General features: G+C 70.1%; 55 protein-coding genes and 1 tRNA gene (2 of these 56 running past the window's edge). 35 read left to right on the top strand and 21 right to left on the bottom strand.

Annotated features, from left to right (window positions below):
- The 5 genes in view from ACFQPD_RS12380 to ACFQPD_RS12360 are tightly spaced (at most 37 nt apart) and all read left to right on the top strand, a layout consistent with a single transcriptional unit that may run on beyond the window.
- On the top strand, window positions 1-646 hold the 3' portion of the coding sequence (locus ACFQPD_RS12380; RefSeq protein ID WP_385901022.1) for a hypothetical protein. Its footprint begins 1,211 nt before the window's first position; 646 of the gene's 1,857 nt are visible here — the last part of the coding sequence; the start codon falls outside the window, past its left edge; it ends in the stop codon at window positions 644-646.
- 2 nt (window positions 647-648) lie between these two features.
- Window positions 649-2,232 (top strand): type I restriction-modification system subunit M, encoded by a 1,584-nt coding sequence (locus ACFQPD_RS12375; protein WP_385901021.1) that lies wholly within the window; start codon window positions 649-651, stop codon window positions 2,230-2,232.
- Entirely contained in the window at window positions 2,229-3,332 is a 1,104-nt protein-coding gene (locus ACFQPD_RS12370) for a restriction endonuclease subunit S (protein WP_385901019.1), read from the top strand. Before ACFQPD_RS12375 ends, ACFQPD_RS12370 begins: the two co-directional genes overlap by 4 nt.
- Window positions 3,333-3,369: 37 nt before the next feature.
- Complete coding sequence (locus ACFQPD_RS12365) at window positions 3,370-3,672, top strand: type II toxin-antitoxin system RelE/ParE family toxin (protein ID WP_385901017.1); 303 nt, start codon at window positions 3,370-3,372, stop codon at window positions 3,670-3,672.
- 12 nt (window positions 3,673-3,684) lie between these two features.
- Complete coding sequence (locus tag ACFQPD_RS12360; protein ID WP_385901015.1) at window positions 3,685-4,767, top strand: HigA family addiction module antitoxin; 1,083 nt, start codon at window positions 3,685-3,687, stop codon at window positions 4,765-4,767.
- Between the two features lie 398 nt (window positions 4,768-5,165).
- On the opposite strand, the gene ACFQPD_RS12355 is transcribed toward ACFQPD_RS12360, so the two are convergent.
- The 3 genes from ACFQPD_RS12355 to ACFQPD_RS12345 all read right to left on the bottom strand — a co-directional run bounded on the left by ACFQPD_RS12355 (window position 5,166) and on the right by ACFQPD_RS12345 (window position 6,669).
- Entirely contained in the window at window positions 5,166-5,804 is a 639-nt protein-coding gene (locus ACFQPD_RS12355; RefSeq protein ID WP_385901014.1) for a hemolysin III family protein, read from the bottom strand.
- A gap of 313 nt (window positions 5,805-6,117) precedes the next feature.
- Window positions 6,118-6,432, bottom strand: coding sequence for a type II toxin-antitoxin system PemK/MazF family toxin (locus ACFQPD_RS12350; protein ID WP_385901012.1), 315 nt, complete (start codon window positions 6,430-6,432; stop codon window positions 6,118-6,120).
- A 3-nt stretch (window positions 6,433-6,435) separates the two neighbouring features.
- A complete protein-coding gene (locus ACFQPD_RS12345; protein ID WP_385901010.1) occupies window positions 6,436-6,669 on the bottom strand; it encodes a YlcI/YnfO family protein in 234 nt (77 codons plus the stop codon).
- 122 nt (window positions 6,670-6,791) lie between these two features.
- Here ACFQPD_RS12345 and ACFQPD_RS12340 point away from each other — a divergent pair, with 122 nt between their 5' ends.
- Together ACFQPD_RS12340 and ACFQPD_RS12335 are read left to right on the top strand one after the other, a co-directional pair.
- Window positions 6,792-9,908 (top strand): type I restriction endonuclease subunit R, encoded by a 3,117-nt coding sequence (locus ACFQPD_RS12340; protein WP_385901008.1) that lies wholly within the window; start codon window positions 6,792-6,794, stop codon window positions 9,906-9,908.
- 12 nt (window positions 9,909-9,920) lie between these two features.
- Window positions 9,921-9,994, top strand: a tRNA-Leu gene (locus ACFQPD_RS12335).
- A gap of 2 nt (window positions 9,995-9,996) precedes the next feature.
- On the opposite strand, the gene ACFQPD_RS12330 is transcribed toward ACFQPD_RS12335, so the two are convergent.
- Window positions 9,997-11,415, bottom strand: a complete 1,419-nt coding sequence (locus ACFQPD_RS12330) for an MBL fold metallo-hydrolase RNA specificity domain-containing protein (protein WP_385901006.1) — start codon at window positions 11,413-11,415, stop codon at window positions 9,997-9,999.
- 128 nt (window positions 11,416-11,543) lie between these two features.
- On the opposite strand from ACFQPD_RS12330, the gene ACFQPD_RS12325 reads away from it, so the two are divergent.
- Window positions 11,544-12,368, top strand: coding sequence for a Bax inhibitor-1/YccA family protein (locus ACFQPD_RS12325; protein ID WP_385901004.1), 825 nt, complete (start codon window positions 11,544-11,546; stop codon window positions 12,366-12,368).
- Here the strand turns inward: ACFQPD_RS12325 and ACFQPD_RS12320 are convergent.
- On the bottom strand, window positions 12,358-13,050 hold the full coding sequence (locus tag ACFQPD_RS12320; RefSeq protein WP_385901002.1) for an NUDIX hydrolase: 693 nt from the start codon (window positions 13,048-13,050) through the stop codon (window positions 12,358-12,360). The genes ACFQPD_RS12325 and ACFQPD_RS12320 overlap by 11 nt on opposite strands.
- 95 nt (window positions 13,051-13,145) lie before the next feature.
- Between ACFQPD_RS12320 and ACFQPD_RS12315 the strand changes: the two genes are divergently transcribed.
- Window positions 13,146-14,039, top strand: a complete 894-nt coding sequence (locus tag ACFQPD_RS12315) for a neutral zinc metallopeptidase (protein ID WP_385901000.1) — start codon at window positions 13,146-13,148, stop codon at window positions 14,037-14,039.
- Window positions 14,040-14,048: 9 nt separating this feature from the next.
- Here ACFQPD_RS12315 and ACFQPD_RS12310 read toward each other — a convergent pair whose 3' ends face one another.
- The 3 genes from ACFQPD_RS12310 to ACFQPD_RS12300 form a co-directional block, all read right to left on the bottom strand.
- The gene (locus tag ACFQPD_RS12310) at window positions 14,049-15,038 is read right to left on the bottom strand and encodes a hypothetical protein (protein WP_385900998.1); all 990 of its coding nucleotides are present in this window, start codon (window positions 15,036-15,038) and stop codon (window positions 14,049-14,051) included.
- A 36-nt stretch (window positions 15,039-15,074) separates the two neighbouring features.
- A complete protein-coding gene (msrA, locus tag ACFQPD_RS12305) occupies window positions 15,075-15,704 on the bottom strand; it encodes a peptide-methionine (S)-S-oxide reductase MsrA (RefSeq protein WP_385901082.1) in 630 nt (209 codons plus the stop codon).
- A 67-nt stretch (window positions 15,705-15,771) separates the two neighbouring features.
- On the bottom strand, window positions 15,772-16,449 hold the full coding sequence (locus ACFQPD_RS12300) for a uracil-DNA glycosylase (protein ID WP_385900996.1): 678 nt from the start codon (window positions 16,447-16,449) through the stop codon (window positions 15,772-15,774).
- Window positions 16,450-16,565: 116 nt separating this feature from the next.
- Between ACFQPD_RS12300 and ACFQPD_RS12295 the strand changes: the two genes are divergently transcribed.
- Together ACFQPD_RS12295 and ACFQPD_RS12290 are read left to right on the top strand one after the other, a co-directional pair.
- Entirely contained in the window at window positions 16,566-17,348 is a 783-nt protein-coding gene (locus ACFQPD_RS12295; RefSeq protein ID WP_385900994.1) for a hypothetical protein, read from the top strand.
- A 2-nt stretch (window positions 17,349-17,350) separates the two neighbouring features.
- A complete protein-coding gene (locus ACFQPD_RS12290) occupies window positions 17,351-17,794 on the top strand; it encodes a DUF2089 domain-containing protein (RefSeq protein WP_353081299.1) in 444 nt (147 codons plus the stop codon).
- A 70-nt stretch (window positions 17,795-17,864) separates the two neighbouring features.
- On the opposite strand, the gene greA is transcribed toward ACFQPD_RS12290, so the two are convergent.
- Genes greA through ACFQPD_RS12275 form a run of 3 tightly spaced genes read right to left on the bottom strand, consistent with a single transcriptional unit; the run spans window position 17,865 to window position 19,375 of the window.
- Complete coding sequence (gene greA / locus ACFQPD_RS12285) at window positions 17,865-18,365, bottom strand: transcription elongation factor GreA (RefSeq protein WP_385900992.1); 501 nt, start codon at window positions 18,363-18,365, stop codon at window positions 17,865-17,867.
- 12 nt (window positions 18,366-18,377) lie between these two features.
- Window positions 18,378-18,779 carry a DUF4307 domain-containing protein gene (locus ACFQPD_RS12280; RefSeq protein ID WP_385900991.1) on the bottom strand — a complete coding sequence of 134 codons (402 nt, stop codon included), beginning with the start codon at window positions 18,777-18,779 and terminating at the stop codon, window positions 18,378-18,380.
- Window positions 18,776-19,375 carry a rhomboid family intramembrane serine protease gene (locus tag ACFQPD_RS12275; RefSeq protein WP_068750586.1) on the bottom strand — a complete coding sequence of 200 codons (600 nt, stop codon included), beginning with the start codon at window positions 19,373-19,375 and terminating at the stop codon, window positions 18,776-18,778. Before ACFQPD_RS12275 ends, ACFQPD_RS12280 begins: the two co-directional genes overlap by 4 nt.
- Window positions 19,376-19,468: 93 nt before the next feature.
- Here ACFQPD_RS12275 and ACFQPD_RS12270 point away from each other — a divergent pair, with 93 nt between their 5' ends.
- Entirely contained in the window at window positions 19,469-21,478 is a 2,010-nt protein-coding gene (locus tag ACFQPD_RS12270) for a thioredoxin domain-containing protein (protein WP_385900989.1), read from the top strand.
- A 250-nt stretch (window positions 21,479-21,728) separates the two neighbouring features.
- Here the strand turns inward: ACFQPD_RS12270 and ACFQPD_RS12265 are convergent, their stop codons facing one another.
- A complete protein-coding gene (locus ACFQPD_RS12265; protein WP_385900987.1) occupies window positions 21,729-23,075 on the bottom strand; it encodes a PhoH family protein in 1,347 nt (448 codons plus the stop codon).
- A 327-nt stretch (window positions 23,076-23,402) separates the two neighbouring features.
- Between ACFQPD_RS12265 and ACFQPD_RS12260 the strand changes: the two genes are divergently transcribed.
- Genes ACFQPD_RS12260 through ACFQPD_RS12250 form a run of 3 tightly spaced genes read left to right on the top strand, consistent with a single transcriptional unit; the run spans window position 23,403 to window position 26,603 of the window.
- A complete protein-coding gene (locus tag ACFQPD_RS12260) occupies window positions 23,403-24,170 on the top strand; it encodes an ABC transporter ATP-binding protein (protein ID WP_385900985.1) in 768 nt (255 codons plus the stop codon).
- Window positions 24,167-25,249, top strand: coding sequence for a COG1361 S-layer family protein (locus ACFQPD_RS12255; protein ID WP_385900983.1), 1,083 nt, complete (start codon window positions 24,167-24,169; stop codon window positions 25,247-25,249). Before ACFQPD_RS12260 ends, ACFQPD_RS12255 begins: the two co-directional genes overlap by 4 nt.
- A 7-nt stretch (window positions 25,250-25,256) precedes the next feature.
- Complete coding sequence (locus tag ACFQPD_RS12250) at window positions 25,257-26,603, top strand: ABC transporter permease (protein ID WP_385900982.1); 1,347 nt, start codon at window positions 25,257-25,259, stop codon at window positions 26,601-26,603.
- Between the two features lie 25 nt (window positions 26,604-26,628).
- Here the strand turns inward: ACFQPD_RS12250 and ACFQPD_RS12245 are convergent, their stop codons facing one another.
- Window positions 26,629-27,279, bottom strand: a complete 651-nt coding sequence (locus tag ACFQPD_RS12245; RefSeq protein WP_385900980.1) for a hemolysin III family protein — start codon at window positions 27,277-27,279, stop codon at window positions 26,629-26,631.
- 93 nt (window positions 27,280-27,372) lie between these two features.
- Between ACFQPD_RS12245 and ACFQPD_RS12240 the strand changes: the two genes are divergently transcribed.
- Together ACFQPD_RS12240 and ACFQPD_RS12235 are read left to right on the top strand one after the other, a co-directional pair.
- Entirely contained in the window at window positions 27,373-28,173 is an 801-nt protein-coding gene (locus tag ACFQPD_RS12240) for an isoprenyl transferase (protein WP_068750599.1), read from the top strand.
- 48 nt (window positions 28,174-28,221) lie between these two features.
- Entirely contained in the window at window positions 28,222-28,779 is a 558-nt protein-coding gene (locus ACFQPD_RS12235; RefSeq protein WP_385900978.1) for a DUF4245 domain-containing protein, read from the top strand.
- Here the strand turns inward: ACFQPD_RS12235 and ACFQPD_RS12230 are convergent.
- The 3 genes from ACFQPD_RS12230 to ACFQPD_RS12220 are packed head-to-tail and all read right to left on the bottom strand — an operon-like array spanning window position 28,776 to window position 30,964.
- Window positions 28,776-28,979, bottom strand: coding sequence for an exodeoxyribonuclease VII small subunit (locus tag ACFQPD_RS12230; RefSeq protein WP_068750603.1), 204 nt, complete (start codon window positions 28,977-28,979; stop codon window positions 28,776-28,778). The two genes, ACFQPD_RS12235 and ACFQPD_RS12230, sit on opposite strands and share 4 nt — an antisense overlap.
- Window positions 28,976-30,199: an exodeoxyribonuclease VII large subunit gene (xseA, locus tag ACFQPD_RS12225; protein WP_353081292.1), complete on the bottom strand. Its 1,224-nt coding sequence runs from the start codon at window positions 30,197-30,199 to the stop codon at window positions 28,976-28,978. The genes ACFQPD_RS12230 and xseA overlap by 4 nt, the downstream gene beginning before the upstream one ends.
- Window positions 30,200-30,211: 12 nt before the next feature.
- Window positions 30,212-30,964 (bottom strand): hypothetical protein, encoded by a 753-nt coding sequence (locus ACFQPD_RS12220; RefSeq protein ID WP_385900975.1) that lies wholly within the window; start codon window positions 30,962-30,964, stop codon window positions 30,212-30,214.
- Between the two features lie 41 nt (window positions 30,965-31,005).
- Here ACFQPD_RS12220 and ACFQPD_RS12215 point away from each other — a divergent pair, with 41 nt between their 5' ends.
- Window positions 31,006-31,980, top strand: a complete 975-nt coding sequence (locus ACFQPD_RS12215) for a 4-hydroxy-3-methylbut-2-enyl diphosphate reductase (RefSeq protein ID WP_068750609.1) — start codon at window positions 31,006-31,008, stop codon at window positions 31,978-31,980.
- 6 nt (window positions 31,981-31,986) lie between these two features.
- Here the strand turns inward: ACFQPD_RS12215 and ilvA are convergent, their stop codons facing one another.
- A complete protein-coding gene (gene ilvA / locus ACFQPD_RS12210) occupies window positions 31,987-33,252 on the bottom strand; it encodes a threonine ammonia-lyase IlvA (RefSeq protein ID WP_385900974.1) in 1,266 nt (421 codons plus the stop codon).
- Between the two features lie 92 nt (window positions 33,253-33,344).
- Between ilvA and ACFQPD_RS12205 the strand changes: the two genes are divergently transcribed.
- A complete protein-coding gene (locus tag ACFQPD_RS12205) occupies window positions 33,345-33,740 on the top strand; it encodes a hypothetical protein (protein ID WP_385900972.1) in 396 nt (131 codons plus the stop codon).
- 3 nt (window positions 33,741-33,743) lie between these two features.
- Here the strand turns inward: ACFQPD_RS12205 and rmuC are convergent, their stop codons facing one another.
- Window positions 33,744-35,300 carry a DNA recombination protein RmuC gene (gene rmuC, locus ACFQPD_RS12200; protein ID WP_385900970.1) on the bottom strand — a complete coding sequence of 519 codons (1,557 nt, stop codon included), beginning with the start codon at window positions 35,298-35,300 and terminating at the stop codon, window positions 33,744-33,746.
- A 95-nt stretch (window positions 35,301-35,395) separates the two neighbouring features.
- Between rmuC and ACFQPD_RS12195 the strand changes: the two genes are divergently transcribed.
- The 3 genes from ACFQPD_RS12195 (at window position 35,396) to ACFQPD_RS12185 (ending at window position 38,371) form a co-directional block, all read left to right on the top strand.
- Window positions 35,396-36,661, top strand: coding sequence for a M18 family aminopeptidase (locus tag ACFQPD_RS12195; protein ID WP_385900968.1), 1,266 nt, complete (start codon window positions 35,396-35,398; stop codon window positions 36,659-36,661).
- Window positions 36,662-36,722: 61 nt separating this feature from the next.
- Window positions 36,723-37,796 carry a redox-regulated ATPase YchF gene (gene ychF, locus ACFQPD_RS12190; RefSeq protein WP_385900966.1) on the top strand — a complete coding sequence of 358 codons (1,074 nt, stop codon included), beginning with the start codon at window positions 36,723-36,725 and terminating at the stop codon, window positions 37,794-37,796.
- An 83-nt stretch (window positions 37,797-37,879) separates the two neighbouring features.
- A complete protein-coding gene (locus ACFQPD_RS12185) occupies window positions 37,880-38,371 on the top strand; it encodes a DUF4262 domain-containing protein (protein ID WP_385900965.1) in 492 nt (163 codons plus the stop codon).
- Between the two features lie 125 nt (window positions 38,372-38,496).
- Here ACFQPD_RS12185 and trpB read toward each other — a convergent pair whose 3' ends face one another.
- Entirely contained in the window at window positions 38,497-39,696 is a 1,200-nt protein-coding gene (trpB, locus tag ACFQPD_RS12180; protein ID WP_385900963.1) for a tryptophan synthase subunit beta, read from the bottom strand.
- 248 nt (window positions 39,697-39,944) lie between these two features.
- Between trpB and cysE the strand changes: the two genes are divergently transcribed.
- Window positions 39,945-40,781 carry a serine O-acetyltransferase gene (cysE, locus tag ACFQPD_RS12175; RefSeq protein WP_385900961.1) on the top strand — a complete coding sequence of 279 codons (837 nt, stop codon included), beginning with the start codon at window positions 39,945-39,947 and terminating at the stop codon, window positions 40,779-40,781.
- Between the two features lie 31 nt (window positions 40,782-40,812).
- Window positions 40,813-41,244, top strand: a complete 432-nt coding sequence (locus ACFQPD_RS12170) for a CBS domain-containing protein (protein WP_385900959.1) — start codon at window positions 40,813-40,815, stop codon at window positions 41,242-41,244.
- Between the two features lie 3 nt (window positions 41,245-41,247).
- Here ACFQPD_RS12170 and ACFQPD_RS12165 read toward each other — a convergent pair whose 3' ends face one another.
- Entirely contained in the window at window positions 41,248-41,802 is a 555-nt protein-coding gene (locus ACFQPD_RS12165) for an isochorismatase family protein (RefSeq protein ID WP_385900958.1), read from the bottom strand.
- Between the two features lie 54 nt (window positions 41,803-41,856).
- Between ACFQPD_RS12165 and ACFQPD_RS12160 the strand changes: the two genes are divergently transcribed.
- From ACFQPD_RS12160 to dapC, 8 genes are all read left to right on the top strand, one after another.
- Entirely contained in the window at window positions 41,857-42,285 is a 429-nt protein-coding gene (locus ACFQPD_RS12160) for an NUDIX domain-containing protein (RefSeq protein ID WP_385900956.1), read from the top strand.
- Between the two features lie 276 nt (window positions 42,286-42,561).
- Window positions 42,562-43,065: a GNAT family N-acetyltransferase gene (locus ACFQPD_RS12155; protein ID WP_068750645.1), complete on the top strand. Its 504-nt coding sequence runs from the start codon at window positions 42,562-42,564 to the stop codon at window positions 43,063-43,065.
- Window positions 43,066-43,100: 35 nt separating this feature from the next.
- Window positions 43,101-43,607, top strand: a complete 507-nt coding sequence (locus tag ACFQPD_RS12150) for a phosphoribosyltransferase (protein WP_385900954.1) — start codon at window positions 43,101-43,103, stop codon at window positions 43,605-43,607.
- A gap of 144 nt (window positions 43,608-43,751) precedes the next feature.
- On the top strand, window positions 43,752-45,806 hold the full coding sequence (gene tkt / locus ACFQPD_RS12145; RefSeq protein WP_385900952.1) for a transketolase: 2,055 nt from the start codon (window positions 43,752-43,754) through the stop codon (window positions 45,804-45,806).
- A 95-nt stretch (window positions 45,807-45,901) separates the two neighbouring features.
- Window positions 45,902-47,578 (top strand): signal peptide peptidase SppA, encoded by a 1,677-nt coding sequence (gene sppA, locus ACFQPD_RS12140; RefSeq protein ID WP_385900951.1) that lies wholly within the window; start codon window positions 45,902-45,904, stop codon window positions 47,576-47,578.
- A gap of 80 nt (window positions 47,579-47,658) precedes the next feature.
- Window positions 47,659-49,371 (top strand): VanW family protein, encoded by a 1,713-nt coding sequence (locus ACFQPD_RS12135; RefSeq protein WP_385900950.1) that lies wholly within the window; start codon window positions 47,659-47,661, stop codon window positions 49,369-49,371.
- Between the two features lie 81 nt (window positions 49,372-49,452).
- The gene (fdxA, locus tag ACFQPD_RS12130; RefSeq protein WP_385900948.1) at window positions 49,453-49,773 is read left to right on the top strand and encodes a ferredoxin; all 321 of its coding nucleotides are present in this window, start codon (window positions 49,453-49,455) and stop codon (window positions 49,771-49,773) included.
- Window positions 49,773-50,864: a succinyldiaminopimelate transaminase gene (gene dapC, locus ACFQPD_RS12125; RefSeq protein WP_385900946.1), complete on the top strand. Its 1,092-nt coding sequence runs from the start codon at window positions 49,773-49,775 to the stop codon at window positions 50,862-50,864. The genes fdxA and dapC overlap by 1 nt, the downstream gene beginning before the upstream one ends.
- Here dapC and ACFQPD_RS12120 read toward each other — a convergent pair.
- Entirely contained in the window at window positions 50,854-51,870 is a 1,017-nt protein-coding gene (locus ACFQPD_RS12120) for a LacI family DNA-binding transcriptional regulator (RefSeq protein WP_068750660.1), read from the bottom strand. The two genes, dapC and ACFQPD_RS12120, sit on opposite strands and share 11 nt — an antisense overlap.
- 138 nt (window positions 51,871-52,008) lie before the next feature.
- Here ACFQPD_RS12120 and ACFQPD_RS12115 point away from each other — a divergent pair, with 138 nt between their 5' ends.
- The 3 genes in view from ACFQPD_RS12115 to ACFQPD_RS12105 are tightly spaced (at most 19 nt apart) and all read left to right on the top strand, a layout consistent with a single transcriptional unit that may run on beyond the window.
- Window positions 52,009-53,511, top strand: coding sequence for an alpha-N-arabinofuranosidase (locus ACFQPD_RS12115; protein WP_385900944.1), 1,503 nt, complete (start codon window positions 52,009-52,011; stop codon window positions 53,509-53,511).
- Between the two features lie 19 nt (window positions 53,512-53,530).
- On the top strand, window positions 53,531-54,856 hold the full coding sequence (locus tag ACFQPD_RS12110; RefSeq protein WP_068750664.1) for an ABC transporter substrate-binding protein: 1,326 nt from the start codon (window positions 53,531-53,533) through the stop codon (window positions 54,854-54,856).
- Window positions 54,856-55,638 carry the 5' portion of a carbohydrate ABC transporter permease gene (locus tag ACFQPD_RS12105; protein ID WP_068750666.1) on the top strand. The gene runs 180 nt beyond the window's last position, so only the first 783 of its 963 coding nucleotides appear in the window; the start codon lies at window positions 54,856-54,858; its stop codon lies off the right edge, out of view. Before ACFQPD_RS12110 ends, ACFQPD_RS12105 begins: the two co-directional genes overlap by 1 nt.

The raw sequence follows: 55,638 nt of genomic DNA, 5'->3' as shown, positions 1-55,638 counted from the left end.
GCAACCTCCGTCTGGCAAACACACCTCGGCGCCTTCGCCGGAGGAGCTGCGGGCCAAGGCCGCCGCGGCCGGCGTCGACGGGGTCCAGGTCACGCCCGGCGTCGGGGCACCCCGCCGCGACACCACCGCCCAGGACGGCATCACCGACGGCTGGCTCAAGCTCCTCCCCGGCTCCCGGAGCTCGCCCGCCCGGCTCGGCGACGGCGACCTCACCGTCTGGATGGTCCAAGGCGGACGCCTCGCCCGGACGGCCACCGCGGACCGGCTCACCGCCCTCGCCCGCCCCCGCACGTGGCTGACGCAGCCGGGAGACGTGATCCTCGGCCCCGGCCCGACCGCCGTCGTCGACCCCGACGGCGGCTCGCTCGTCGCCGCCCCCGCCCGGGCACTTCGCCTCGGCGCGGACGCGCCCGTGACCGCCCAGCAACTGGCCCGCGCCGTCGCCACCGCGCCGCGCGGCACCAGGCCGCCCCAGTGGCGGCTCACCCCGCTCGATCCTTCCCAGCGCGCCGCACTGTCGGCGGCGGCTGACAGGATTGGGCAGCGTCGGGCAGAGCTCACCGCCCAGCTCGACGCCCTCAACTCGTTCGAGGACGCCCTCCTCGACGCCTGCGAGACCACCACCCTCACCCTGGAGACCCGCTGACCATGGCCAGAACACCCGCCGCCCCCGCCGCGCCCAGCACCGCGAAGGAGCTCAAAGACCTGCTGTGGAAGTCGGCTGACAAGCTGCGCGGCTCGCTGGACGCCAGCCAGTACAAGGACATCGTGCTGGGGCTGGTGTTCCTCAAGTACGTCTCCGACGCGTTCGAGGAGCGCCGCGAGCAGATCCGCGAGGAACTCATCATCGAGGGCTACGACGAGGCCACCGTCGCCGAGACGCTGGAGGATCGCGACGAGTACACCGGCTCGCAGGTGTTCTGGGTGCCGCAGGAGGCCCGGTGGTCCTACCTCGCCGCGCACGCCAAGGGCACGCCGGACAAGTCCACCGGCGAGCTCGTCGACGAGGCCATGCGCCGCCTCATGGAGGAGAACAAGTCGCTGGCCGGGACGCTGCCCATGGTGTTCAACCGGTCCAGCGTGGACATGCGCCGCCTCTCGGAGCTGATCGACCTGCTCAACGGCGCCCGCTTCACCGGCGCCGGCGCCACCAAGGCCCGCGACCTCCTGGGCGAGGTCTATGAGTACTTCCTGGAGAAGTTCGCCCGCGCCGAGGGGAAGCGCGGCGGCGAGTTCTACACCCCCGCCGGCGTGGTGCGGGTGCTCGTCGAGGTGCTGCGCCCCACGTCGGGCCGCGTCTACGACCCCTGCTGCGGATCGGGGGGCATGTTCGTGCAGGCGGAGAAGTTCCTCGAGTCGCACCACCGCTCGCCCGGCAGTATCTCCGTCTACGGGCAGGAGCTCAACGAGCGCACCTGGCGGATGGCGAAGATGAACCTGGCCATCCACGGCATCCTCGGCAACCTCGGCCCCACCTGGGGCGACACGTTCGCCCGCGACCTCCACCCGGACCTCAAGGCCGACGTGGTCATGGCCAATCCGCCGTTCAACATCAAGGACTGGGCCCGCCGCGAGGATGACGCCCGCTGGGCCTACGGCGTCCCGCCGGCCGGGAACGCCAACTACGCCTGGCTGCAGCACATCCTCAGCAAGCTGGCGCCCGACGGCCAGGCGGGCGTGGTGATGGCCAACGGCTCGATGTCGTCCAACAGCGGCGGCGAGGGCCAGATCCGCGCCGAGATGGTGGAGGCGGACGTGGTGAGCTGCATGGTGGCACTCCCCACCCAGCTGTTCCGCTCCACCGGCATCCCCGTGTGCGTGTGGTTCCTGGCCAAGAACAAGGGCGCCGCCGGCGAGGCGACGACCGACCGCCGCGGCCAGACGCTGTTCATCGATGCCCGCAACCTCGGCCACATGGTCGACCGGGCGGAGCGCGCCCTGAGCGATGACGACATCGCCAGGATCGCGGGCACCTTCGCCGCCTGGCGCGGCATCGAGGGCGAGTACGACGACGTGCCGGGCTTCTGCCGCTCCGTCCCGACGGTGGAGATCAAGGCCGCCGGCTACGCCCTGACCCCGGGCCGCTACGTGGGCACCGCGGCGGTGGAGGACGACGGCGAACCCCTCGACGAGAAGATCGAGCGGCTGACCAGGGAGTTGTTCGAGGCGATGGACGAGTCCGCCCGCCTCGACGCCGTCGTCCGCGAGCAGTTGGGGAGGGTCAGCCGATGACATACGTAGCTCTCGGCGATGTCACACGGAACCTGGATGCGAAAAGGGTGCCAGTCAGATCGTCGTCTCGACAACCTGGTCCGTACCCCTATTACGGGGCTTCGGGGATCGTCGACTGGGTGAGCGACTTCTTGTTTGAGGGCCGCCATCTGCTCGTCGCCGAGGATGGAGAGAATCTTCGCAGTCGGAACACGCCTGTTGCTTTCCTGGCTGACGGGAAATTCTGGGTCAACAACCACGCTCATGTGCTGACGGCTGTCCCTGGTATCTCCGACATCCGTTACCTGTGCTACCAGCTGCAGCTCACCGACATGACCGGGTACTTGACCGGCTCGGCTCAGCCCAAGCTAAACCGCTCGGCGCTCGACAGTATCCAAGTCTGGCTTCCTGACCTCGCCACCCAAACCGCCATCGCCGACGTCCTGGGAGCGCTGGACGACAAGATCGCCGCCAACGAGCGTCTGGCCAGTGTGAGCATGGAGCTTGCCCTGGCCAGTTTCGAGCGTGCGGTTCGAGACCTTCCGCAGGTTGCCATCAGCGAACTATCCACAGCTGTGCTGGGAGGGACGCCGGACCGGGGTATTCCGCGCTACTGGGGTGGAGGCATTGCCTGGGTATCTGTGGCGGACGTCACGAAGGCCGCTCATGGGTACCTGATCAGCACCGAAGAGTCCATCTCTGTCGAGGCGACGCAGAAGACCCGTGCTCGCGTGGTGCCGGCTGGTTCAACGATCGTGACCGCAAGGGGAACGGTGGGAAAACTGGCTCGCACTGGATTCGACGGTGCGTTTAACCAGTCCTGCTACGCCTTCGTACCGGGCGCTGTCCCTAGCCATCTGCTGTTCTTCGCGCTGGCCGCGGGGATGCTGCAGGCTCAGGCTCACTCCCATGGGACTGTATTCCAAACCATCACCATGCGGACGTTTGATCATCTCACGGTTCCTGATGTGCGGCTGGCCCCCGCATCTCTGGAAGACGCCCTCGCCTTGATAGTGGGCAGAGCCGACTCTGCGCTGCGTGAGAATCGGGTGCTCGCCGCGACCCGCGACGCCTTCCTCCCCGAGCTCATGTCCGGGCGGCTTGCCGTCAACAACATTTGACAGCCGTGCTAGCGTGTAACGAAGAAGGTTACATCCGTTGAGGATCAGCTACTCGTCCAATCAGCTTCGGAAGGAGTGCACCGACGAGCGTGAGATGAAGCGGAAACGCGGGTCGGTGGCTCCGAAACTGAGGCTGCGAATCAACGCTTTGAGTGCGGCAACGTCGTTGGAGGATCTGCAGACGTTGGATCCACTTGGCCGGTGGCACCCGTTGACGGCCAATCGCACTGGTCAATGGGCCGGGGACCTCAGTCGCAACTGGCGGCTCATCGTCGAGGATGACGGCGTCGAGGGCGGAGAGGTTTCGGTCATGGTGATCGAGATCCGGGACTACCACTAGAGGGGAGGGGACGTGGACAGGAACTATGCGGTTGCGCCGGGGGAGTACCTCGCCGAGTGGCTGGACGACGAGCACTTCACCCAGCAACAGCTGGCCGACAGGCTGGGGTGGAGCCGGAAGCGGGTGAACGAGATCGTCGGGGGCCGCGCCCCGATCTCCGCGGAGGCGGCCATCCAGCTGGAGCGGGTCACCGGCATCCCCGCGGACTCGTGGCTGCGCTTCGAGGCCGCCTACCGGGCCGACCTCGCCCGGCTGCACGACGCCGAGCAGCTTCAGGCGGACGTCGACGTGGTCGATGCGCGCGTGGCAACGTACCTGCGATCGCTCGGAGTCACGACGGCGACGGCCAGGAGCAAGACGCAGCTCGTGGCCGACTTCCTGCGCTTCCATCGCTGCGGCACGGTCGCCGCCTACCGGGAGCTGATGGCGGATCAGTTCCGGGGCGAGTTCCAGCTCGCGGCTCTGAAGGAGTCCACGGACGCCGTCGATCAGGGGCTGTTGATGGCCTGGCTCCGCGCAGGCGAGCTGACCCCCGAGTACGAGTCTGCCCGCGCCCTGGCCTTCGACGAGGAGGGCCTGCGGGCGCTGCTCCCCGAGCTGCGGGGCCGCGTCGCCACCCCCGACGACCGAATGATCGACGACGTGCGCGCCATGCTGCGAGCTGCAGGGGTGACGCTCCAACTCGTCGATCCGCCAGCTCGCTTCCCGTTGCACGGAGTCACCCGCTGGATCGACGGCCGGCACCCGTTGATCCAGCAGACCGGCCGCCGGGGCAAGGATGGCTTCATCATCTGGACGCTGTTCCATGAGCTGGGCCACATCCTGAACGACCCCCGCGGCGAGACCCACTTCGAGTTCAAGGACCCGAAGAAGCGGAACTCGCACGCGGAGAAGCAGGCCAACCAGTTCGCGATGGCAACGCTTTTCGGCGAGTCCGGGATCGAGCCGTTCGATGGACTCGAGCGCGACGGCGACATCCGTCGCGTGGCGCAGGAGGTGGGAATCTCCCCGGGGCTCGCGGTGTTCCAGATGCACCGGGCCCGGCTGCTCGACTACAACCGCGGCAACAAGCTCTGCGTCGATCTACGCGCCTGACTCCCGGCTGCTGCTCGTACGTCTGGTGGCTTCGGATCCAAAGGGGCGCTCTCGCTTCCCGAACAACAAAGACCGGCCCTGGGCCCAAAGGGCGGAACCGGTCGTGTTGGTCCAACCCTAACCCCTGTGACGGCTCTGTCATCTGGGCGGTCGTGGCCTCGGCAAGGTGGCCGCGTTGTTCTCGCGCGCATGTCTCGAGCATGCGGTCCATTCACTGCACATCACTGAGCGCTCACTGAACAACAGTGATGTGCAGTGAAGGAAAGTGACGAGTGAGGCCGAGACTGATGGACCTTGATCTGAGCACCGCGACCGTGCAGAGCCTTGACACTTTTCGAGTGTGGACGGAAAGCAGAACTCCGAGTGGGGCACGCGGCGTCATCTCGACAAGGCCTGGATCACGCGGGTAGCACGTAGAGATACATCAAGAGGTAGTGCAGGAACGCCGCGAGGGCCACGAGCACGTGCCAGATCTCGTGAAAGCCGAATATGCCGGGCCACGGGTTGGGCCGCTCGATCACGTAGATCACGAACCCCGCGCTGTACACCAGGCCGCCCGCCGCCAGCAGGACCAGTGCGGTCGGCGGGAGCGAGACGTCCGCGCCCAGCAGCGCGATGGTCATCCAGCCCAGCGTGATGTAGAGGGTGTTGGTGACGTACTTCGGGACTCGTCGCCACACGGAGCGCAGCACGATCCCCAGGATCGCGACGGCCCACACCGCGCCGAACACCGCCCATCCGTACACGCTGCGGAAGAGAACCAGCACCAGGGGAGTGACCGTGCCGGCGATCAGGGTGAAGACGGAAGCGTAGTCGAGCGTCCGTAGCGCCTCGTTGATTCGGGGGCCGCGATCGAGCCCGTGGTGGAGCGTGCTCGCCGCGAAGAGGGTCATGAGGGACAGGCCATAGATGCTGAAGCCGACGATCTTCCACGGGTCTCCCTGCGCGATGGCCTGGGAGACCAGCAGGACCGTCCCGAGGACCGAGAAGCAGAAGGCCACCAGGTGCGAGAGGGTGTTGAACCGCTCGTCGGTCACGTGGACGCTGCCGTCCCTGCTTCTGATAGCGCTGTTCACAAGCCGCCTTCCGCCGTGTGGCCGTGCGTGAGGGGGGTCCCGTCCTGACGCAGTTTACCGGGGCGAAACTGTCGTACCTGCGCCGTAGCGTCGGCGTCAGGAGTCGACACTCAGGTCGGCTCGCGAACGGTAGGAGGTCCTCGTAGGGTGGAGGATTCTCGGTCGGCGGCCAGGCGCGCGGCACGTGAAGCGGAGCTCTTCCACGGCACGGGTCGGCCCGAGAAAAGCCGCCGTGCACGATCCATGAGATGCGTCACGGCTGGCAAGCCGTTCATCAATCGAGCAACGGGATATCGAGGTCGTAGGCCAGGACGACCGCCCGGGCGAGCTCGGCCTCCTGTGCGTGGGTCAGAAACCCGACGGTGCGCCCGAGTAGCCTGCTCGGAACGGTGACGACGTTGTCGAGGGAGATCACGCCGTCGTGGTCGAGGCCGTTGGCAAGGCCGACCGGGACTTCGCTGGACAGGCCCTTGATTGTGGAGGTGATCGGCGCGATCGTGACTTTCGTCATGGCCGCCCGCGCGGCCTCGCGAGTCAGAACGACTGCTGGCCGTGTCTTGTCGAGCCGGACCAGGCAGATCTCACGCACGGGTCAGTCCTCGACGGTGGTGTGTGCGACGGACCAGTTGACCAGCTCGTCTAGCTCGTCAGCGGTGCCGCGCTCGCGGAGGATGACGGCGTCCTGCTCGGCAACCTGGCGGCGCATCTCTCGCTCGACCGCGCGAGCCACCAGCGCTGCTCGACTGGGAGCGTTGCCCGCGGCCACAGACTTGTCCAAGAAGGCCACCATGTCGTCGGGGAGTCGGATCGCGATCTGCACACTCATGGCACTAATCATACCGCCTCGGGTCCCATAGTGGGATGCATGCCATCGTCGTCCAACCTGGATAACGGGCGTTCTCGCACGCCGTCTCGGATGCGGACTGACATGCGGGCAGACTAGGGCTCATGCTCGAAGACGACCTCGAACTCCTCGCCCACGACTACCTGGGCGAACTCGGGTGGCGTCCGGTTCACGGCTCCGAGCTCAACGCCCGCCGCGCGTCGGCCGCGGACCCGGTGCTCGTCGTCGACTTCCGCTCGGCCCTGGCCCGCCTCAACCCGGCCGTGCCCGCGACACTGCTGGACCAGGCCGCCACAGAGATCCTGACGCCGGCGTCGCAGGACGCCGCCTCGGAGAACCTGCGCCTCCACGAGCTCATGGTGCACGGCTACCGCGGGGTCAGCTGGCTGGAGCCGGACGGCACCGAGCGCACGCCCACGCTCCGGCTGATCGATCCCGATCCGTCGGCCAACGACTGGTTGGCCGCGCGCCAGGTGATCGTCCGCGACCGCGACGCCCACCGTCGCTTCGACCTCGTCCTGTACTGCAACGGCCTGCCCGTCGGCATCGTCGAGCTGAAGAACGCCGGCGACCAGTCCGCCACCGTCGCCACCGCCCACGCCCAACTCGCCACCTACCTGCGCGAGTTCCCGATGGCCTTCCGCGCCTGCGTGGTCACGCTCCTCAGCGACGGCGTGGTGGCCAAGTACGGCAACCCGTTCGCCCCGCTCAACCACTACGCCGAATGGAACGTCGACGACGACGGCCTCCCGCTCGCCGACCAGGCGCCCGCGCTCGAATCGCTGCTCGACGGCGTGGCCAACCTGGAGCGCTTCGGCCAGCTGATGCGCAACTTCACCGCCTTCGCGGAGGGGGAGGGCCGCATCCTCAAGCGCACCGCCAAGCCGCACCAGTACTTCGCCGTCACCAAGGCCGTCGGCCGCACAGTCCAGGCGGTCGAGAGCGACGGCAAGGCCGGCGTCGTGTGGCACACGCAGGGCTCTGGCAAGTCGTTGGAGATGGAGTTCTACACCAACCTCCTCCTGCGCACCCCGCGCCTGCAGAACCCCACCATCGTGGTGGTGACCGACCGCACCGAACTCGACGGTCAGCTCTTCGACGGCTTCGCCGCCTCCAAGCTGTTCCCCGAGAAGCCGGAGCAGGTCTACACCCGGGAGGCGCTCCGCACGGCGCTTACCGAGCGGAACTCCGGCGGCATCCTGTTCACCACGCTGCAGAAGTTCGGCCGCACCCAGCAGGAGCGCGAGGCCGGGCGCGAGCACCCGCTGCTGTCGGGGCGACGCAACATCGTGGTCATCGTCGACGAGGCGCACCGCAGCCACTACGACGACCTCGACGGCTACGCCCGCCACCTCGCCGACGCCCTCCCCAACGCCACGCTCATCGCCTTCACCGGCACGCCCATCAGCTTCACCGACCGCAACACGCGTGAGGTGTTCGGCGACTACATCGACATCTACGACCTCACCCGCGCCGTCGCCGACGGCGCCACCGTGCCCGTCTACTACGAGCCGCGGCTGGTCACCGTCGGGTTCGACGACGGCGTCACCGCCGAGCAGCTCGACGCGGCGGCCGACGAGCTCACCCGCGACCTCGACGAGACCGAGCGCGAGCAGGTGGAGCGGTCGGTGGCAGTCATCAATTCCATCTACGGCGCGCCCGAGCGGCTGCGCACTCTGGCCGCGGACATCGTCGAGCACTGGGAGAAGCGCCGCGCCCGCATGTACCCGGAGATCGAGGGGCCGGGCAAGGGTCTGATCGTGTGCGCGACTCGCGAGATCGCCGCCAACCTGTACTCGGCCATCGTCGCGCTGCGGCCGGACTGGCACTCGGATGCCATCGACGGCGGCCGCATCAAGGTGGTCTACTCGGGCACCGCTTCGGACCAGCCCCCGATTAGCGACCACGTCCGCCGCGAGTCCGAGAACAAGGTGATCAAGAAGCGGCTCGCCACCGCCGAGGACCCGCTGGAGCTGGTCATCGTCAAGGACATGATGCTCACCGGCTACGACTCGCCGCCGCTGCACACCCTCTACCTCGATCGGCCGCTCAAGGGCGCGCTGCTCATGCAGACGCTCGCCCGGGTGAACCGCACGTTCCGCGGGAAGTCCGCCGGTTTGCTGGTGGCCTACGCCCCGCTTACCGACAACCTCGCCCACGCCTTGGCCGAGTACACCCTCTCGGACCAGCGCGAAAGGCCGATGGGGCGCGACGTCGGCGAGGCGGTCGAGCTGGCGCGGGCCCTCGTCGAGCAGCTCCGCGATCTCGTCCGGCCCGTGAACTGGCGGGCCAAGCTCGGCACACCCCGCGGCTGGATGGACGCCGCCCGGCTGCTGACCGCCTGGCTGCGGGACCCGCGTAACCCGGGCAACCGGGTCGCAGAGGGGCACGCGACGCTCACCGACAGGTACCGGCACCTCACCACGCAGCTCGGCCGCGCCTGGGCGCTCTCGGCCGGCGCCGACAACCTCGCCGACATCGCCGACGAGGTGCGGTTCTACGTTGAGGTGCGCGCCTGGGTGGCGAAGCTGGATGCCGCAGAGAGGGAGGCGGACGGGCGGCCGGTGCCGGAGGAGGTGGCGCGTGCGCTGCTTGCCGTCGTCGAGGACTCCACCGACTCGCGCGACGTCATCGACATCTACCAGATGGCGCAGATCACACCCCCCGACTTCGACCATCTGGCGCCGTCGGTGCTGGAAGAGGCGCAGGCGTCGCAGAACCCGCAGCTGGCGATCGAGGCGTTGCGGGCCGCGCTGCTTCTGGAAGCGGCGCGGGTCTCAGGCCGGAACCTGGTGCGGCAGCAGACGTTCGGCGATCGGGTGGCCGACGTGATCAACCGCTACACCAACGGGCAGCTGACCTCCGCCGAGGTCCTGCTGGAGCTGTGGCGGACGGCGGAGGAGATCGCGTCCGAGGCGCGACGGGGCGAGCAGTTCGACCCGCCGCTCGGCACGGACGAGCTGGCCGTCTACGACGCTGTCGCCGCCAACGACTCCGCCATGGAGGTGCTGGGGCAGCCGGTGCTTGGGCAGATCGCGCGCGAGTTGGTCGAAATGCTCCGACGCGACGCGAAGACGGACTGGACGGTGCGCGACGACGTGCGCGCCTCGATCCGGGCCAAGATCAAGCGCCTACTGCGCAAGTACAAGTATCCGCCGGACCGCTCCGAGGAGGCGGTGAAGCTGGTGGTGCAGCAGATGGAGGTGCTGTCGCGGGGATAAACTCGCCGGCACGCCCTCGTGGCCCAATCGGTAGAGGCAGGCGGCTTAAACCCGCTTCAGTACGGGTTCGAATCCCGTCGGGGGCACTTCAATCCGCGACGTCGAGGTCCTCCGGGTCCACGCCGTCGGCGAGCAGGCTCACCACCTCGCCGTACCGCGGCACCACCGCCACCCAGTCGAGCTCATCCGCGATCCGCCGGGCGAAGGTCTGGGCGACCTCCGGCTCGCCGTGCGTCACGAAGACCGTCTCCGGAGCGGGCCTGAGGGCGCGCAGCCAGTCCATCAGGTCGGACGCGTCTGCGTGGACGGAGAACTCGTCGTCGCGCACGATCTCCGCGCGCACCGGCACGTAGTGACCGAAGATCTTCACCTCCCGGGCCCCGCTCTCCAGCGCGCGTCCCCGCGTGCCCGCAGCCTGATAGCCCGTCAGAACCACCGTGTGCCGGGCATCGCCCAGGATCCGACGCAGGTGGTACAACACCCGCCCGCCTTCGGCCATGCCGGAGGAGCTGACGATGATCATCGGGTCGCTGCGCTCGTTCAGGCGACGCGACTCTCCGGCCGTGCGGGCCTCGGAGAGGTCGAGGTCCGAGAAGTCGGCGACGGTGATGTCGTGGTCCAACTCGTCCAGGGACTCGTCGCGGTAGGCCTCCAGTGCGGCCGAGGCCATCGGCCCGTCGACCACCACCGGGACGCGTGGGATCCGGCCCGCCCTGGTCAGCTGGACCAGGGCGTGGAGCACGAGTTCGGTGCGGTCGATCGCGAAGGCGGGGATCACGATCTGACCGCCGCGCTCCACGGTTCGGCGGACGGCTGCGGCGAGGGGCTCGTGCGGCTGCCGCGGCTCAGGGTGCTCGCGGTCGCCGTAGGTGGACTCGCAGACGACGACGTCCGCCCCGGGCGGCGTCTGGCGGTCCTTGAGGATCGGGTGGTCGTGGCGCCCCAGGTCGCCCGAGAAGAGCACGCTCCGCTCGCCCATCCGGACGTGGATACTGGCCGAGCCGAGGATGTGACCGGCGCGTACCCAACGAGCCGTGAGCCCGTGGAGGTCCACGTCGCGGTCCCAGGGGACCGCGTGGAACAGGGGCAGGGTGGCTTCGGCGTCCGCGACCGTGTAGATCGGCCGTGGGTCGGCGTGGCGTGAGTAGCCGCCGCGCACGGCGTCGGCCACGGCCTGTTCCTGCAGCTTGCCCGAGTCGCGCAGCACGATGGCAGCCAGCCGGATAGTGGCGGGGGTCGCCCAGATGCGCCCCCTGAACCCAGCCGCGACCAGGGCCGGGAGATACGAGGAATGGTCGGCGTGCGCGTGCGTGAGGAGGATGTCGGTGATCGACGACGGGTCGACGGGGAAGTCCTCGCGGTTCTTGAGCCGCCAACGTTTGTCGCCCTGGAACATGCCGGCGTCGACGAGGATCCGACGACCGTCCACGGTGATGAGGTACTTCGACCCGGTGACGGTCCCGGCGGCACCGAGGAAGGTCAGGGTCGCGACGTGCGGGGTGCCCATGACTCGATCGTGGCACGGGGCGGCGGCCCGCGGGCGCGAAGCGACAAGTGCGGATACTTGGCGCCCTCGGTACCATGGGCAGTGACCAATCTTCCTTCAGGTGGGGTCACCCAGAAAGAGCACAAGACATGGCCAATCCGATCATCGGTCGCCCCGACGCCTTCACGCGCGGGGCCGCCCCTCAGCCCCAGCCGGGCTACGGGTACGACCAGTACCAGCAGCCCGCCGGGCAGTACCCGCAGCAGGCTCCTTATGCCCCGTACCAGCAGCCGGTCCGCTCCGGCGGCGTGATGACGCTGGACGACGTCATCGCCAAGACCGCGATCACGCTGGGCGTGGTCCTCGTCGTCGCCATCGCCACGTTCATGTTCATCCCGACGGCGCTGCTTACCCCGGCGCTCATCGTGTCCGCGCTCGTCGGGTTCGTGACGGTGCTGTTCGTCGCGGGCCGCGCCAAGCTGCCCGTCGGCGGCGTCCTGTTCTACGCGGTCGTGGAGGGCATCTTCATCGGCGCGTTCTCGTTGATGTTCGAGATGATGTTCCCGGGCATCGTCGTGTCGGCGGTGCTGGCGACCTTCGTGACGGCCTTCGCCACGCTGGGCGCCTACAAGTTCTTCAACATCCGCGTCACGGCGAAGTTCCGCAAGGTCGTCACCATCGCGGTCATCTCCATGGCGGGCGTCTTCCTCGTCAACCTGGTCCTGGCCCTGTTCGGCATCGACCTCGGCCTGCGCTCGGTCGGCCCCGGGGCGGGTCTGCTCTCCATCGGGATCTCGATCCTCGCGGTGGTGCTCGCCGTCCTCAGCCTCGTCGTCGACTTCGACTCGGTCGAGCGCGGCATCCGCGCCCAGGCACCGGCTCAGGAGTCGTGGCGCGCGGCCCTCGGCATCACGGTCACCATGGTGTGGCTGTACACCGAGATCCTGCGCATCATGAGCTACTTCAGGGACTGACCGGACGCGACAGCTTCCGGGCGAACTGCGACAGCAGCGTCCGGGAGCTGTTGGTCCAATGCAACCTGCGCCAGTCGCGCACCGGCACCCAGTCGGCCCGCATCGTCGATCCACCCACGTCGTGGACGACGGGGTCGCTGGGTGCTTCGCATATCGCCCCGTAGACGACCCGCAGGGCGTGGAAGTCCTCCAGCCGCCCGGTCAGCGCCCGGCCCACCCAGTGTTCGGACTCGAGCGCCAGCACCCGGTCGATGACCACGTCCTGGCCGGTCTCCTCGAAGACCTCCCGCAGGACGGCGTCCGCGGGGGCCTCGCCCGGGTCCACGCCGCCGCCGGGCAGCGCCCACGTCCCAGGAGCCGCCGTGAGCGTCGAGTTCACCGTGCCGAGGATGCCGCGGTCCGACAGCACCAGCGCGTAGGCCCCGATGCGCTGATGGCGGTGCGGCGTCTCGCGCGACGACGCCACGTAGACCGTGTGCCGCTCCGGTGGCCGGTGGTCCGCCGGGGACACCTCGCGGACGAGCCACGTGAAGACGATCTCGTCCCCGTGCATGGCAGCGGCGAGGGGGCGCAGCGGGATGTAGCCATGGTCGAACATCGTCACCCGAGGGTGCTGGCCATGTTCGACGACGAAGCTGGCCACTGGCGCCCCAACCGGGTTGGTGACACCGATGACGCGCATTGGGCAAGTCTAGACGCTGCTGTCAGGCCACCGGTTTCCCCGGCGAGGCAGAGCGCCCGGCTAGGATGACTGGACGAACCGTAGGGGAGGCAGCCATGGAATTCCGGGACAACGCCCGCATCGACAACGCCAACATCCGCTACGGCGGAGGTGGCGGGGGGCGTCGCGGCGGCGGACGCGGGCTCGCCGTCGGCGGTGGCCTCGGCGGTCTCATCATCACGCTCCTGCTGCTCGTCTTCGGCGGCGGCAACCTGGGCATCAACCCCGACGACATCCTGGGTGGCGGACAGGCGCGACCGCAGAGCGTCGAGCAGAATCCGGAGTGCCGCACGGGCGCCGACGTGGACGCGAATCCGGACTGCCGCTGGGCCGCCTACGTCTCGGCCATCGAGGGCTACTGGTCGCAGACGGTCGAGGGCTACCAGAGCGCCACCACCCAGCTGTTCAGCGGACAGGTGAGCACGGCGTGCGGCACCGGCTCGTCGGAGATGGGCCCCTTCTACTGCCCAGGTGACTACACCGTCTACATCGACTCCGAGTTCATGGGCGTCCTCCTCGACCAGCTCGGCGCTGCCGGCGGGTACGCGGCCGAGGCGTACATCGTGGCCCACGAGTACGGGCACCACATCTCCAACCTGACGGGCACCATGCAGCAGGCCCGCTCCATGGGCAACGACACCGGACCCACGTCGGGCCAGGTGCGCCTAGAGTTGCAGGCGGACTGCTACGCGGGCGTGTGGTTCGCGAACACGATCAAGGATCCCGAGTCGCCCATCGAGTCGGTCACCCAGGACGATCTCAACCGCATCGTCGACGCCGCCCGCGCCGTCGGCGACGACCACATCCAGCAGCAGCAGGGTGGACGCGTGGTCCCCGAGAGCTGGACCCACGGATCCTCAGAGATGCGCCAGCTGTGGGTGGCCAAGGGCTTCAACAGCGGCGACCCGCGCGTGTGCGACACCTTCTCCACCGACGACCTCGGCCAGTGAGGCACGCCCTCAGCCGATGAGGTCGGTCATGTCCCGGCCCTCGAGGTCGGAGTACGTGACCCGTCCCTGACAGTCGACGCGCGCCACGGGAGCGGACCGCCCCAGCCTCATGTCGACGACGACGTCGCACTGCTCGTCCGGTGAGCGCTGCGCCCGGGCGACCGCCTGGGCCAACGCGGCGGCGTCGATGGCGGACGGGTCGAACGGAGTCAGCGTGGGCGTCTCGGTGCGGCGGGTCTCGAACAATGGCACCGCCCCGACCCGGGCGCGGCTGAGGACGACGCCCGGGTCCGTGTCGGGCAGGTCCGCCCAGTAACCCCGGGTGGCGTTGAACCCGACGGCGTACGCCTCGGTGGCGTCGCCGATGACCTCGGACAGGCCAGCGGCGATGTCGGCGACGCCGGTCACCCCGAGCACGGCGACGGCGGTTCCGTCGGGGCGGAAGAAGACGGTCTCCGACTCGGGCCGCGACGTCACCGTCATCAACACCTGGCCGTCGCGGTAGTCCACCACCTGCAGGACTAGATCGCCCCGAACGCCGCGCAAGTCGGCGACGTCGAACATGCGCCCCACGGAGTCGAGGGGGAAGTCGGCCGGATCGAAGGTGGCCTGATCGAAGTACTGCACGTCCGAGTCGGCGCGGTCGATGACTCCGTCGCGCCACTGGTAGGTCACGACCGAGCGGTCCGGGCGCACCGCGCTCAGGGTGGCGCTCTCCGTCGTGACGTCCACCTTCAGCACCGGCAGCCCCCCGGCCACGCGATGCAGCTCGGCCACGACGTCAGCGGCCGCCCCGTCGACCAGCCGGCCGGTGATGGGGTGATCCAGCGGCAACTCGTCGTCGGGGACTGGGCTCGCCGTGGCAGAGGGCAGAGCGGGTGCCGACGTCGTCGGCGGGCCCGGCTCGACGGAGGAGGATCCCGTCACGCCGGGAGCGGGGGAGGTGCAGCCTGTCGCCAGGACGGCGAGCGCCACGAGCCCGGTCCGCCACTTGGTCATTGCGCCAGTGTAGGAGGCGCGACGGCCAGGCAGCGATCAGGGCCGGGGGCCGCACGCCACGCCGGTGGCGTGGACGGGGCAGTAGCCGTGGGGGTTCTTGTGCAGGTACTGCTGATGCTCGACCTCGGCGAAGTAGAACGTCTGGCCGGACCTGATCTCCGTGGTGATCTCGCCGAAGCCGGCGGCGCTCAGGTTCTCCTGGAACTCGCCGCGCGTGCGCTCGGCCGCCGCCCTCTGCTCCTCGTCCACCGGGAAGACAGCGGAGCGGTACTGCGTGCCGATGTCGTTGCCCTGTCGGTTGAGCTGCGTCGGGTCGTGGTTCTCCCAGAACAGGCGCAGCAACTCCTCGTAGGAGACGCGCTGCGGATCGAACACCACCCGCACCGTCTCCGTGTGGCCCGTCCGGCCGGTGCACGTCTCCCGGTAGGTGGGGTTCGGCGTGAAGCCGCCCATGAAGCCCGCCGCCGTGTTGACCACGCCGTCGGTCTCCCAGAACAGTCTCTCGACCCCCCAATAACAGCCCAGCGCGAAGTAGGCCACCTCGGCGCCGGGCGGGACCTCGTCCAGGGGGAGGCCGAGCACCTCGTGGACCGGCATCGGGTCGAGCACGGGCTGGGAGCGGCCGGGCAGCGCGTCGTCGGCGGACACCATCTGAGGTGCGGCCATCCGGGAGCTCAGCCAGGCGAGGACGTCGATATCCATACCCGCGATGCTAACCGGGACGGGCAAACTCTCAGGCGGGCAGCTGCCAGTCGATGGGTGCTGCCCCCCGCTCCTCGAGCAGCCGGTTGGTCTGGCTGAAGGGCCGGGACCCGTAGAAGCCGTTGCGGGCGGACAGGGGCGAAGGATGGGCGCTGGCGATCACTGGGACGGAGCCCAGCATCGGCCGCGCGGTCTGGGCGTCGCGGCCCCAGAGGATGGCGACAAGGGGTCCGCCGCGCTTCGCGAGGGCCTCGACGGCGCAGGCCGTCACCTCCTCCCATCCCTTGCCGCGGTGCGACGCGGGCGCGCCCGGGCGGACGGTGAGGACCCGGTTGAGCAGCAGCACGCCCTGGTCGAACCAGTGGGTGAGATCCCCGTGCTGGGCCGGCTCGATGCCCAGGTCGGACTTGAGCTCGCGGTAGATGTTGACGAGGCTCCCGGGCAGCGGCCGCACGTCGGGGGCCACGGAGAACGACAAGCCCACCGGATGGCCGGGCGTGGGGTAGGGGTCCTGGCCCAGGATGAGGACCCGCACGTCGGCCAGCGGGAGAGAGAATGCCCGGAGGATGTGGTCGCCGGCCGGCAGGTAACCGTGACCGGCCGCGAGCTCCTCCCGCAGAAAGGCACCCATCGCGCTGATCCGATCCTCGACGGGCGAGAGGGCCTCGGCCCAGTCGGGAGCGACGAGGTCGGTGAGCGGCTTCGGCATGGCCACACTCTGGCACAGGCGCGGCCGGGGCGGAACCCTCAGGGTCGTCCCGGACAACACCCGGGAGAATGGAAAGCGCGTCTTGCCACAATGGAAAGGTGGCTTACCATTGGGCCATGACCAACCCCGATATCCGTCCCATCCTGGACGATCTGGCGGCGGGCCGCATCGATGCGCAGGAGGCCTCACGGCGCATCGAGGCGGCCAAGGCGGCCGCAGTCGAACACGACATCCCCGCCGACACCGCCACGCAGGGCGGACCCAAGGCCGGCGGGCTGGCTCGGGTCGCCGTCACCGCCGTCGGACGCCGCGTCCGCATCGAGGGCGACCCCTCGGTCGCCACCCTGACCATCGACGGGCCACACGTCCTCCGCCGCGTCGGCACCGTCATGGAGGTGAGTTCGACCGGCGAGATCGGGCCGTCCTTCCAGGGCTTCTCGCTCATCCGCCCGCCCCGCAGCCTCGACGATCTGCGTGACCTGTCCCTGGGCAAGGAACTGGTGGTGAGAGTCAACCCGTCCCTGATCGTCGACGCCGAGGTCACCACCGGCGGCCTGCGCACGGTCGGGGTGCCGCGCCTGGGCCGGATCCGGGTGACGGCGGGCGGCTCCAGCCTGGACGACGTCCACGAGGTGGAGGACCTGCTCAGCCAGGCCGGCGGCATCAGCGTCTCCGGCCCTATCAGCGTGGGCCGCTCCCGCATCCGCGTCGAGTCCGGCACGCTCACCATCCACCTGACCAAGGGCGCCAACGTCGCGATCCGTGGTCAGGCGAAGCTCGGCCGCATCAGTTGGCCGGGCGGGGGCGAGGGTGTCGATGAGTACGTCGTGGGCAACGGCGCCGCGCGGCTCGACGTCGCCGTCGTCATGGGCATGGCGACGATCAAGACGGAGGAGTGACGATGAGCGGACGACACATGTACCACGCGCCCGCGGCCTGCCCGGTGTGCGGCGACCAGCTGATCACCACCCGGAAGGGCTGCCTGCAGTGTGGGACGGAGATCGCGGGCGAGTTCGCCGCCTGCGAGTTCTGCGCCCTCAACGAGGCGGACCTCGACCTGCTGCGCGTGTTCCTCGGCTCCCGCGGCAACCTCCGCGAGGTCGAGCGCCACCTGCAGGTCAGCTACCCGACGGCGCGGACCCGGCTCGACGCGGTCCTGGCCAAGCTCGGCCTCACGCCCCCGGGCGACCCGGCACCTGCACCCGAGGAGCCGCCAGCCGGGGACGAGTCCGGGGAGTACGGCGAGGAGATCGGCGCGCCCGCCTCGGCACAGGAACAGATCCTGGCTCGGGTGGCCAGCGGCGAACTCAGCGCGGAGGTCGCGGCGCAGCTGCTCGGGTCCTGATCGGTGCGGAAACGAGATGGCCGCCATCCCATGTGGGTGGCGGCCATCTCGCGTCCGATGTGGGAGTGGATCAGAAGGCGGCCACCTTGGTCACGACGACCATGATCTCCCGGCCGTTGGGAGCTTCGTAGCGGACCTCGTCGCCCACCCGCGCGCCGACGATGGCCGCGCCGAGCGGCGACTGCGGCGACACCGCGTGGTCGACGGACGAATCGGTGCCGAGGATCTCCCTCGAACCCAGCAGGAAGGTCTCGGAGTCGTCCTCATCGCCGTCGTAGGCAACGGTGACGATCTTGCCGGGGGCGACCTCGTCGTGATCGCCTTCCGCCTCGCCGACCTGCGCGCGGCGCAGGAGGTCTTCCAGCTGGCGGATGCGGCCCTCCATCTGGCCCTGCTCCTCGCGGGCCGCGTGGTAGCCGCCGTTCTCGCTGAGGTCCCCCTCTTCGCGGGCGCTGGCAATGCGGGCGCTCACCTCGAGGCGCCCCACGGTCTTCAGCTCATGCAGCTCGGCCTCGAGCTTGTCGTAGGCCTCCTGCGTGAGCCAGATCACATCGGTGTTGGTCTCGGACATTCGACAACCCTATCAGGAGGTCACGCGGCACCGGTCGAGGCTGACGCTCGTGGCCTCCTTGATCGTGGTGAGCGTGACATCGACGGAGGTCAGCGTGTCGGCACCCGGCGCGACGCGCACGGCCTGCTCCGCCACCTTCTCGAAGGAGGGCGCCTGCGCGTAGAGCGTGCACTCCACGGGCGCGCCTGGGTCGCGGCGCTGGACGACGATCTCGGCCGTGACCTTGGTGGGGCTGACCACCTCGAAGCTGCGCACCATGCCGGCGACCGGCGGATTGGACCGCAGCACGCCGGTGACGATCACCAGGACGACCGCACCGAGTACCGCCAGCGCCGCGAGCCCGCCCAACAGATAGTCGGTGGTGGAGCGTTGCGGGTAGCGGGCGGCGATGCGGGCCTGGTCCTGGCTGGTCACCTGCCCATTGTGCCCTGTACCGCCGCCGTCGGGCGCCGGTGGAGCTGCCACGCCGCGACCACTCCGCCGAGGGCGCCGCCGAGGTGGGCCTGCCAGCTGACGCCCGGGGCGGTCGGGAAGACTCCCCACAGCACGGAGCCGTACAGGAGGAACACCACGACCGCGATGGCGATCTGCCCGGGCCGGCCGCTGAAGATGCCGCGCACCAACAGGTAGGCGAGCCAGCCGAAGATGACCCCGGACGCGCCGGCGGTGATGGTGCCCAGGGGCGACAGGAGCCAGGCCGCGACCCCGGAGGTGACGGCCGAGGTGAGCGTGGCCACGATCCAGCGCGCGACACCGGCGAGGTACGTGAGCACCCCGAGCACGAGGAAGGGACCGGTGTTGCTGATGAGGTGGGCCCACCCGTAGTGCAGGAACGGGGCCACCAGGATGTTGGGCAGGTCCTCGGTCTGGCGGGGCTCGATGCCGTACTGGTCCAGGCTGTTCATCGTCAGCGTGTCGAGGATCTCGAGTCCCCACAGGACGGCCAGGAGGCCGCCGATGACGACGAGGGCTCGCGACAGCGTGGGGGCGGTGTCCTGGCGCGTGGGCATGTGTCCAGTGTGACGGACGCGCACAACCGCCGCCCATACCCGGGTCGGGTACCCGTCGTCGTCCGGGTGGGGCGGGCCGATACCCTTGTGCGCATGGTCAACCGCCTCCGGGAATCGTCCAGCGACTATCTGCGCCAGCACGCGCACCAGGCCGTCGACTGGTGGGAGTGGGGTGCCGAGGCGCTGGCCTCCGCCGTCGAACTCGATCGGCCCATCCTGCTGTCGGTGGGTTACGCCTCGTGCCACTGGTGCCACGTGATGAGCCACGAGTCGTTCGACGATCCGGCCGTCGCGGGCTTCATCAACGACCACTTCGTCGCGATCAAGGTGGACCGCCAGCAGCATCCCGACGTCGACGCCGTGTACATGACGGCCACGCAGGCCATGAACGGCGGGGCAGGGGGATGGCCCATGACCGCGTTCCTCACCCCGACGGGCGAGCCCTTCTTCACCGGGACCTACTTCCCGCCGGAGCCCCAGGGAGGCCAGCCGTCGTTCCGGCAGGTGCTGGAGGCGATGGCCGACGCCTGGCACTCGCGCCGCGACAAGGTGAGCGCCTCGGCGGCCTACATCGTCGCCTCCCTGAGCGCACACGAGACGCCCCAGACCGACTCGGCGCCGGATCTGCGCAAGGCCGTCGACGACATCGAGTCCGCGTTCGACCTCATCCACGGCGGGTTCGGGCGGCAGCCGAAATTCCCGGCGCCCACCCTCCTCGACGCCCTGCTCGTCAAGGGCGATCCCCGCACCCTCGAGCTCGCCCAGCGCACGCTCGAGGCCATGGCACGCGGCGGCATCCACGACCAGGTCGGTGGAGGCTTCCACCGGTACGCCGTCGACCCGGGCTGGGTCGTGCCGCACTTCGAGAAGATGCTCTACGACAACGCCCTCCTGCTCGGCACCTACGTGCGGGGCTGGCGACGGACCGCCGACCACGACTCCGGGCTGCGGGCGCTCCTCGAACGCACCGCCTACGGCATCGTCGAGTGGCTGGAGCGCGAAATGGTCAATGACCACGGCGCGTTCATCAGCGGCCTCGACGCCGACTCCTGCGACATCCGGGGAGCCGTGCACGAGGGCATCTTCTACCTGTGGAACCCCGAGCTCCTCGACGACGCCCTCGGGCCCGAGCTGGGGGAGTGGGCCGCCGAGACCTTCCACGTCACCCGCGGGGGGACCTTCGAGGACGGCCTGTCGACGCTGCAGCTGCGCGGCCGGCCCGACTTCGCCAAGCTGGACGAGGTGAGCCGCGTCCTGCTCGAGGAGCGGGCGACTCGCTTCCGGCCGGGGGCGGACAACCTGGTGGTCGCGGCCTGGAACGGCTGGATGATCTCCTCCCTCGTCACCGGCGCCCTCATCTTCAACGAGAAGAGCTGGCTCGAACTCGCTCTTCGGGCGGCGGAGCACCTCGTGGCCGTGCACCTGGGCGACGGCGACCTGCGCCGGTCGTCGCGGGACGGTGTCGCGGGTCCGGGGACCGGGATCGCCGAGGACTTCGGGGCGGTCGCCGAGGCGTTCGCGCTGCTCGCCGGCGCGACGGGCGACGCGGGCTGGTTGCGCCGGGCCGAGGCGCTGGTCGACCGGGGTGTCGAGCTGTTCGCGCACCCCGACGGCGGGTTCTATGATGCAGCCGACACCGGCCTGTTCGACCGGCCGCGGTCCCTGACGGACAACGTCACGCCCAGCGGCACGTCCGCGATGGTCGCGGCCCTGCGGCTGGTGGGTCTGCTCGCCGAGCGCCCCGACCTCATCGAGCGCGCCGACGCCGCGGCGCGGACCACCTGGTCCGCCGTCGCCGAGACGCCGCGGTTCGCGGGCGCGGCCCTGGCCGACCTGCTCATCTCCGACGAGGCCCGCCGTGGTCTGAAGCCGGCCGTCGCCGTCGTCGTCAGTAGCGATCCGTTCGACGAGCTGGCCCGGGCGGCCTGGCGGCTGGCCCCGGCCGGCTCCGCGATCCTCACCGCGCCGGCGGGGGCGGAGGGCTGGGGCACGCATCTGGAGCACCGCGACCGGCACGCCGTCTACGTGTGTCGCGGGACGGTGTGCTTCGATCCGGTCACCGACTACAACGAGCTCAAGACGCCCCTGTGGACCCGGGCCTGACCCGGAGCGGCCGCTAAGCGCGCAGCTCGCCGCGCATGATCGTGTCGAGCCACACCTCGACATAGCCGTCCGGGTTGGTCAGCCCGCCGGGTACCTCGACCGCCAGGCTGGAGCCGACGCTCCGGCGAAGCAACTCGGCGGGCCCAGCTGCTGGGAGGGCTGTCGCCAGGCGACGATCGCCGTGACACCCAGTACTTCGCACCGACCCCCCGGCCGGATGCAGCGAAGGCGAAGTTTTCCCGCCGTCCGATCAGGCCAGTTCATCGACCTCCAACATGTCGGTGACAAGGGCCGCGATCTGCGAGCGCTCGGACCGCGTCAGGGTGACGTGCGCGAACAGGGGGTTGCCCTTGAGCCTCTCGATGACCGCGACGACGCCGTCGTGGCGGCCGACCCGCAGGTTGTCGCGCTGCGCGACGTCGTGGGTGAGAACGACCCGGGAGTTCTGTCCGACGCGCGACAGCACGGTGAGCAGGACGTTGCGCTCCAGGGACTGGGCCTCGTCGACGATGATGAAGGCGTCGTGCAGCGACCGACCCCGGATGTGGGTGAGCGGCAGCACCTCGATCATCTCCTGCTCGAGGAGCTCGTCGATGACGTACTTGTTGGTGACCGACGACAGGGTGTCGAACACCGCCTGGCCCCACGGCGCCATCTTCTCGCCGGCAGTGCCGGGGAGGAAGCCGAGGTCCTGCCCCCCTACGGGGTAGAGGGGCCGGAACACCATCACCTTGCTGTACCGGCGCTGCTCCAGCACCGCGTCGAGACCGGCGCACAGCGCGAGCGCGGACTTCCCTGTGCCGGCGCGCCCGCCGAGGGACACGATGCCGATCGACTCGTCCATGAGCAGGTCCAGGGCCACGCGCTGTTCGGCGGAGCGGCCGTGGATGCCGAACACCTCGCGGTCGTGCTTGATCAGCTTGACCGAGCCGTCTGGCATCCTGCGGCCCAGCGCGCTCGACCCGGGGGCGTGCAGCACCACACCGGTGTGCGTGGGCAGCGCTGAGGCCTGGGCAATGACGGCGTTGCCGTCCTCGTAGAGCGCGGACACGTCGTCGGTGGTGACGTCCACGCTTGCCATGCCGGTGAACCCGGCCTGGAGCGGAAGCTCGTTGCGGTACTCCTCAGCGGCCAGGCCGACGGCGGCGGCCTTGACCCGCAGCGGGACGTCCTTCGAGACCAGCACCACGTCGTGGCCCTCGTTGGCGTAGTTCAGCGCGACGGCGAGGATCCGGGTGTCGTTGTCGCCGAGGCGGAAGCCTACGGGCAGTGAGTCCTGATCGCTGTGGTTGAGCTCCACACGCAGGTTGCCGCCCTGATCGTTGGTCACCATCGGGGTGTCGAGCCGTCCGTGCTCGATGCGCAGGTCGTCGAGGAGGCGCAACGCCGAGCGCGCGAAGTAGCCGAGCTCCGGATGGTGGCGCTTGGACTCCAGCTCGGTGATCACCACGATCGGGAGGATCACGTTGTGCTCCGCGAACCGCAGCATCGCCTTGGGATCGGACAGGAGGACGGAGGTATCGACGACGTAGGTCTTGATGGCCGTGTCGGGCTGCACTGCTGCGGGGGAAGCCTGCTGATGGGACGCGTTGAGCACGATTGCTCCCTTTCGCCGGGGCCCGCGCTCGCCGCGTCGGTCCCCGAATCTTGCTAGAGGACCGTCTGGGCTTTGATGGAGTGGATCTCCATGGGCCGACAATAGCCGCAATCCGGGCCCGGGGGAACAGTGGAGCGAAGGCGAATCACATCCGTGTGGTTCGTTCGAGCGGGTGTGCGTACTACCTGGGGTGGGTGCGGGCCGGCCCCGGCTGCCACTGCGGTCGATGTTCGGCCGAGCCTCCGGCCGGAGTGGCCGCCTCATGGGTTACGTTGCTCGCAGCGTTACCGGGGACGCGAGCGCTCCCCGGACCATCGAGGAGGTGGCGTGACCCAGAGCCAGCCCAGGCTGCCGCTGCCCGAGGTCGGCCAGCCCCTGGTCCGGACGCGCGACCTGTCCAAGATCTTCCGCGTAGGAGACTCTCGCGTGGTCGCCCTCAACCGGGTCGACCTGACGATTCCGCGGGGGAGTTTCACCGCCGTCGTGGGCACGTCCGGCTCCGGGAAGTCGACGCTGCTCAACATGCTCGGCGGCCTGGAGAAGCCCACCGCAGGCGAGGTCTTCGTCGCGGGGCAGCCGCTGCACCGGTTCACCGAGTCCCAGCTGGTGACCTACCGCCGCGAGCAGGTGGGATTCATCTTCCAGTCGTTCAACCTCCTCCCGTCGCTCACCGCCCTCGACAACGTGGCGCTGCCGCTCAGTTTCCGCGGCATCCCCACCCACACGCGCCAGGCGCGTGCCCGCGCCATCCTCGTCCAGCTGGGCCTCGGCTCGCACCTGCACCACAAGCCGGGCCAGCTGTCAGGCGGCCAGCAGCAGCGTGTGGGCATCGCCCGCGCGATGGCCGTCAAGCCGACGCTGGTCTTCGCCGACGAACCGACCGGCAACCTCGATTCCCACACGTCGGAGGAGATCCTCACCCTGTTCCGTGCTGTGATCCGCCGGTTCCGGCAGACGTGGATCATGGTCACCCACGACCGGCACATCGCCTCGTTCGCCGACACGGTCGTCTCGATCGCCGACGGCCGCATCACCGACATCACCCACAACCACGCACCCGCGGCCGCGGCCGCCGACCCGAAAGTCGCGCCATGAAGCTGACCCAACGGCTCTTTCTCGTCCTCATGATGGTGTTCGGGCTCACGATGGTGCCCCTGAGCAGCGCCGCGGGCGACCCGGTCGCCGACGGCGGTGCCGGCGCGGGGGGTGACGCGTCGGGCGGCACCGGAGGCTCCGCCGGCGGTGACCCGGGGACCGGCGGCGGCGCGGCCGTGCCTGGGGTGTCCACCCCCAGGGTCATCCTGGCCGGTTTCACCACGGAGCCCGCGCAGGTGGTCGCCGGTCAGGACTTCACCGTGTCGTTCACGTTGCGCAACACCTCGACGCGCACGCGCGTGCAGAACATGCTGGTCAGCGTGGCCTCGGACGACTCGGCCTTCCTGCCCGCCGATGGCTCATCGTCGATGTTCATCAGCAGGATCAGGGCGGACCAGGTGGAGACCCGCTCCATGAGATTCCATTCGCTGCCCTCGCTGGAGGAGAAGCCCTACCGGCTCACCCTGACCATCCAGTACGAGGACGCCGCCGCGAACGCCTTCTCGGCGACGGAGACGGCCTCGGTTCGGGTCCGGCAGAACATCCGGGCCGACGCGTCGGTGCCGCAGTTGATGCCGCCGCAGCTGACCCTCGGGCAGGACGCGTCGCTGACCTTCAGCATCTTCAACCAGGGCAAAACCAAGCTCTACAACGCCAAGGCCGCCATCAAGGATGGGCAGGCACTCACCTCTCCGGAGGTCTTCGTCGGGACCATCGACCCCGGCAGTTCCGGGGCCGTGGACATGACGGTCAACGCGGCGCAGGAGGCCATGGGGCCGATCACCGTGACCGTCTCGTATGAGGACGTCGACGGCAACGTCACCACGATGGACCGGGCCGTGGAGGTCGCGGTCGTGCCGCCCATGCCGATCGAGGAGCCCGGCATGGGTGAGCAGCCGGGCGAGGAGACCGGCCAGTTCCCGGTGGTGCCCGTTCTGATCGCCGCCGGGTTGCTGGGCGCGGCGGTGGTCACCGCCGTCGCGGTGCGCCGACGCAGGCGGCGGCGGGCCGAGCAGGAGGACCTCGAGTCGCTCGCCGAACTGGGCGAGGACCCGCTCATCGGTCCCGAGCCCCGCTAGGTCGACGATGCGCTGGACGGACCTGCTCCACACGAGCTTGGCCAGCCTGCGGCAGCGGCTGTTCCGCACCTCGCTGACGGTGCTCGGGGTCATGATCGGCACCACTTCCGTGATCGTCATGGTGTCGCTCGGCGTGGGGTTGTCGTCGAGCTTCACCAGCCAGTTCCAGCAGATCAACCTGCGCCAGGTCAGCGTCAACTCGGTTCCGCCGCCGGAGATGGCCGCGCCTGGACAGCCCACCCAGCTCAGCGACGAGCTGATCCCACTGCTCGCGGCCACCCCAGGCGTGAGAGCGGTGTGGCCCAGCTACATGGTCGATGTCGAGTTCTCCGTGGGCGGCGCCACCCAGTTCCTCCAGATCGTCGGCCTGCCCGCGGAGGCGCTCCAGGAGATGGATCTCGACCTGGCCTGGGGCGAACTGCCCCAGGCGGGCGACCCCTTTGGCCTGGTGCTCGGCGATCTGCTGCACACCCAGTTCTGGGACCCGGTCACAGGCATGCCGCTCGAGGTGGATTTCCGGTCGCAGACCCTGTTCGGCACGTTCACCACGTTCGGCCCGTACGGTCCTATCGACGGTGGCGGGGGCGGCGAGACCCCGACCGAGCCCGCCAAGCCGCCCAAGCGGATCATCATGCCGGCGCTCGCCCAGCTCGCCAACGCGGGCAACGACCAGTGGGGCCCCTACTCTTCCAGCGTGTTCGCGGACTTCGGCGCGCTGCGCAAGGTGATGGAGAAGGCGATGCCCGGCAAGGCCCTCCCCAACCAGCCGGCCACGGCCGACGGCAAACCCAAGGGGAAGGCGTTCGTCTACACGGAGTTCCGTCTCCTCACCGACAGCCCCGAGGACGCCGAGGCGGTGCTGAACTCGCTGCGCGACCAGGGCTACGGGGCCTACGCCGAGGTGGAGTGGATCAGGCAGGCGCAGGCTCAGGCGCTGATGATCCAGGCGGTGTTCGGCGGGATCGGCTTCGTGTCGCTGCTTGTGGCGGCCATCGGTATCGCCAACACCATGATGATGAGCGTCTATGAGCGAACCAAGGAGATCGGGATCATGAAGGTGATGGGGGCGGCGCTGGGCGACATCCGCAGGATGTTCCTCATCGAGTCGGCCGCCATCGGTTTCCTCGGCGGGGTGATCGGCCTGCTGCTCAGCCTCGCCGCGTCGGCCCTGCTCAATGCCACCCTCGGCGCGCAGATGGCCGGCGAGGGCGGCACGGCTGAGCTGTCCGTCGTTCCGGTGTGGTTGATGACTGGGGCGGTCGCGTTCGCGACCCTGATCGGCACCGTCGCCGGGCTGGTGCCGGCCCAGCGGGCGACCAGGCTGAGTCCGCTGGCGGCCATCCGCGCGGAGTGAGCCGGAGGCCGGCCTCCCGGCGGCGTCAGGCGGTGGCGAACACCGCCAGCCCGATCGCGATGGCGTGCAGGAGGGCGGCGACGATCGTGCACGCGTGGAAGACTTCGTGGAACCCGAACCAGGTCGGTGACAGCTGTGGGCGCTTCGTCGCGTAGGCGGCAGCGCCCAGCGAGTACACCAGCCCGCCCGCGATGATGAGCGCCACGATCGCCGGTCCGCCGGCCGCCCAGAACTGGCCGAGCCATCCCACCGCGGCCCAGCCCATCGCCACGTACAGGAACGTGTAGAGCCAGCGGGGCGCCGACAGCCACACGATGCGGAACGCCACGCCCAGCACCGCGATGCTCCAGATGAGGATCAGCAGGCTCCACCGGGCCCGGCCCTCCAGCAGGCTCAGCGTCAGCGGGGTGTAGGTGCCGGCGATGAACACGAAGATGTTCGAGTGGTCGATCCTCCGGAAGAGGGCGTTGGCCCGCGCCGACCACGTGCCGCGGTGGTAGGCGGCGCTGGTCGCGAACAGCTGGACCGCCGCCAGCGTGTAGACGCCGCAGCCGATGCGTCCGGTCAGGGTGGGGGCGAAGACGGTGAACACCAGGCCGACGATGAACGCGATCGGCGCCATCCCGAGGTGCAGCCATCCGCGCAGGCGGGGCTTCGATGCAACGGTGTCTGTCACGGGGTCCATGTCCTACCTACGGTCGGGTAACTTACGCAACCGTAGGTTACTACCTCGGTCGCCCGATGCCAACAGGGCGCTAGGCTTCGTGGCATGTCTGCGGTCACTCGGCTCGTCGATCGATGGTGGCCGCCGCGATGGCTTTACGCCAGCTACGAGCGCCAGGTGCTGCGGCACCTCGACCGTGGAAGCCTCCCGCGTCACGTCGCGGTCCTGGCCGACGGTAACCGGCGCTGGGCACGCATGAACGCCCCCGGTGAGCCGCTGGTCGCCGGGTACCGCGCCGGTGCCGACAAGCTGGTCGAGTTCGTCGAGTGGTGCGACGAGACCGGCATTCGCGTCATCACCCTGTGGGTGCTCAGCACCGACAACCTGCAGCGCGCCGCCGACGACGAACTCGCGCCTCTGCTCGAGGTGATCGAGCAGCTCGTCGCGCGGCTCGCCGCCACGAGGCGCTGGTGCGTCCAGGCCGTCGGCGCGCTCGACCTCCTGCCGGCCGAGGTGGCCGACTCGCTGCGGGCCTCGTCGGAGTCGACGGCCGGCATCACCGGCCTGCACGTCAACGTCGCCGTCGCGTACGGCGGCAGGCACGAGCTGCGCGACGCCGTCCGATCCCTCCTGGCCGAACGCGCAGCCGAGGGCGCGACCCTGGCAGAGGTGGCGGAGACCCTGGAGATCGACGAGATCTCGGCCCACCTGTACACCAAGGGGCAGCCGGATCCCGACCTCATCATCCGGACCTCTGGGGAGCAGCGGCTGTCGGGGTTTCTGCTGTGGCAGTCGGCGCACAGCGAGTTCTACTTCTGCGAGGCGCTGTGGCCGGACTTCCGCCGCGTGGACTTCGTCCGTGCCCTGCGCGCCTACTCGCAGCGGGAGCGCCGCTTCGGCCGGTGAGCCGCCGGCTTTTGTGGGCGCCCGGCGCCGCGTGCGACGATGGCGCGCATGGCTCGACGCAACTCTGCCGCCCGCCCGCGGGACATGGTCATCTCGATGGCCGTGCTGCTCGTGCCCATCGCCCTGATCGTGTGGTGGTTCACCGTGACGCCCGATCCTCGTCCCGAGGCCGTCGACGTCGACGCCACCCTGACCCGCGCGGTCGCGGAGTCCCCGTATCCGGTGCTCCGCGCCGAGGGTCTGGGCGAGGGCTGGCTCCCGGTGCGCGTCGCCTGGGCCAGGCAGGGCGACCCGTGGATCACGAACGAACCCGCGACCGGGAACTGGTGGCAGGTGGGGTACCTCTCCCCTGAGGAGGTCTACGTCGGCGTCCAGCAGCGCGACGGCGCCGTCGGGGACTTCGTGTCCGCGACCACGCGAGAGGGGCGGTCCCTGGGAGGGAGCGTCGACGTCGCAGGCCGGAGCTGGGAGCGCTACGAGAGCGACGACGGCCGCACCCGCAGCCTCGTCCACGTCGCCGACGACGTGACGTCGATCGTCACGGCCGACACCGACTTCACCGAACTGGAGACGTTCGCCGCCACCCTGGTGGAGGAACGGGCCTAGTCCTCCGTGGGCGCGGGGCGGGCCTGGGCGACCTGGGCCTTGGCGCCGTCGAGGAACCCCTGGCAGATCTGCGCGAGTTTCTCGCCGCGCTGCCACAGCTCCATGGACTCGGCCAACGACGCGCCCCCGGACTCGAGCCGTCGCACGACCTCGACGAGTTCGTCGCGGGCGGCCTCGTAGGTGAGTGTCTTGTCAGTCACTGGTCTCCTTCGGGGGTGGTGGCGACGACGTCGAGGTCCAAGGAGCCGTCGGCCAGGTAGGCGTGGATCCGGGCGCCGGGTGCGGTGTCCGCGACGCCGGACACGGAGCGGTGGGCGTCGTCGACGAGGACGGCGTAGCCACGCTCGAGCGTGCGCTTGGGTGAGAGCGCCCGGATCGAGCTCACGGCCGAGCGCACGTGGGACTCCTCGTCGCGCAGCCGCCGCTCGATCGCGGCGTCGAGGCGGTGCCGCAGCAGGCTCAGCCGGTCGAAATGGGCTGCGAACGCGCTGGTCGGGTCCACGAGCACCGGCCGGGAGCGCAGCTGATCGAGGTGGCGCTGCGCCTCGGCGATCCGCACACCGACGGCGCGCCGGAGCCGGGTGCGGGCGTCCGCCAGGGCCGCCGACTCGGCCGCGTGGTCGGGCACCACCCGCTTGCCGGCGTCGGTGGGCGTGGAGGCCCGCAGGTCGGCCACCAGGTCGACGATGGGCGAGTCGCGTTCGTGCCCGATGGCCGTGACGACGGGGGTGCGGGCAGCCGCGACGGCACGTACCAGGCCCTCGTCGGAGAACGAGAGCAGGTCCTCCAGGGCGCCGCCCCCGCGCGCCAGGATGATCACCTCGACCTCCGGGTCCCCGTCCAGCGCGGCGAGGGCCGTCATCACCGACTCGGCCGAGTTCGGGCCCTGCACCAGGGCGTGCCGGGTCCGGATCTGGGCGGCGGGCCACCGCCCCGCGATGGTGGTCACCACGTCGCGCTCCGCGTCGGAGTTCTTGCCGGTGACGAGCCCGATGACCCGGGGCAGGACGGGGAGGCGGCGCTTGCGGGCGGGGTCGAACAGGCCCTCTGCCTGCAGCTTGCGCTTGAGCTGCTCCAGCTGGGCGAGCAGGCGGCCCTCGCCGGCGACTTGCAGCTCGAGGCACTCGAACGTCAGCGACGAGTTGCGCTCCCACATGCGGGGACGGATCCGCGCCGTCACCCGGGACCCCTCCGGCAGCGGCCCGGCCGCGTCGAGCACCATGGCCGAGACGGTCACCTGGGCCGACATGTCCGCGACGCGGTCGCGGAACGTCAGGAACTGCGTCGGGGCGTTGCGCCGCTTGATCTCGACGACCTGCGCGTCGACCCAGATTTCACCCAGGCGTCCGACCCAGTCCTTCGTCGCCATGATGACGCGGCCCAGCGGTTGAGGCTGGTCCGGCGAGCTGCCCAACGCCATGCGTCCGGTCCCTCAGTCCCAGATCCCGGAGGAGCAGGTGGCGTACCAGGTGCCGTGGACCACGTTGCCCACCTCGAGCGGCGTCTCGGCGGGGACGGCGCACGTGATGTCGACGGCGCCGCGGCCGGTCACGTACTGGAACTCGGCGCCGGTCAGCTCGTTGCGGCGCCGCTCCACGGCGGTCACCTCGACGCCCATGAGCAGGGCGGGCGACGCCTCCTGCGGGGGGATCGCGGCGGCCTGCAGCGCCAGCAGGGACGGGGAGATGAGCGCGTCGGCCGCGATCCGGAGGTCCCCGCCGGGGGCGGCCTCCGGCGAGGCCTCGAACGCGGCCGCGTCGTCGTACACCGTCACCTCGATGGCCAGCGCCCCGACGCGCAGGTCCTCGACGACGCTGTATTGCCCGCCCGGGGCGAGGTCGTGCTGCGGGTAGGCGACCGGGTCGTCCACGAGTGCGACGAACTGCGCCAGCAGCGGCCCGGGGGACTCGGGGCCGTACAGCGCGACGCGGGCCAGCAGGTCCGTGAAGCGCACCACCTGGGCGCGGTAGCGGGTCTCCGCGGCGAGTGCCCCCGTGGTGCTGACGCCCTGCCCGGTGCGCTTGACGAAGCTGAGCCGTGCGCCGCTCGGATCGGAGTAGCTGCCGACCAGGTCGAAGCCCGGCGCGGAGTCCACGCCGCGGACGCCGGCGTCGAACGCGGCCTTGACGAGCTGGTCCAGGGACTCGGCGTCGAAGCCGACGGCGTGGAGCTGGGGCGAGAGCATGCGGCTAGGGTACCGGCGGCGTTCCACCTAGACTGGGCGCCATGACTAGCGTTGCCCCGGCCACCAAGCGTGTCGTCGTCGCAGCCCCGCGCGGGTACTGCGCGGGCGTCGACCGCGCCGTCGTCACCGTCGAGAAGGCGCTGGACCTGTACGGGCCGCCCGTCTACGTGCGCAAGCAGATCGTGCACAACAAGCACGTCGTGGAGACCCTCGAACAGCGCGGCGCCATCTTCGTCGAGGAACTCGACGAGGTGCCGACCGGCGCCACCGTGGTCTTCTCGGCCCACGGCGTGTCGCCCGCCGTGCACGCGGAAGCCGCCGACAGGGGGCTGAAGACCATCGACGCCACCTGCCCGTTGGTCACGAAGGTGCACCACGAGGCCAAGCGGTTCGCCGCCGAGGGCACCCAGATCCTCCTCATCGGCCACGCCGGCCATGAGGAGGTCGAGGGCACGATGGGGGAGGCCCCCGAGCAGACCATCCTCGTGCAGTCGCCCGCCGACGTCGACGGCCTCGATCTACCGGAGCACGGCAACCTCGCGTGGCTGAGCCAGACCACCCTCTCGGTCGACGAAACCATGGAGACCGTCGGCCGGCTGCGGGAGCGGTTCCCGCTGCTCATGGACCCGCCGTCGGACGACATCTGCTACGCCACCCAGAACCGGCAGCTGGCCGTCAAGCAGATCTCTCCCGGGTGTGACCTGATGATCGTCGTGGGGTCGCGCAACTCGTCGAACTCCGTCCGCCTCGTGGAGGTGGCGCTGGAGGCCGGGGCCAAGGCCTCCTACCGGGTGGACAACGCGGCCGAGATCGACCCGGCGTGGCTCGTCGGCGTGAACTCCGTCGGCGTCACCTCCGGGGCGTCCGTGCCGGACGTCCTCGTCCAGGGGGTGCTCGACTACCTGGAGTCCCAGGGCTTCCCACCCGCCGTCGAGGAGCGCCTCACGGAGGAGACGCTGCAGTTCGCGCTCCCCCCGGAGCTACGCAAGGACCTGCGCCGCGCCGTCAAGCACTGACGGGCGTCACACCAGGAACTGGAAGAAGGGGCTGTCGTAGGCCACCTCCTGCGCCGTCATGCCGCACTCGTCGATGCGCTGCAGCAGGAACGGGTAGTCCCCGGGGTTGCCGAGCTCGACGCCCACCAGTGCCGGCCCGGTCTCCTTGTTGTTGCGCTTGACGTACTCGAAGTAGGTGATGTCGTCCTCGGGGCCCAGCACGGAGTCGAGGAACATGCGCAGCGCGCCCGGCTGCTGCGGGAAGTCGACGAGGAAGTAGCGCTTGCGCCCCTCGTGGATGAGGGAACGCTCGACGACCTCCGCGTAGCGCGACACGTCGTTGTTGCCGCCGGACAGCAGCACGAGCACGCGCGACCCGGTCGGGATCTGCACCCGGGGACCGACCCCGCTAGTGGGGAGTGCCGCGGCGGCCAGCGCGCCGGCGGGCTCCGCGATGATGCCGTCGGTCTGGTAGAGGTCCAGCATCTCGGAGCAGACCTGGCCCTCCGGCACCCGGACCAGCTCGACCCGGGCCTCCCGGATGACCTCGAAGGTGAAGTCCCCGACGCGCTTGACCGCGGCGCCGTCGACGAATGTGTCGATGTCGTGCAGCACCACCGGCCGGCCGGCCGAGATCGCGGCCGCCACGCAGGGCGCCCCCTCGGGTTCGACGCCGATGATGCGCACCTCGGGGTGGGCGGTCCGCAGCCACGCGGCCGCGCCCGCGATGAGACCGCCGCCGCCGACTGGCAGCACGACGACGTCGGGCACGAAGCCCAGCTGCTCGAACGCCTCGACGAGCAGCGTGGCCTGCCCGGCCGCGGTCCGTTCGTCGTTGAAGGCCGGCACGAGGACCTTCCCCTGGGCGGCGAGGCGGGCGGCCTCGTCGGACGCGTCGTCGTAGGACGCGCCGTGGAGGACGAGGTCGACGTGGCCGTGCCCGATCTCCAGGATCCGCTGGCGCTTCTGGCGTGGCGTGGTGTGGGGTACGACGACCGTGGCCTGGATTCCCAGGGCGGCCGCCGAGAACGCGACGCCCTGCCCGTGGTTGCCGGCCGATGCGCAGACGACGCCGGCGCCCTTCTCGTCGTCGGACAGCTGCGCCATGAGGTTGTAGGCGCCGCGCAGCTTGTAGGAGCGCACCGGCTGCAGGTCCTCGCGCTTCAGCCAGATCTCGGAACCGGTCGCCCGAGTGAGGCGCGCGTTGAGCTGCACCGGGGTCCGGCCGGCGATGCCGGCCAGGCGGTCCACGGCAGCGGGGATCTGGGCGGCGAGATCGGTGAGGGCGCTCATGGGGCCCATTGTCGTCGTCGCCCGCCGCCGGGGCCAACCGTGTCACGTCGGTGGCACCATGGAGGGAGGCCGACGATGGGAGGTGGTGCTCCGTGGACCCGGGTCAGACGGGCGCCCCGGGCGGACGCGACGCCGCGTTCCGCCGCCCCGGATCGAGCGCGGGCCCGGCGCAGCCCTGGCTGTTCGGCCGGGAGGACGACGCGGGTCAGCCGACACCGCGCCATGGTGACTGGACGACGGCGCGGGCGGCCACCCACCCGCCACCCGAGGGCGACGGCGGGGACTGGCTGCGCGGCCCGGGGCCGGGCGTTCCGGTTGCGGGGCGGCTGGACAGCGACGGGGTCGACGAATCGGCGCCCGGCTGGTTCCGCATCGTCGGGGGAGCTGTGATCCTCCTCGTGGGGGCGTTCGCGCTGGGGGCCATGCTGTCGCGGCCGTGGACCGGGGACGGGCCACCGGGGCCGGTCCCGACCGTCACGCGGCGGTAGGGCTCACGTCTCCGTGGTGCCCGTGCGGGGCCGCAGGTGCCGCACCGGGGCGTCGACGAGCGGGGGCTCATCGACCAGGCCGTCCAGCACCCCCTGGTCCAGCTGACGCAGTTCTTCGAACTCCAGCATCTCGGGCACCGCGATCTGCCGCGGCGCCTCCGCCGACACGACGGACACCTCGGGGAGGTCCGACGACACGATTCCCAGTTCCCGGAACTTGCGGGCCGTGACCATGACACGGCCCTCCACCGCGCCCACGGCCTTGTTGTAGTGCCCGAGGGCGCTGCCCAGCGCCCGCCCGAGCTTGTCGAAGTGCCCGCCCAGGGTCGCGAGCCGCTCGTAGAGTTCGCGACCGAGCCGCGACACCTCCGCGGCGGTCTCTGCGATCGCGACCCGGTGCCAGCTGCTGGCGATCACCTGCAGCTGGGGGATGAGCAGGCCAGGCGAGGCCAGCACGACCTGGCGGCGGGTGGCGTAGTCGTGCAGTGCCGGGTCCTGTTCGAGGGCCAGGCGATAGAACTCGTCCGAGGGCAGGTAGAGCACGACGAACTCGGGCGAGCCGGCGTCGAGCGCCCAGTACGTCTTCCCGGAGAGGTCGTCGACGTGCTTGCGGACGTGCCCGGCGAACGTCTTGAAATACGCCTTCTGGGCCTCCTCGTCCTCCGTGTTGTAGGCCTCGAGTGCCGCCGACAGCGGGACTTTCGAGTCGACGAAGATCACGTTGCCGCCGGGGAGGTTGACCCGCAGGTCCGGCCGGAAGCGGCCGTCGTCGGACGAGTAGGTGCGCTGGGCGTCGAAGTCGCACCGCTCGGTGAGCCCGGAGATCTCGACGATGCGCTTGAGGCTCTGCTCGCCCCAGGCACCCCTGACCTGCGGGGTGCGCAGCGCGTTGCTGAGGCTCATGGTCTCCCGCCGGATCGCGTCTCCCGAGAGGCGCACGGCCTGCACCTGCTCCCCGAGTTCGGCGGCCATCCGGACGCGTTCCTTCTCAACCTCCTGCAGCCGCTCCTGCAGTTGGCGCAGCCCGTCGGTGAGGGGAGAGACCAGCTGCTCGGTGGCCTTGAGCCGGGCCGAGGCCGCCTCGTCGGCCTGCCTGGACTGGCGCTCTAGCGACTCGGCCGACAGCACCTTGAACCGGTCGAGCAGGGCCTCCCGGTCCGCCGCGAGCTGCTCGGCGCGGTGCAGGGCCGCGTCCCGTTGTGCTGTCACCGCCGCCACCTCCGCGGCGACCTCGGCGCCGCGGCCCTGGCCCTCCGCGAGCCGGCGTTCCGCGTCCGCGACGGCGGCCCGCAGCTCGGCCTTTTCCGCGAGGTGCTGCGCGATCTCCGCCTTGACCAGCGCGGTCTCCTCCCGCACCCGCGAGGCCTCCTGCCAGGCCCGGGCCGACTCCTGCCGCGCGTCCGACAGCGCCAACTGTTCAGCTGCTCGAGCCTGCTGGGCCGCCTGGTCGGCATCGCGCGCCGCTTCCGCCGCGCCCCGCCGTCGCCCGACGACGATGCCTCCGGCGAGGCCGGCGACGAGGGCGATGAGGGCCAGGAGAATGGCGGTGAGAACGTCCATGTCCCCACTCAATCAGAGCCCCCCGACAAAACCGTGCTGCCACTCCGCCGACCCGGCGCGGCGCCCCGGCTGAGGGCCCGACTACGGTGGGACGCATGTTCGCCGACGCCTCGCAGCACACCGATGACCTGGCCGCCTTCGTCGCCGCCTCACCCACCTCACTCCACGCGGGGGAGGCGCTGGCCGCCCGCCTCCGGGCGGCGGGGTTCGAGGAGCTGGACCCGCGGCGGCCGTGGCCGGCGGTGGCCGGGCGGCGGTTCGTGCGCCGGGGCGGATCCGTCGTGGCCTGGGTGGCTCCGGAGGCGCTCGACCCGGAGGCGGGCTTCCGGATCGTCGGCACACACACCGACTCGCCGTCGTTCAAGATCAAGCCCGGGGCACCCATCCGCTCGGCGGGCTGGATGCAGGCCGGCGTCGAGATCTACGGCGGGCCGCTCATCAACTCCTGGCTCGACCGCGACCTCGGCGTCGCCGGGCAGCTGGCCACCGTCGACGGCGCCACCCACCTCGTGCGGACCGGCCCCGTCGCAAGGATCCCGCAGCTGGCGATCCACCTGGACCGGTCCGCCAACGAGAAGCTGACCCTGGACAAGCAGAGCGCCACGCAGCCAGTGCTCGGCGTGGAGGTCGCCGTCGACCTGCTCGCGCACCTCGCGGCGATCGCCGGCGTGGAGGCCGGCGACGTCGTCGCGCACGACCTGGTCCTGTTCGACACCCAGCACCCGGCCGTCATCGGCCTGGACGGTGAGTTCCTCGCGTCGGGGCGCCTCGACAACCTGGCCTGCACGCATGCGGGGCTGGCGGCCATCGAGTTGGTGCAGCCGGGCGGCGATGTCGCGGTGTTCGTCGCGTTCGACCACGAGGAGGTCGGCTCCGCCACGACCACCGGCGCTGGCGGGCCGGTGCTGCAGGACGTGCTGGACCGCATCGCGGCCGGCTACGGCCTCGGGCTGGACCAGACGCGGGCCATGCTCGCGCGATCCAGCTGCATCTCCGCCGACACCGGGCACCTGGTGCACCCGAACTACCCGGGGCACCACGACCCGGTCAACCGGCCGCTGCCCAACCAGGGACCGCTGCTCAAGCTCAACGCCAACCAGCGCTACGCGACCGACGCCGTGGGCGCCGCGATCTGGCACCGGGCGTGCACTGAGGCGGGGGTGCCCACGCAGCCGTTCGTGTCGAACAACGCGGTCCCCTGCGGGTCGACCATCGGCCCCATCACTGCCACCCGGCTCGGCGTCACCACCGTCGATGTGGGTGTCGGTCTGTTGAGCATGCACTCCGCGCGCGAACTGTGCGGGGTCAAGGACCCGTGGTACCTGGCACGCGCCGTCGAGGCGTACTGGCAGGGCGCCTGAGCCACAAGGGCCGGTGGCGGGTGTTCGGCCAACGTCGCCTCGGCCGGTAGGCTGGCCCCTCGTGGCACTCACCATCGGAATCGTCGGCCTCCCCAACGCCGGCAAGTCGACCCTGTTCAACGCGCTTACCCGCAACGACGTGCTCGCGGCGAACTATCCGTTCGCGACGATCGAGCCCAACGTCGGCGTCGTCGGCGTGCCGGATCCCAGGCTCGCGAAGCTGGCCGAGCTGTACGGCTCGGAGCGCATCGTCCCCGCGACCGTCAGCTTCGTCGACATCGCCGGCATCGTGAAGGGGGCCTCGCAGGGCGAGGGGATGGGCAACGCCTTCCTCGCCAACATCCGCGAGGCCGACGCGATCTGCCAGGTCACTCGCGTGTTCGATGACGAGGACGTCACGCACGTCGACGGCGAGGTCAACCCCGCCAACGACATCGACACCATCACCACCGAGCTCATCCTCGCCGACCTCGCCACCGTCGAGAAGGCGCTGCCGCGCGTCGAGAAGGAGGCGCGCATCAAGAAGGAGTCCCAGCCGAGGCTCGCGGCCTACCAGGCAGCCAAGGACGCGCTCGAGCACGGAAGGGGCGTGCGTGCGGCGGGCCTCGACGTGGAGGAGCTCCGCGACCTCTTCCTGCTCACCGCCAAGCCGTACCTCTACGTCTTCAACTGCGACCAGGACGAACTCGGCGACGAGGATCTCAAGGCCCGCATGCGCGAGCTCGTGGCCCCGTCGGAGGCCATCTTCCTCGACGCGAAGTTCGAGTCGGAGCTGGTCGAGATGGACGAGGACGAGGCCCGCGACTTCCTCGCCGAGATGGGTGTGGACGAGCCGGGGCTCGACGTGTTGGCCCGCGTCGGCTACGACACGCTCGGCCTGCAGAGCTACCTCACGGCCGGCCCCAAGGAAGCCCGCGGGTGGACCATCCCCAAGGGGGCGACGGCGCCCGAGGCGGCCGGGGTCATCCACACCGACTTCCAGAAGGGCTTCATCAAGGCCCAGGTCATCAGCTTCGACGACCTCATGGCGGCCGGCTCCGAGGCTGCGGCCAAGGCGGCGGGCAAGATGCGGCTCGAGGGCAAGGACTACGTGATGCAGGACGGCGACGTGGTGGAGTTCAGGTTCAACGTGTGACGGAGGTCACGGTGTCCGGAACTTCCTGATGGGCGCCAGGGTCGGGCCGAAGAACTGTCAGACCGCCTTCGTAGCGTGGTCACATGAGCACGTATGACACACCGCAGTTCACGGCCTGGCTCGACCAGGAGGGCCGTCATGTCACGGAGATCGTGCGTCTCCACGGCTGCTTCATTCAGGCCATCCATGGGGATGGCGGCCTCCCTCCCTTCGCCTACACCGTCGGGTTGTTCGGCCTTGGGCACCCGGAGCTGATCGTCTTCGGGCTCGACATCGATTCCGCTGGTCACACCCTCAACTGGTTCTTCGACCGCATCCGGAGCGGGAGCGACCTGACACCGGGCGAGGTCGTCAGGCCACCCGGCTCCGACACGCGATTCTTCGTGGAGGAGTTCCCGGATCCTGGGTCGGCGGTCTACTCCGCCAACCGTTTCTACCAGCGGCCCCGGGAAGCCTCTGTCCCCGTGTATCAACTCACCTGGGATGCCAACGGGGCGTTCCCCTGGGAGTTCGGCTATCCGTACTCCGCCGCGCTGCAGCCCAGGCCGGGGCAATACATCGAGTGGATCGAGTAACATCGCCCGCGCTGTTCTTCCTCGTCGCCCTGCGGCTGGCGCGCCTCACGCTCCTGGGCCCGGTGCTCGTGTTCACCAGCACCGTCGTCCTCACCCTCGGGTGAGACGGCGCCGCCCGCACACCGTCAGCGCGAGGCCAACACCTCGGCGACGTAGTCCACGTCCTTGTCCCCGCGACCCGACAGGTTGATCAACACGACCCCGTCCTTCGGCATCGACGGCGCCAGCCGGATGGCGTGCGCCACGGCGTGCGAGCTCTCCAGCGCCGGGATGATGCCCTCGGTGCGGCACAGCAACTGGAACGCGTCGAGGCACTCTACGTCGGTGGCCGACACGTAGGTGACGCGCCCGACCTCGTTGAGGAAGGCATGCTGCGGGCCGACGCCGGGATAGTCCAGGCCGGAGGCGATGGAGTGCACGGGGGCCGGCTCGCCCTCGGGGGTCTGGATCACTTTGGTGGCCATGCCGTGCAGGACACCGTCGGTTCCGGTGGTCATGGTTGCCGCGTGCTCGCCCAGGACCCCGACCCCGCGCCCTGCGGGCTCGACGCCGTAGAGCGCCACGTCCTCGTCGTCGAGGAAGGCCGTGAAGAGGCCCATCGCGTTCGACCCGCCGCCCACGCACGCCGCGACCGCATCAGGCAGGCGTCCCTCGGCCTCGAGGATCTGCGCCCGGGCCTCGCGTCCGACGACGGCCTGGAAGTCGCGCACCATCGACGGGTACGGGTCCGGGCCCACCACCGAGCCGATGCCGAAGAAGGTGTCCTCGAAGTCGCGCGCGTAGGTGTTGAAGGCCGAGTCGACGGCCTCCTTCAGGGATGCGCCACCGTCGGTGACCTCGACCACCTTGGCGCCGAGTAGCTGCATGCGCACGACGTTGGGGTGCTGCTTCGCGACGTCGATGGCGCCCATGTGGATCTCGCACTCCAGGCCCAGCAGCGCCGCAGCCGTGGCGAGCGCCACCCCATGCTGTCCTGCGCCGGTCTCCGCGATGAGCTTCTTCTTGCCCATGCGGCGGGCCAGCAGCCCCTCGCCGAGGCAGTGGTTGATCTTGTGTGATCCGGTGTGGTTGAGGTCCTCGCGCTTGAGGTAGACCTTGGCGCCGCCCAGATGCAGGGTGAGGTTCTCGGCGAAGTGCAGCAGCGACGGGCGGCCCACGTAGGCCTTGAGGAGGTGGGCGTACTCCTCCATGAAGGCGGGGTCGGTGCGGGCCTCGGCATAGGCGGCCTTCACCTCGGCGATGGGTTCGACGAGATGGGGCGGGAGGTAGGCGCCGCCGAACCGCCCGAAGTAGCCCGCCTCGTCCGCCTGAGAAAAGTTCGTCACGCGGGAGAACCTACTGCCTGAACCGGCATGGAGCCTCGCGGGTCCGCCAACCCGTCGCCGAACGCGACCTGCCGCTGCGATGGTGAGGTGGCCGGCACCCCGGTATCCGAGATCCGGGGGCATCGAGGGCGTCCTCGTGGTCCGCGTCATCCGAGGCTCTGCACGGTTCTCCGTCAGCGGACGGACTCGGTCGGGCTGGTGCGGGTGGGTAACGTTGGCAGGCGTCAGGCCAGCACCGAGGAGAACTCATGGATCCCGCCCGCATCGTCCCCGACGACCAGATCTGGGACGCCATCAAGCAGGAGTGCGCCGACGCCGCGGCGAACGAGCCGCTGCTGGCCGGCTTCCTCCACACGGTGGTCCTCAGCCAGCCCGGTCTTGAGGATGCGCTCAGCCTGATCCTCGCCGCGAAGCTCGACAACAGCACGCTGCCGGCCCTCAGCCTGCGCGACATCATCCACGACGTCATCCTCGAGGACGAGTCCATCCAGCGCGCCATCCGCGCCGACCTGCAGGCCGTGGTGTCCCGCGACCCCGCCTGCCCCGGCTACGCCAACCCGCTGCTCTACTTCAAGGGATTCCAGTCGATCCAGGCCTACCGGGCCGCCCACTACTACTGGCAGCACGACCGCAAACCCTTGGCCCTGTACCTGCAGAGCAGGATCTCGGAGGTCTTCGCCGTCGACATCCATCCCGGAGCCCGCATCGGCAAGGGCATCATGTTCGACCACGCAACAAGCGTGGTGATCGGCGAGACCGCGGTGGTCGAGGACGACTTCTCCATGCTGCACGAGGTCACGCTGGGCGGCTCCGGCAAGGAGGGCGGTGACCGTCACCCCAAGATCGGGCGCGGCGTCATGATCGGTGCCGGGGCCAAGGTGCTCGGCAATATCCGCGTCGGAGTAGGGGCGAAGATCGGCGCGGGCAGCGTCGTGCTCCACGAGGTCCCGCCCCACACCACGGTGGCGGGGGTCCCGGCGAAGGTCGTCAACGTGCCGGCGTCGGCGCTGCCGGCCTTCGACATGGACCAGAGCATCGACGACGACGAGGAACCGGCCGGGAGCGTCTCGGAGCACACCTGGTGACGCCGCCCCATCCGCGGCGCTAGCGTGAAGCATGCGGATCAACGACATCATCACAGCCAAGGGCACCACCGTCATCACCGCGCGCACGGCTCAGCGGGTCTCGGACCTGGTCCGCCTCCTCGCCGAGCACCGCATCGGTGCTGTGGTGGTCACCGACGACGGCGACATGGTCGAGGGCATCGCCGGTGAACGCGACGTCGTCCGGGCACTCGCGGAGCGCGGCGCCGCCGCCCTCGATGCCACCGTCGGGGAGATCATGGACCGCGACGTGCACGTCTGCGTGCCCGACGACGACATCGCGACCGTCGCCGGGATCATGACAGAGTTCCGGTGCCGGCACATGCCGGTGATGCTTGACGGGCGCTTCGTCGCGATCGTGAGCATCGGGGACATCGTCAAGAGCCGGATCGACCAGCTGCAGACCGAGCACGAGTACCTGCTGCACTACGTGCACGGCGACTGAGGCTCACTCCGCCCAGTCGACGCGCTCCTCGCGCAGGGCGGTGACGACGTCGGCCACGCCGTCGGGGTGGACAGCCGCGACCAGGCCGCTCAGGACCCGGGTGCCGAAGCCCTCGCGCGCCGCGTCGACGGCAGTGGCCCGCACGCAGTAGTCCGTGGCGATGCCGCACACGTCGACGTCCGTGATGCCCTGCTCGCCGAGCCACCGGGCGAGCCCCACGCCGTCGGCGGTGCCCTCGAACCCGGAGTAGGCCGCGGCGTAGGAGCCCTTGTCGAACACCGCGTCGAACGCGACGCCTCGCAGCGCGGGGTGGAGTTCCTGGCCGGGGGTGCCGACGACGCAGTGCGGGGGCCAGGTGTCGACGTAATCCGGCTCGTCGGAGAAGTGGGTCCCGGGATCGATGTGGTGGTCGCGCGTCGCGACGACCTTGCGGTAGCCGTGGTCGCCGGCCAGCAGCGCCGCGACGCGTTCGGCCACCGCGTTGCCGCCCGTGACGCCGAGCGCACCGCCCTCGCAGAAGTCCACCTGTACGTCGACGACGATGAGCGCTCTTCCCACGGCCGCCCCCTTTCCGGTTCGATCCGCCCAGCCTAACGGCGGTAGCCTCCGGGCATGGACCGACGCATCCACGTGACCGCCGTGGTGCTGCGCGACGCCGCGGGGGCCGTGCTCCTCGTCCGCAAGCGCGGCACGGCCATGTGGATGAACCCGGGGGGCAAGCCGGAAGCGGGGGAGTCGCCGGAGGCCTGCGGTGCACGCGAGGTCGCCGAGGAACTCGGGCTGAGCCTGGACCCGGCCCTGCTGGTCCCGCTCGGCCTGTTCGAGGCCGCCGCGGCGAACGAGCCCGACCATGTCGTCGTCGCGCACGTGTTCGCCTGGCCCGATCCGGTCGAGGGGCCGGTGCATCCCGCGGCCGAGATCGACGCCGTGCGCTGGTCCGACCCGTTCGACGCCGGCCTGCTCCGGGCGGACCCGACGCTGGCGCCGCTCTACGCCGACGTCATCGCCCCGCGGCTGGGCCCGGTGCCACCGCGACCGTGAGCCCGAGCGTGTGGCTCCCGTCGGTCAACCAGGTCGGCGGGGCCGCTGCGTAGTGCCCCGCGCCGGGCAGGTGGGCAAACGCCGGGGACTCCACGGCCAGCCGCACCCGCGCCCCCCGCTCGTCCGACGTCACCTCAAGGGTCCGCCATGGCACCCGCGACACGAGCCCGTGCGTGAAGGGCACCGGGAACGCGCAGGACCTCGTCCTGCCCCGCCGGCGCCCAGCCCAGGACGCACGCGCCCGGCTCGGCGCCGCGCTGCCCGTAGCATGTGGCCATGCCGCTCATCCGCCCCGCGCAGTCGTCCGACATCCCGGCGATCACGGACATCTACAACGAGGCAGGGGTGGGCACGACGGCGTCCTACGCGCTGGAGCCTGTCACCGTCGACAACCGGCGGGAGTGGTGGCGGCGGCTGACTGCGGCCGACTGCCCGGTGCTGGTCCTCGAGGACGACGGCCACGTCGTCGGCTTCGCCAGCTACGCGCAGTTCCGGCCGCTGGCGGGCTACGCCCACACGATGGAGCACAGCGTCTACATCCGCAGCGGCCGACGCTCGTCCGGGGCGGGGCGGATGCTGATGCAGGCGCTCCTCGACTATGCGCGGGGTCGGGGCGTCCACGTCATGGTGGGTGTCGTCGACGGCGCCAACGAGGACTCGCTCGCGTTCCACCGGAAGCTGGGCTTCGAGGAATCGGGCCGGCTGCCCGAGGTCGGGCGGAAGTTCGGGCGGTGGCTCGACGTGGTGTTCATGACCCGGATCCTCGACGACTCCCACTGACCCACGGCCCCAGCCGCCCGGTTAGCATGTCACGCATGGCTTATCACGCGGACGCGACAGATCTGGCGGACAAGGAGGTCCTCACCTGGGAGGGCTTCGGAGCAGCGCAGCGCGAGATCGCCCAGGCGGTCGCCGACTCCGGATTCCACCCCACGGTCATCGTGGCGGTCGCCCGGGGCGGCATGCCGGTCGCCGGCGCGCTCACGTACTCGCTGGGCGTGAAGCTGACCGACGCGATCAACGTCGAGTTCTACACCGACGTGGATCAGACCCTGCCGGATCCGATCCTGCTGGCCCCGATGCTCGACACGGAGTCGATCACCGGCAAGAAGATCCTCGTCGTCGACGACGTGGCCGACTCGGGACGCACCCTCGGCCTCGTGATCAAGCTGCTGCGCGGCTTCGGGGCCGACGTGCGAAGCGCCGTGCTCTACGCGAAGCCCCGCACGCTGGTGCAGCCGGACTTCGTCTGGCGCACCACGGACCAGTGGATCGTGTTCCCGTGGTCCGCGGAGCCCCCGGTCACGGCCCGCGACGCCTGAGCATCTGCCCAACCTGCCCGGGGGCGGGGCAACGGACTGGAACCGGGGGGGTGAGCCGAAATGACGCACGCTAGGCTTACGCCCGAGACCGCGCAGCACCGTGGACACCGCTGCCGCGCCACGACCCAAGTAAGGAACCGCAACGTGACTCTTGAGTGGACCGACCAGGACTCGCGGGCCGTCGACACCGCCCGCATCCTCGCCGCCGACGCCGTCGAGAAGGTCGGCAACGGACACCCGGGCACCCCGATCTCCCTGGCACCCGTCGCCTACCTGCTCTACCAGAAGGTCATGAACACCGACCCGACCGACGACCTCTGGCTCGGCCGCGACCGGTTCGTGCTGTCGGCGGGCCACGCGTCGCTCACTCAGTACACCCAGCTGTACCTGGGTGGCATGGGACTGGAGCTCGACGACATCAAGGCGCTGCGCACGTGGGGTTCGCGGACGCCCGGGCACCCGGAGTACCGCCACACGAAGTTCGTGGAGTGCACCACCGGCCCGCTCGGTGCCGGCATCTCCAACGCGGTCGGCATGGCCATGGCGGCCCGCCGTGAGCGCGGCCTCTTCGACCCCGAGGCACCCGAGGGCGAGAGCGTCTTCGACCGCCAGGTCTACGTCATCGCCGGTGACGGCTGCCTGCAGGAGGGCATCTCGTCCGAGGCGTCATCGCTCGCCGCGACGCAGAACCTCGGCAACCTCACGATGATCTACGACGACAACCGCATCACCATCGAGGGTGAGACGGACATCGCCTTCACCGAGGACGTCAGCGCCCGCTACGAGGCCTACGGCTGGCACGTCGCCCACGTCGACTGGACCAACGGGGGCACCGAGTACCGCGAGGACATGGATGCCCTCTACGCCGCCATCGAGGAGGCGAAGGCCGTCACCGACAAGCCGAGCTTCATCAAGCTCACCACCGTCATCGGCTGGCCGCTGCCCAACAAGCAGGGCATGCACGCCGTGCACGGCTCCAAGATCGGCGGCGACGAGATCGCGGCCTTGAAGGAACTGCTGAAGTTCCCGCAGGAGCCCTTCGCGATCGACACCGACATCGTCGACTACGCCCGCCGCAACGCTGCCGAGCGCGGCCGTGCGGCCCGCGCCGCCTGGGACGAGAAGTACCAGGCGTGGCGGGACGCCAACCCGGAGCGCGCTGCGCTGCTGGACCGCGCCGCGGCCCGCAAGCTGCCCGAGGACCTGAGCCTGCCGGTGTTCGAGGAGGGCAAGAAGTCCACCCGTGCGGCCTCCGGCGAGGTGCTGTCGGCGCTGGCGTCCCAGCTGCCCGAGCTGTGGGGCGGCTCCGCCGACCTGGCCGGCTCCAACAACACCACCATGAAGGGCGAGCCCAGCTTCCTGCCCACCGAGCGCGCCACGCACGACTGGCCCGGGAACCCCTACGGGCGCACGCTGCACTTCGGCGTCCGCGAGCACGCCATGGGCGGCATCCTCAACGGCATCAACCTCTCGGGGCTGACCCGCGCGTACGGTGGCACCTTCCTCGTGTTCGCCGACTACATGCGCCCCGCAGTGCGTCTCGCCGCGATCATGGGCGTGCCCACGGTGTTCGTGTGGAGCCACGACTCGGTCGGCGTCGGCGAGGACGGGCCCACGCACCAGCCCATCGAGCACCTGGCGTCGCTGCGGGCCATCCCCGGCGTGGACATCGTCCGCCCGGCGGACGCCAACGAGACCTCCGTCGCGTGGGGCGAGATCCTGCGGCGCACCGAGCGTCCGTCCGGCATCATCCTCTCCCGCCAGGACCTGCGCACCATCCCGCGCGGCGAGAAGTACGCCTCCGCGGAGGGCGTCGCCAACGGCGGGTACGTCGTGAGCGAGGCCGACGGGGACGCCGCCGTCATCCTCATTGCCTCGGGCTCCGAGGTGGCCCTGGCCCTCGACGCCCAGGACGCGCTCCAGGCCGAAGGCATCGCGACCCGCGTGGTCTCCATGCCCTGCCAGGAATGGTTCGACGAGCAGCCCGAGGAGTACCGCGAGTCGGTGCTGCCCGCCGCGGTCACCGCGCGCGTCAGCATCGAGGCCGGCATCGCCATGGGCTGGTCGAAGTACGTCGGCCCCAAGGGCGCGTCGGTGAGCATCGAGCACTTCGGCGCCTCCGCCTCCGGCAACAAGTGCTTCGAGGAGTTCGGCTTCACGGTCGACAACGTCGTGGCGACGGCCAAGTCCGTCCTCTGACCGCATCCGACGGCGGCGCACCCGGTACGGGGCGCCGCCGTCGCGCATGCCCGGGCGCTGACAGCCGGACTTGCCGTGTCCGTAAGCTGGGGGTCATGAGCATCAAGGACGTGCTGGGGACGATCGTCGGTGACAAACCCGTCGTGCTGGAGCTCGACGTGGCCAGGGGGGTGCTGGTCGCCAAGCCCACGACGCCCGCGCAGGCGCTGCAGCTGATCAACAGCGCCAGCATGGCCGCGCTCCGCGACCACCTGGCCGCGGCCGCCGACGATCCCCGGGTGCTCGGACTCGTCGTCCACTCGGTGCCGTCCCAGCTGCAGCTCGCCCACGTCGAGGAGCTGGCCGGCATCGTCGAGGCGTTCGACGAGAAGAAGCCGACGATGGCGTGGGCGGAGTCCTTCGGCGAGCTGGTGGGCGGCCTCGCGGCCTACCGCCTCGCCACGGCGACCCGCGACATCTGGGTGCAGCCCACCGGCATGCTCAGCATCGGCGGGGTCGAGCTCAGCATCACCCTGCTCAAGGGGATGCTCACGAAGGTGGGCCTGGAGCCGCAGTTCGGTCAGCGCCACGAGTACAAGACCGCCGCCGACACCTACGCCGCCGACCATGTGACCGACGCCAACCGCGAGATGATGCAGCGGATCGGCCAGTCCCTCGTCGACGCCCTCGTGGGCGATATCGCCCGCCGTAGGGGGATCCCCGCCGAGCAGGTGTGGGAGGGCGTGAACTCCGCCCCGGTGGCTCCCGAACGGGCGCTCGAGCTGGGGCTCATCGACCACGTCGGCTACCGCGACGAGGCCTACGCCGCCGCGCTCGACGCGTGGGGAGCGCGTCCGGAGCAGCTGCTCTTCGCGCACCGCTACACCTCGAAGGCCGCGCTGGCGAAGAGACTGCGGCCCGGGCAGCCGAAGATCGGACTGGTCACGCTCCGCGGTGCCATCGTCACCGGGCGCGGCCAGCGCAGTCCGCTGGGCGGGGAGCAGGCCGGCGCGGACGTCGTCGACGAACACCTGCGGGCCGCGCTGCGCGACGACGACATCAAGGCCGTGGTGTTCGACGTCGACTCCCCGGGAGGGTCCGCCGTCGCCTCTGACTTCATCCACCGGTCCGTGTCCCGGCTCCGCGAGGCGGGCAAGCCGGTCGTGGCGCGCATGGGTGCCGTCGCGGCCTCCGGCGGGTACTACGTGTCCATGGGTGCCGACGAGATCGTCGCGCACGCGGCCACCCTCACCGGCTCGATCGGCGTGCTCGGCGGCAAGGTCGTCACGCAGGGCCTCTACGACAAGCTGGGGCTGATCCGCGAGACCCTGCCGTTCGGGGCTGGGGCGTCGCTGATGTCCGACGCCTCGCCGTTCAGCGACGACGAGTGGGAGCGGCTCAACACCTGGCTCGACCGCGTCTACCGCGACTTCACGACGCTCGCCGCCCAGGACCGGGGGATGGACTACGAGCACCTGGAGCAGCTGGCCCGCGGGCGCGTCTGGACGGGCGCGGACGCCAAGGAGCGCGGCCTCGTCGACCACGTCGGCGGCCGCACCCTCGCGGTCGAGCGGGCGTGCGCGCTGGCCGACGTCGACCGGAAGCGGGCGAAGGTCGTCCACGTCGGCGACTCCGGCATTCTGGCGCTCATCAAGCCCGCCACCTCGAGCGAGGCCGCCGCGGGGACGGCGGGACTGCCCGACGCCGAGGGGCTGCTGAGCGACCTCGCGCGCCGCGCCGGTCTCCGCAGCGACGGCGTGCTCAGCCTGCCCTGGCAGCTGCGCGTGCGCTGACCGTCGGATTCGGCCTTGCCCTCACGGGTGCGTACCATGGGGAGCCGGGCGTGTGGCCGTGGGGTCGCTGAGGGGTGAATGTGAAGAAGGCGTCGAAGATCGCGATCGGTTCCGGTGTGGGTGCCGTGGTCCTCCTGGGCGGGGTGTACGTCGCGTCGTACTTCGTCGCCGGCAACCAGGTCCCCGCCAAGGCGAGCGTCGAGGGGGTCGCGATCGGCGGCCAGTCCCCGGCCGAGGCCGTGGCCACCCTCCAGGCAGAGTTCGCCGATCAGACCGAACGGCCTTTCCCCGTCACCGCGGCGGACCTGTCCGCGACCCTGGACCCCGCCACCAGCGGCCTGGGCGTCGACTTCGACGACACCGTCCGCAGCGCGGGCGGCGGGTTCAGCTGGAACCCCGTCGACATCGTCACCACGCTCACCGGCGGCGAGGACGTCCCCCTCGTGCGCACCGTCGACGAGGCGGCGCTGCGCGAGGCGGTCGAGGGACTCACCGACGACTTCACGGTCGAGGCGACCGACGGCTCGCTGGCCTTCGAGGAGGGCCGGATCGTCCGCACCGAGGCTGTCCAGGGCGTCGCGCTGCTGGTCGACGAGACCGTCGCCGCCGTCAGCGCGGCGTACACGGGTGGTGCGGAGAGCGCCGAGGCGGCCGTGACGACGGAGGAGCCGGCCATCACCGACGCCATGGTCGATGCCGCCGTCGCCGAGTACGCCGAGCCCATCCTCTCCGGGCCGATCACGCTGACCCACACCACCGGCTCCATGCAGATCGCGCCGGCCGCCATCGCCGAGGTCACCACCTTCACCGTCGAGGGCGGGGCGCTGGTGCCCGCGATCGACGGCGAGGCCCTGCTCGCGATGGAGTCCACGGTCGAGGCGCAGCGCGCCCTCGGCCTGAACGCCCCGAAGGACGCCTCATTCAGCTTCACCGGCGGAACGCCCGCCGTCGTGCCCGCCGTCGCCGGCGAGGTCCTGGAGCCCGAGCCCTTCACGGAAGCCGTCCGGACGGCCGCCGTCGCGGAGGGGGAGGGCCGCACGGTCCCCTTGAGCGTCACGACGAAGGAACCGGAATTCACGACCGCAGAGGCGCAAGCCGTGTTGCCGAAGGAGGTCATCGGCGAGTTCAGCACGAACTTCCCGCACGCCGCCTACCGCAACACCAACCTGGGGCGCGCCGCCTCCTCCGTCAACGGCACCGTGCTGATGCCCGGTGAGATCTTCTCGCTCAACGACACCCTCGGCCCCCGCACCGTCGCCAACGGCTACGTCGACGGCTACGTCATCAACCAGGGTCGGCTGGTGAAGGAGTCCGGCGGCGGTATCTCGCAGGCGGCCACGACGCTGTACAACGCGGCGTTCTTCGCCGGCTACGAGGACATCGAGCACAAGCCGCACAGCCTGTACTTCGACCGCTACCCGGCCGGCCGTGAGGCCACGATCTACTACGGCGCGCTCGACATGCGCTTCCGCAACGACACCGAGTACCCCGCGATCATCCAGGGCTACATCTCGAAGTCGGCGCCAGGCAAGCGCGGCACCATCACGTTCAAGATCTGGTCCCAGCGCACCTACACCAAGGTGGAGTCGACCGAGCTCAGGAAGTCGGACTTCTACAACGGCGAGGAGCGGGTCGTCACTGACGAGAACTGCGAGCCCCAGGCGCCGATCCAGGGCTTCACCGTCACCTGGCAGCGCCTGTTCTACCAGGGCTCGGACGTGGTCAAGCGCGAGAACTACCGCTGGAAGTACAACGCCGGCGACAAGATCACCTGCGCCGAGCCGCAGTCCTGATCGCCACGGGCGGAATGGTCGGCGGTTTCACCGCTGGCCAGCGCGCTAAGCTAAGCCCGTCCGCGCCTGAAGGAGTGAATTGTGACGTACATCATCGGTTTGCCGTGTGTCGATGTGAAGGACCGCGCCTGCGTCGAGGAGTGCCCGGTCGACTGCATCTACGAGGGCAATCGCATGCTCTACATCCACCCCGAGGAGTGCGTGGACTGCGGCGCCTGCGAGCCGGTCTGCCCCGTCGAGGCCATCTACTACGAGGATGACCTGCCCGAGGACCAGGCACAGTTCTACGACGTCAACGTCCAGTTCTTCGACGATCTCGGCTCGCCCGGTGGCGCCGCGAAGCTCGGCGTGATCGACAAGGACCACCCCATCGTCGAGGCGCTGCCGCCGCAGGCCGAGTGATGGGCCTCGGCGCCCGCCTGCCTGACTTCCCTTGGGACACGCTGAGCGCCGCGAAGGCGCTCGCGTCCGCCCACCCTGATGGCCTGGTCGACCTCTCGGTCGGCACGCCCGTGGACCCCACGCCGGATCTGGCGCGCGAGGCGCTCGCCGCGGCGTCGGACGCCCACGGCTACCCGACGGTGTGGGGGGCCCCGGCCACGCGGCGCGCGGTCCTCGACTACCTCGCCCGGCGCTGGTCGGCGCTGCCGCTGCCCGACGAGGGCGTCCTGCCCGTGATCGGGACCAAGGAACTGGTCGCCTGGCTGCCGACGCTGCTGGACCTCCGCGCCGACGACGCCGTCGTCTTCCCCGAGTGCGCGTATCCCACCTACGAGGTCGGCGCGCTGACCTCGGGGGCGCGCCCCGTGCCACTGGACGACCCTGCGCGCATTCCCGAGGACGCCCGGCTCATCTGGATCAACTCGCCGGCCAACCCGACGGGTCGCATCCTCGGCCTCGACGAGATGCGCGCCTTCGTGGCCGCCGCCCGCGACCGCGGCGCCGTCCTGGCCAGTGACGAGTGCTACGGGGAGTTCGCCTGGGAGGCCGAGCCCTTCTCGGTGCTGGACCCGCGGGTCAACGACGGCGACGTCACCGGGCTGCTTGCGGTCGGCTCGCTGTCCAAGCGGTCCAACGCCGCCGGATACCGGGCCGGCTTCGTCGCCGGCGATCCCGACGTGGTCCAGCGGCTCGTCGCGGCCCGCAAGCACCTCGGCATGATCGTCCCCGCCCCCATCCAGGCGGCCATGGTCGCGATGCTGGGGGATCAGCGGCACGTGGAGGAGCAGCGCGAGCGCTACCTCGCCCGGCGGGCCCTCCTCGCTCCCGCGTTGCGGGCGGCCGGTTTCCGGATCGAGCACTCGGAGGGGTCGCTGTACCTGTGGGTGACCCGCGACGAGGACTGCCGGGCGAGCGTGGAATGGCTCGCGGAACGCGGGATCCTGGCCGCCCCGGGCGACTTCTACGGCGCCGCGGCGGCCCGGCACGTCAGGGTGGCGCTCACGGCCACCGACGAGCGGATCGCCGCGGCCGCAGCACGGCTCACCGCCTGACGCGTCGCCCCCTCGTCGACTCGCGAACGGTCAGCGTCCACGGCACATGCACCCGCTCGCCCGGACCGGTGTAGCCGTCGATACGCCTGGTGAGCAGCCGCAACACGTGGCTCACCAGGAGATCCATGTCCGGGGTGATCGTCGTGAGCGTGGGCGTGCTGTAGCGGCTCTCGGCGATGTCGTCGAACCCGGCCACGGCCACGTCCTCGGGGACGCGCGCACCCGCCTCCGCGCAGGCCCGCAACGCGCCGATGGCCATCACGTCGTTGAAGCAGAACACCGCGTCGGGAGGCACGGGTAGCCGCAGCAGGTCGTGCATGGCAGCGCGGCCGGCCTCGCGCGAGTACTCGTCGGTGGCGCGCAGGTAGTCGGGCTCGACGGGCATGCCGGCCGCTTCCATCGCCACCTGATAGCCCTGCTGGCGCACGGATCCGGTGCTGACGCCGCGCCCTCGCCCGATGGTCGCGATGCGCTCGCGGCCGATGTCGATGAGGTGCTGTGTCATGGAGCGCGCCGCGGCGACGGAGTCGACCGCGACGTGGTCGACTCCTGGGGGGATCGCGCGCTCACCCAGGAACACCGTGGGAACGTCCGCGCGGAGGCTGCGCTGGATGTCGCCGACGTCCAGGCTCATGGGGGAGAACACCACGCCGTCGATCATGTGGGTCTCTACCCCGCTTAACACGACCCGTTCAACGGCTGGGTCTGCGCGCGTGATGTCGAGCAGCATCATGAAGCCCAGGTCCGCGGCCGCGGCGTCGAACTTCGCTGCCAGTTCGGAGAAGTAGGGGATCGCGAGCTCCGGGACGGCGAGGGCGAGGAAGCCGCCCCGGCCGTACTTGAGGTTGCGCGCGGCGAGGTTGGGGCGGTAGCCCAGGTCGTCGATGGCCCGCTGCACCTTCTCCCGCGTGGCCTCGCGCACGTTGACGGTCCCGTTGACGACGTTCGACACGGTCTTGAGGGACACGCCGGCCCGCTCTGCGACATCCCGCAACCGCACTGCCATGCCAGCAGGCTATCCGGTTGCCGTCCCCAGCGGAACATTCCACCGTTGCAAAATCGTGACCTTCTGGGTATTGCCTCCACGGCGAGCCGTGGTGCAGACTCGTGCCACACGCAATTACTCCCGTTGTAAAGGTGCTCAATGGCCGAGTCCCAGATCACGATCCATCCTTCATACCGCGTCGGACCACTCAACCGGCGCCTCTTCGGCACGTTCGTGGAGCACATGGGCCGGTGCGTCTATACCGGCATCTACGAGCCCGGCCACGCAACGGCCGACGCCCACGGATTCCGCGGGGACGTCGCCGAGCTCGTGCGCGAACTGGGGGCGACCATCGTGCGTTACCCCGGCGGCAACTTCGTCTCGAACTACAAGTGGGAGGACGGGGTGGGCCCCAAAGAGCAGCGCCCACGCCGGCTGGACCTCGCCTGGCGGTCCATCGAGACCAACCAGGTGGGCACCGACGACTTCCTCGCCTGGTGCGAGAGGCAGGGCATCGAGCCCATGCTCGCGGTCAACCTCGGCACGCGCGGGCTGGAGGACGCTGTGGAGTACCTCGACTACGTCAACGGCAGCGGCACCACGTTGGCGGACCAGCGCGCGGCCAACGGACGCGAGGAGCCCTGGGGGGTCAAGGTCTGGTGCCTCGGCAACGAGATGGACGGGCCGTGGCAGATGGGCCACATGACGGCCGCGGAGTACGGCCGGGTGGCCGAGGAGGTCGGCAACGCGTTCCGCCGCTTCGACGACTCCCTGGAGCTGGTCGCCTGCGGCTCCTCCAACCGGCTGATGCCCACGTTCGGCGCCTGGGAACGCGAGGTCCTGGAACGCTCGATCCACGTCGTCGACCACATCTCCGCCCACGCCTACTACGAACCGATCGGCGGCGACACGACCTCGTACCTCGCCTGCGCCGAGGACATGGACCGCTTCATCACCTCGGTGGCGGCTACCGCCGACGCAGTGGCGGCGGCGCGCAAGGTCGACAAGTTGGTCACCATCTCGTTCGACGAGTGGAACGTCTGGTTCCAGGAGCGGTTCGACGGCGAGAACGCCATCCAGGTGCAGGAGGCGCCGCCGCTCATCCAGGACGTGTACGACGTCGCCGATGCCGTCGTCGTCGGATCCCTGCTCATCACCCTCATGCGGCACACCGACCGTGTCGCGATGGCGTGCCAGGCCCAGCTCGTCAACATCATCGCGCCAATCCGCACCGAGCCTGACGGACCCGCGTGGCGGCAGACCATCTTCCATCCCTTCGCACTGACCAGCCGCTACGCCCGGGGCGACGTCCTCGACCTGCGGATCGCCTCCCCCACGATCGACACCGCCGCTTTCGGGCCCGTCGACCAGATCTGGGGCACCGCCACGCTCGATGACGCCAACGGTGACCTCGCCATCTTCTGCGTCAACCGATCCGAACGTGACGACCTGACCACCTCGGTGGACCTGGCGCCCCTCGGCAACGTGGAGATCGTGGAACACCTCATGGTGCACGAGGACGATCCCTCCCTCACCAATGTCGCGGGCGACGAGCGGGTGGGCCCGAAGCCCGGCCGCAGTGCCCTCGACGGCTCCACCCTGACCCTCACCCTCCCCGCAGTGTCGTGGCACTGCATCCGGCTGTCCGTCCGGCCAGCCTGACCACCCGAAAGGAACCCTCATGAATCTGATCAGTCGACGTGGACTGCTCGGTGCCGGCATTGCCGTCGGCGCGACCGCCGGCCTGGCCGCATGCGGCCAGAGCGCCGTCACCCCCACCGGTGCGGCGTCCGCAACTGGCGACGGCGGGGCCGCCGGCTACGACGGTCCGGCGGTGACGCTGGCCTTCTGGAACGGCTTCACCGGCGGCGACGGCGCCTACATGAAGCAGCTCGTGGACCAATTCCAGGCGGAGCACGAGAACATCGCCGTCACGGTCCAGACCATGCAGTGGGGCGACTACTACACGAAGCTGCCCACGGCGGTGCAGTCGGGCAACGGCCCCGATGTCGCGGTCATGCACGTCGACTCGGTGGCCACCAACGCGGCCCGCAAGGTCATCCAGCCCCTCGACGACGTCGCCACCGCCTTGGAACTGACAGAGGGCGACTTCGCCCCCGTGCCGTGGCAGGCCGGCCTGTACAAGGACGTGCGCTACGCCATCCCGCTGGACGTGCATCCGCTGGGCTTCTTCTACAACAAGACCGTCATGGAGAGCGCGGGCCTGGACCCCGAGAACCCGCCCATGGACCACGACTCGTACATGGCCGCGCTGGACGCCCTGAAGTCGAAGGGCATCCAGGGCCACTGGGCCTCGCCGTTCAACTTCACGGGCGGGCTCACCTGCCAGTCCCTGGTCTACCAGTTCGGCGGCAGCCTGTTCAACGATGACGCCACGCAGGCGGCATGGGGCGACGAGGGCGGCGTCAAGGCGCTCACCTGGTGGCAGAACCTCATCAAGGACGGCTACTCCAACCCCAAGGTCGGCCAGGACGCCGACTTCATCGCCCTCCAGAACGGGCAGACTGCGTTCAACTGGAACGGCATCTGGTCCATCAACACCTTGGCGGAGAAGAAGGACCTGCAGTGGGGCGTCACGACGCTGCCGAACATCGGCGGCGAAAAGGCTGCGTGGGCCGGATCGCACCAGTTCGTCCTCCCGACGCAGAAGTCGCCCGACGAGAACAAGGGGCAGGCGTCGCGGGTGTTCCTCAACTGGATCTCGCAGCAGTCGCTGGAGTGGGCCAAGGGCGGTCAGATCCCGGCCCGCAACTCGGTGCGCGAGTCCGAGGAGTTCCAGGAGCTCACGCACCAGGCCGAGCTCGCCAAGCAGATCGACGACCTGCGGTTCCCGCCCGCCGTCGCCGGCATCGGTGACGCGATGCTCGAGTTCGAGAAGGCCGTCAACGAGATCACCCTCGGGATGAAGGACGTCGCGACCACGCTCAACGCAGCCGCTGACCGCGCGAACAAGATCCTCGAGGCGAACGCGAAGAAGTACGCCTGATGATGACCAGCACGACCCGCCGGGGCCGGGGTAGCCCCGGCGGGTCGCCGCTGATCGCCTACCTCTTCCTGGCCCCCTATCTGATCCTGTTCGCCATGTTTGTGCTCCTTCCGGCCCTGTACGGGTTCTGGATGTCCCTGCACGACTGGGACTTCACGTTCGAGGGTCGCCCCTTCGTTGGGCTGCTGAACTACACCGACCTCTTCGACCCGGCGTCGGTGCAGTACCAGCCCTTCTGGCGGGGCATGTCCAACACGGCGATCTTCACGGTGGCCAGCGTCCCGTTCCTCGTCGCCGTGCCGCTTGGGCTCGCCCTGCTGCTCAACACGGTGTTCCCGGGGCGCACCTTCTTCCGGGCCGTCTACTTCCTGCCCTACGTCCTCGGCGTGGCCGTCATCGGCGTGATGTGGCGCTACCTGCTCGACGGAAACTTCGGCCTGGTCAACGCCCTGTTCGGGCTCGACATCCAGTGGACCACCGATCAGCCGTGGGCCTGGATCGCCCTGGTTGGCGTCACCGTCTGGTGGACGATGGGCTTCAACGCCATCATCTACATGGTCGGCCTGGGTGACATCCCCGGCTACCTCTACGAGGCCGCAGCGCTCGACGGCGCCGGCCCGTGGCAGCGCTTCATCCATGTGACGCTGCCCGGTCTGCGGCCGGTGCTCATCTTCATCCTCGTCACGACGATCCTCGCAAGCGCCAACATGTTCGGCCAGTCCTACATGATCACGCAGGGCGGGCCGACCGAGTCGACCATGACGGCCATCATGGTCATCACG

It is taken from the genome of Tessaracoccus sp. O5.2, assembly GCF_964266725.1.
Taxonomy (GTDB): Bacteria; Actinomycetota; Actinomycetes; order Propionibacteriales; family Propionibacteriaceae; genus Arachnia; species Arachnia lapidicapta.
The sequence above is the reverse complement of the archived record's forward strand: the minus strand, read 5'-3'. Positions and strand labels throughout refer to the sequence as shown.

Excerpts from the sequence above, each read along its gene's own strand:
- ACFQPD_RS12320 (WP_385901002.1), bottom strand. The coding sequence starts at position 13,050 with ATGCGCGTCATCGGTGTCACCAACCCGGTTGGGGCGCCAGTGGCCAGC.
- ACFQPD_RS12155 (WP_068750645.1), top strand. The coding sequence starts at position 42,562 with ATGCCGCTCATCCGCCCCGCGCAGTCGTCCGACATCCCGGCGATCACG.
- ACFQPD_RS12110 (WP_068750664.1), top strand. The coding sequence starts at position 53,531 with ATGAATCTGATCAGTCGACGTGGACTGCTCGGTGCCGGCATTGCCGTC.
- ACFQPD_RS12120 (WP_068750660.1), bottom strand. The coding sequence starts at position 51,870 with ATGGCAGTGCGGTTGCGGGATGTCGCAGAGCGGGCCGGCGTGTCCCTC.
- greA (WP_385900992.1), bottom strand. The coding sequence starts at position 18,365 with ATGTCCGAGACCAACACCGATGTGATCTGGCTCACGCAGGAGGCCTAC.
- ACFQPD_RS12250 (WP_385900982.1), top strand. The coding sequence starts at position 25,257 with ATGCGCTGGACGGACCTGCTCCACACGAGCTTGGCCAGCCTGCGGCAG.
- cysE (WP_385900961.1), top strand. The coding sequence starts at position 39,945 with ATGGATCCCGCCCGCATCGTCCCCGACGACCAGATCTGGGACGCCATC.
- xseA (WP_353081292.1), bottom strand. The coding sequence starts at position 30,199 with ATGGCGTTGGGCAGCTCGCCGGACCAGCCTCAACCGCTGGGCCGCGTC.
- ACFQPD_RS12195 (WP_385900968.1), top strand. The coding sequence starts at position 35,396 with ATGTTCGCCGACGCCTCGCAGCACACCGATGACCTGGCCGCCTTCGTC.
- ACFQPD_RS12345 (WP_385901010.1), bottom strand. The coding sequence starts at position 6,669 with ATGAGTGTGCAGATCGCGATCCGACTCCCCGACGACATGGTGGCCTTC.
- ACFQPD_RS12170 (WP_385900959.1), top strand. The coding sequence starts at position 40,813 with ATGCGGATCAACGACATCATCACAGCCAAGGGCACCACCGTCATCACC.
- msrA (WP_385901082.1), bottom strand. The coding sequence starts at position 15,704 with ATGGCCGCACCTCAGATGGTGTCCGCCGACGACGCGCTGCCCGGCCGC.
- ACFQPD_RS12330 (WP_385901006.1), bottom strand. The coding sequence starts at position 11,415 with ATGGGCACCCCGCACGTCGCGACCCTGACCTTCCTCGGTGCCGCCGGG.
- rmuC (WP_385900970.1), bottom strand. The coding sequence starts at position 35,300 with ATGGACGTTCTCACCGCCATTCTCCTGGCCCTCATCGCCCTCGTCGCC.
- ACFQPD_RS12150 (WP_385900954.1), top strand. The coding sequence starts at position 43,101 with ATGGCTTATCACGCGGACGCGACAGATCTGGCGGACAAGGAGGTCCTC.
- ACFQPD_RS12240 (WP_068750599.1), top strand. The coding sequence starts at position 27,373 with ATGTCTGCGGTCACTCGGCTCGTCGATCGATGGTGGCCGCCGCGATGG.
- ACFQPD_RS12160 (WP_385900956.1), top strand. The coding sequence starts at position 41,857 with ATGGACCGACGCATCCACGTGACCGCCGTGGTGCTGCGCGACGCCGCG.
- ACFQPD_RS12220 (WP_385900975.1), bottom strand. The coding sequence starts at position 30,964 with ATGCTCTCGCCCCAGCTCCACGCCGTCGGCTTCGACGCCGAGTCCCTG.
- ACFQPD_RS12215 (WP_068750609.1), top strand. The coding sequence starts at position 31,006 with ATGACTAGCGTTGCCCCGGCCACCAAGCGTGTCGTCGTCGCAGCCCCG.
- ACFQPD_RS12315 (WP_385901000.1), top strand. The coding sequence starts at position 13,146 with ATGGAATTCCGGGACAACGCCCGCATCGACAACGCCAACATCCGCTAC.
- ACFQPD_RS12185 (WP_385900965.1), top strand. The coding sequence starts at position 37,880 with ATGAGCACGTATGACACACCGCAGTTCACGGCCTGGCTCGACCAGGAG.
- ACFQPD_RS12325 (WP_385901004.1), top strand. The coding sequence starts at position 11,544 with ATGGCCAATCCGATCATCGGTCGCCCCGACGCCTTCACGCGCGGGGCC.
- sppA (WP_385900951.1), top strand. The coding sequence starts at position 45,902 with ATGAGCATCAAGGACGTGCTGGGGACGATCGTCGGTGACAAACCCGTC.
- ACFQPD_RS12370 (WP_385901019.1), top strand. The coding sequence starts at position 2,229 with ATGACATACGTAGCTCTCGGCGATGTCACACGGAACCTGGATGCGAAA.
- ACFQPD_RS12295 (WP_385900994.1), top strand. The coding sequence starts at position 16,566 with ATGACCAACCCCGATATCCGTCCCATCCTGGACGATCTGGCGGCGGGC.
- ACFQPD_RS12270 (WP_385900989.1), top strand. The coding sequence starts at position 19,469 with ATGGTCAACCGCCTCCGGGAATCGTCCAGCGACTATCTGCGCCAGCAC.
- ACFQPD_RS12290 (WP_353081299.1), top strand. The coding sequence starts at position 17,351 with ATGAGCGGACGACACATGTACCACGCGCCCGCGGCCTGCCCGGTGTGC.
- ilvA (WP_385900974.1), bottom strand. The coding sequence starts at position 33,252 with ATGAGCGCCCTCACCGATCTCGCCGCCCAGATCCCCGCTGCCGTGGAC.
- ACFQPD_RS12340 (WP_385901008.1), top strand. The coding sequence starts at position 6,792 with ATGCTCGAAGACGACCTCGAACTCCTCGCCCACGACTACCTGGGCGAA.
- ACFQPD_RS12235 (WP_385900978.1), top strand. The coding sequence starts at position 28,222 with ATGGCTCGACGCAACTCTGCCGCCCGCCCGCGGGACATGGTCATCTCG.
- ACFQPD_RS12310 (WP_385900998.1), bottom strand. The coding sequence starts at position 15,038 with ATGACCAAGTGGCGGACCGGGCTCGTGGCGCTCGCCGTCCTGGCGACA.
- ACFQPD_RS12255 (WP_385900983.1), top strand. The coding sequence starts at position 24,167 with ATGAAGCTGACCCAACGGCTCTTTCTCGTCCTCATGATGGTGTTCGGG.
- ACFQPD_RS12115 (WP_385900944.1), top strand. The coding sequence starts at position 52,009 with ATGGCCGAGTCCCAGATCACGATCCATCCTTCATACCGCGTCGGACCA.
- ACFQPD_RS12375 (WP_385901021.1), top strand. The coding sequence starts at position 649 with ATGGCCAGAACACCCGCCGCCCCCGCCGCGCCCAGCACCGCGAAGGAG.
- ACFQPD_RS12300 (WP_385900996.1), bottom strand. The coding sequence starts at position 16,449 with ATGCCGAAGCCGCTCACCGACCTCGTCGCTCCCGACTGGGCCGAGGCC.
- dapC (WP_385900946.1), top strand. The coding sequence starts at position 49,773 with ATGGGCCTCGGCGCCCGCCTGCCTGACTTCCCTTGGGACACGCTGAGC.
- ACFQPD_RS12275 (WP_068750586.1), bottom strand. The coding sequence starts at position 19,375 with ATGCCCACGCGCCAGGACACCGCCCCCACGCTGTCGCGAGCCCTCGTC.